The sequence below is a fragment of the Curtobacterium sp. MCPF17_031 genome (genome assembly GCF_003234035.1).
In the GTDB taxonomy this organism is placed as follows: domain Bacteria; phylum Actinomycetota; class Actinomycetes; order Actinomycetales; family Microbacteriaceae; genus Curtobacterium.
The window spans coordinates 167,482-224,146 of the sequence record NZ_QKSG01000003.1 but is presented as its reverse complement, the minus strand read 5'-3'; the positions used below and the strand labels follow the sequence as shown (position 1 = coordinate 224,146).

Sequence of the window (56,665 nt, the reverse complement as noted above, 5' to 3'; positions counted from 1 at the left end):
CCGCGTTCCTGTCCTCGCTCGACCCAGTCGCCCGCACCACCCGATGGCGGCGGACGATCGCCGGCGCGGGCGCGGCCGGTACCAGTGTCGCCGTCGCCGAGCATGACGGCGTCGTCGTCGGCTGGGCGACCGCCGGGCCGGGGCGTGACGAACACTCCGTCCGGGACGTCGAGCTCACCGGCATCTCCGTCCTCGCCTCCGCGTACGGGTCCGGGGCCGGCCAGATGCTCCTCGACGCGGTGCTCTCCGACGCGCCGGCGTTCCTCTGGGTCGCGGACGACAACCCTCGTGCGCAGGCGTTCTACGCCCGCAACGGGTTCCGCCGAGACGGCGCGACGAAGACCGAGCACCTCGGCGACAACGCCCTCGTCGCGGCACGCATGGTCCGCTGACGTCCGGCTAGAGCTTCTCGATCGGCGCGATCTTGATGAGGAGCTTCTTCCGCCCCGCGGTGTCGAACGCGATCTCGGCGATCCGCTTCGCACCCTGACCGGTCACCGCCGAGACGGTCCCCTGCCCGAAGTCGACGTGCGAGATCCGGTCACCGGCAGCGAGTTCCATGTCCCCGTTGTCCCGGACCTGCCCGGACACCCGGTTCGCCCACTCGGTCTTCGGACGGGTCTTCGCGGCGGCAGCAGCACGGTCGTAGGAACCGCTGCCCCAGCCGCCACCGCCGCGGTAGCCGCCCCCGGTGCCGCCGCCCGAACCGCCGAACCCACCGTCACGCTTGGCGTTGATCGCGCGGGGCTGCGTGCCACCACGACTGTTCGCCATGCCCGGTGACTGCTTCCACTCGATGAGCCCCTCGGGGATCTCCTGCAGGAAGCGCGAGGGCATCGCCACGTTGACGTCGCCGAACTGTGCCCGGGTCATCGCGAGCGACAGGAACAGGACCTTCTTCGCGCGGGTGATGCCGACGTAGAACAGACGGCGCTCCTCCGACGGGCCACCGGGCTCGTTCGCGGACATCCGGTGCGGCAGCAGGTCTTCTTCGACGCCGGTCAAGAACACCGCGTCGTACTCCAGGCCCTTCGCGGTGTGCAGCGTCATCAGGGACACCGTGCCGGAGGAGTCGTCGAGCTCGTCGGCCGCGGCCACCAGCGAGACCTCGGTCAGGAAGTCGGAGAGCGTGCCCTCGGGGTTGTTCTTCTGGAACTCCCGCGTCACGGCCACGAGCTCGTCGATGTTGTCCGCACGGGCGGCGTCCTGCGCATCCGGCGACTTCCGGAGCTGTTCGAGCAGCCCGGACCCGTCGAGCAGCTGCGTGAGCGTGTCCACGACGGGCTGGTCCGCGGCCTTCGCGGAGACGTCGTCGAGCAGCCTCGCGAACGAGGTGATGGCGGTCCGGACCTTGGGTCCGAAGCCGAGCTCGTCGGCGTGCCGCAGGGCCTCGCGCATCGAGACCTCGTGCTCGTCGGCGTACCGCTGCAGGGTCGTCTCGGTGACGGCGCCGATGCCGCGCTTCGGCACGTTGAGGATGCGGCGGAGCGACAGCGGATCGGCCGGGTTCGCGACCGTGATCAGGTAGGACATCGCGTCCTTGATCTCGGCCCGCTCGTAGAACTTCGTGCCGCCGAGCACCCGGTACGGGATCGCCGCCCGGATGAAGATCTCCTCCAGCGCACGGGTCTGCGAGTTCGTCCGGTAGAACACCGCCATGTCGCGGTAGTCCATGCCGTCCTCGTGCAGGCGCTGGATCTCGTCCGCGACGAACTGGGCTTCGTCGTGGCCGGTGTACCCGGTGAAGCCGACGATCTTCTCGCCGGCGCCGACGTCGGTGAACAGGCTCTTCGCCTGCCGGTCGAAGTTGTTGGAGATGACGGCGTTCGCGGCGTCGAGGATGTTCTGCGTCGATCGGTAGTTCTGCTCGAGCAGGATCACCTTCGAGTTCGGGAAGTCGCGCTCGAACTCGACGATGTTGCGGATGTCCGCCCCGCGGAACGCGTAGATGGACTGGTCGGAGTCACCGACGACGGTGAGCGACGCCGGCGCGATCGACCCGTCGGCCTCGCGCATCCGTTCGACGTGCTGCCCGGTGTCCTCGAGCTTGTCGACCTGGTCCACGGGCACCGGACGGGTGAGCTCGCGGATGAGCGCGTACTGCGCGTGGTTCGTGTCCTGGTACTCGTCGACCAGGACGTACCGGAAGCGGCGCTGGTACAGCGCGGCGATCTCCGGGAACGCCCGGAACAGGAACACCGTCTGGCCGATGAGGTCGTCGAAGTCGAACGCGTTCGCCCGCCGCAGCTCGCTCGTGTACCGACGGAACACCTCGGTGAACATGACCTCCTGCGGGTCGCTCGCGTTGATGTTGCGGGCGTAGGTGTCGATGTCCTGCAGCTCGTTCTTGAGCTTCGAGATCTTCGCCGCCGCGGCTCCGACCGTCAGCCCGAGGGTGTCCGCCTCGAGGTCCTTGATGATCCGCTTGAGCAACGCCCGGGAGTCGGCCGAGTCGTAGATCGTGAACGACTGCGGGAACCCGAACCGTTCGGCTTCACGCCGGAGGATCCGCACGCACGCGGAGTGGAACGTCGAGATCCACATGCCCTCGGCGGCCTGGCCGACCAGGGCCTGCACCCGCTCGCGCATCTCGGCCGCGGCCTTGTTGGTGAACGTGATCGCCAGGATCTGGGACGGCCAGGCTTCTCGGTTCGCCAGGAGCAGCGCGATGCGACGGGTGAGCACGCTCGTCTTGCCCGAGCCGGCACCGGCCACGATGAGCAGGGACTCGCCGCGGTACTCGACGGCTTCTTTCTGCTGGGGGTTCAGGCCCGCGGTGAACGGGTCCTCGTAGGCACGGTCACGCGCACCCGCGCCGTCGGTGCGGCCGGGCGTCGGGTCGGAGGGGTCGAGCACGATCGTCATGTCCGAGACAGTCTAGGCGCGACCCCCGACGTCCGATCAGGCCCGGTCGGACCGTTCCGCGACGAGCGATCGGGCCCGGACGGCCAGGTCGGCGTGGTCCGCGAAGACCCCGTCGACGCCCGTGCGGAGGACCGACGTGAACCACCGTTCCCAGTCCCCGAGCGCTGCCAGCTCGCCGCCACGACGGAGAGCAGCGGGCAGGAACCGGTTCTCCGGCCGCAGGGTCCACGTGTAGACGGCGAGGCCGGCCGCGTGTGCCCGCTCGACCACGTCGCTCCGCACCGGGCCGGGATCGTCGACCGCCCGGGTGTCGACGCCCGCCATCAGCGTCGGCAGGTCGACGCTGATGCCGTCGAACTCGGCCGCGAGCCCCGCGAGCGCGGCGTCGGTCCGCTCGTCGGCGTAGGTGGTGGCGGCGGGACCGGCGGCGGCGACCTCGTCAGCGGCCGCACCACGGGCCTCCTGGAGGTACACCAGCCGCCCACCGGTGCCCTGTTCGGCGACCTGCCGGAGGACGCCCTTCTCGAACGACTCGACCGTCAGCCGGTCGTCACCGCGCCACCCCGCGGTACCCAGGACGCCGTCGAGGAGCGAGGCCATCGGGAACCCGGCCGCGGCGAACGCGCTGGCGTGCTTCACCTCGGCGACGAGCCCGACCCGCCGCGGCGCGGCGTCCAGGATCGCCAGCAGGTCCTCCAGGCGCAGGACCGTGTCCTCGCCGTCGTGCTGCCGGGAGGCGCGGCGCAGCTCCGGCAGGCGCTCGCGGGTCCGCAGGGTTCGCAGCTCGTCCCAGGTGAAGTCCTCGGTGAACCAGCCGGTGAACCGGTGCCCGTCGATCGTCTTCGTGGTGCGGCGGGCGCGGAACTCCGGACGGTCGGCGACGTCGGTCGTCCCGGAGACCTCGTTCTCGTGCCGGAGGACCAGGACACCGTCCTTCGTCGGCACGAGGTCCGGCTCGATGGCGTCCGCGCCGAGCTCGATGGCGAGCTCGTAGGCGCTGCGGGAGTGCTCGGGGCGGTACCCGGAGGCTCCGCGGTGGGCGATGACGAGCGGCTGCATGCAGGCGACGATACGGAGCGCGGGTGAACGCAGTGTCCTCGAGACCGAGGCCCGCGCAGACGTTCAGCGAGCATGCGGAGTTCCCACGGTGGACCGACAGTGACCGTCAATAAACTGCCGCGCAGGAGCACGGACGCCGGTTCCGCTTCCCGCGGATCCTCAGCCATCGAACCCTCACGGCCCGTAGGCTGTGAGGACACGAAGGAACGGCACCGCCGCACTCCGTCACGAGCCCACGAACCGATGCCACCCGGGTACCGGATCCACGACTCCACACCAGAGGAAATCAGAGGACACCATGGCCTTCAAGCCCGGTTTCGACCAGTCCCCCGCCTTCAACGACGCGGGCCGGAACGCATGGGGCGCCGGCTCGAACGCACCGCGGGGCGCCTACCCGCAGCAGGGGTACCCGCAGCAGGGCGGCTACCCGCAGGCCCCGTACGGGCAGACCGGCTGGGGCCAGGCGCCGCAGCAGCCCGGCATGTCGCCCGACCAGCTCCGGGACATGTACGACCGCCCCTCGGCCGACAAGGTCGACACCGGTCGCATGTCGTACGAGGACACCATCGTCAAGACGCTCCTGGCCTTCGGCGTGCTCCTCGTCGGTGCGGTCGCCGGCTGGAACCTGCCGCCCGTGGTCTGGATCGTCGGCGCATTGGTCGGGTTCGTCCTCGCGCTGGTGAACACCTTCAAGAAGAAGCCGTCGCCGGCACTCGTGCTCGCGTACGCATTCTTCGAGGGCCTCTTCGTCGGTGGCATCTCGGGGATGTACAACACGATGTGGGACGGCATCGTCACGCAGGCGGTGTTCGGCACCCTCGGTGTCTTCGCCGTCACGCTGCTGCTGTTCTCGTCCGGCAAGGTCCGTGCCACCCCCAAGCTGACCCGGTTCTTCCTGGTCGCGATGGTCGGCTACATGGCGTTCTCGCTCGTCAACATCGTGCTCATGTTCACCGGTGTGACCCAGAGCGCGTTCGGGCTCCTCGGCGTCTCGCTGTTCGGCATCCCGCTCGGTGTCCTGATCGGCATCTTCGTGGTGCTGATGGCGGCGTACTCGCTGATCCTGGACTTCGACCAGATCAAGACCGGCGTCGAACGCGGCGCTCCGCGCGTCTACGCATGGACGGCCGCCTTCGGTCTCATCGTCACGCTGGTCTGGCTCTACCTCGAGATCCTGCGCATCCTGGCGATCGTGGCGAGCAGCTCCCGCAACTAGCGTTCCGCACCGCGAAGGGCCCCGGCTTCCGCCGGGGCCCTTCGTCGTTCCCGGGCGGGCGGCGGGCGCGGGCGGCGGCGGGCGCCCGACCGGTCACAACACCCCGCTCACCTCCGCCGAGCGGTCACGAATCGTCGCTCAGCACTGGCGAGAACGACGACGTGTGACCGGTCGGCGGAAGGCAGCCGGGCGCGGCAGGCGGGCCCGGCCCGCGCCTCCCGTCCGGCACGTCTGCCCGCCGACGTCGCGCAACACGCCGCAGCCGGTTGGCCGAGGTCGCTCAACCCGCCGCCGTCCAGCCGCCCGAGCGGCAGATCGTGCGACCCCGAGAGCGCCGGCAGCATCCCCCGCACGCCAGCCCCGTCCGCCGCCAGGTCGCACGACATGCCGCAGCCGGTTCGCCGGGGTCGCAGGAACTGTCGTCAGCGAGCCGGCCCGACGGCAGAACGTGCGACCTCGGCGGCCGGGCTGGGCGGGCGACGGCAGAACGTGCGACCTCGGCAGACGGGCTGCGGGCGGGCGACGGGCGGGAGGCACGGCTCGACCCCGCAGGACGAGCGAGGGCCCGGTACGCAGCGCGTACCGGGCCCTCGGGCGTCAGGGGAGGATCACTCCCACTCGATCGTCCCCGGCGGCTTCGACGTGACGTCGAGCACGACTCGGTTGACGTCGCGCACCTCGTTCGTGATGCGGTTCGAGATCTTCGCGAGCACGTCGTACGGCAGGCGCGTCCAGTCGGCGGTCATGGCGTCCTCGGACGAGACCGGACGGAGCACGATCGGGTGCCCGTACGTACGGCCGTCGCCCTGGACCCCGACCGACCGGACGTCGGCGAGCAGGACGACCGGGCACTGCCAGATCTCGTCGTCGAGGCCGGCCGCGGTCAGCTCGGCGCGCGCGATGGCGTCGGCGGCACGGAGGATCTCGAGCCGCTCGGCGGTCACTTCACCGACGATGCGGATGCCGAGGCCCGGGCCGGGGAACGGCTGGCGTCCGACGATGACCTCCGGGAGCCCGAGCTCGCGACCGACCGCGCGGACCTCGTCCTTGAACAGGGTGCGCAGCGGCTCGACGAGTTCGAACGTCATGTCGTCGGGCAGCCCGCCGACGTTGTGGTGCGACTTGATGTTCGCGGTGCCGGATCCGCCGCCGGACTCGACGACGTCCGGGTACAGGGTGCCCTGCACGAGGAACTTGACCTCGGCGTCGCCGTCGGATGCGCGCGCTTCGAGGACGAGCGCTTCCGCTGCGGCTTCGAACGTGCGGATGAACTCGCGCCCGATGATCTTGCGCTTCTGCTCGGGGTCGCTGACGCCGGCCAGGGCGTCGAGGAACTGCTCGCGGGCGTCGACCGTGACCAGGCGCACGCCGGTGGAGGCGACGTAGTCCTCTTCGACCTGCTTGCGCTCGTCGGTGCGGAGGAGCCCGTGGTCGACGAAGACGCATGTGAGCTGGTCGCCGACGGCCCTGTGCACGAGGGCTGCGGCGACGGCGGAGTCCACACCACCGGAGAGCCCGGCGATCACACGGGAGGACCCGATCTGGGCGCGGATGCGCTCGACCTGCTCCTCGATCACATTCGCCGAGTTCCAGTCGCCCGGGAGCCCGGCGGCACGGTGCAGGAAGTTCTCGAGCACGGCCTGGCCGAACGCGGAGTGCTTGACCTCCGGGTGCCACTGCACGCCGTAGAGCTTGCGCTCGTCGGAAGCGAACGCGGCGACCGGCGTGGACTCGCTCGACGCGAGGACCTCGAAGCCCTCGGGTGCCTTCGACACGGCGTCCCCGTGGGACATCCACGTGGTCTGCGCTGCGGGCTGGCCGCCGAGCAGGACGCTGTCGGTGCCACTGACGGTCACCGCGGTGGCGCCGTACTCGCGGAGGCCGGTGTTCGCGACCTCACCACCGAGTGACTTCGCCATGGCCTGGAAGCCGTAGCAGATGCCGAGCACCGGGATGCCGAGGTCCAGGATCTCGCCGTCCAGAGACGGTGCGCCGTCCTCGTAGACGGAGGACGGGCCTCCGGACAGGACGATCGCGGCCGGGTTCTTCGCCCGGATCTCGTCCGCCGTGACGGAGTGCGCGACGATCTCGCTGTAGACGTTGGCCTCGCGGACACGTCGTGCGATCAACTGCGCGTACTGCGCGCCGAAGTCGACGACGAGGACGGGACGCTGTTCGGTCTCGCTCACCGAGCGCTCTCCTTCTCCCGCGACTGCTGCGCGGTCAGCTCGTGGTGCGTGGTCATGGCGGCCTGCTGCATGCGGTGCTCGACCACGAACGACATGAACGGGATCACACCGCCGAGTGCGATGAGCAGGAAGCGCGTCGGCCGCCAGCGCATGATGCTCCACAGACGGAAGTCCGCGAACAGGTAGACGACGTACAGCCAGCCGTGCGCGATGAGGATCGCGATCGACAGGTTGAACGTGCCGGGTGCTTCACCGGCGGTGCCGTTGGGGACGAAGAACGCGCCGCCGCCGAGCTGCATCTCACGCTGGATCGGGGTGTACTTGATGACGACCTCGACGACCAGGGCGAGCAGGAGCACGCCGGTGACGTACGCGGAGATGCGGTAGAACCGCACGGCCCCCGGGATCTTGGGGATGTCGCGCGTCCGGACGGTCAGAGCCATGTGGTCGATCCTACCGGCGACCCGGCTCGGCCCGGGCGTCGTCCACCGGGACCGCGGGCTCGCCCACAGGCTCCACGTCGTCGTCCACAGGATCGGCGGCAGCGGCCTCGGCGGCCTCGGCGGCCTCGTCCTGCTCGCGCTCCCATGCGTCCTTCACGAAGCGGTACCAGAGGAAGACGGCGAACCCGGCGAACACGACCCACTCCACCGCGTAGAAGAGGTTGAGCCAGTCGAACTGGACCTCGCGCGTCGGTGCCCGGTCGGCGATGGTGCCGAGGTCGGCCGCGTCTGCGGTGGTCCGGTCGGCGACGACGTAGCCGCCGTACATCCGGTCGTCGAACGCCTTCCACGTGTTCACGAACCGGGCCGGTGCCACGGCCGAGTACTCGTGCTGCTCGAAGGTGTCCTGGTCGGGCGACTCCGCCGGGTAGTACCGGCCGCGGATGGTCATCGTCGCGTCACCGGCCAGGCGGTCGCCACCGGCCACGGCGGCGGAACGCTGATCGGACCAGCCGATCACGACCGGGAGGCTCGCCCCCGTCGCATCGTCGATCAGGTGGCCGACGGTCTGGAACTCCCCACCCCCGCTGCGGCCGGTCAGGACCGTCGTGTCACCGGCGACGAAGCGCCCGGAGACCGTGACCTTCTGCCCGGCGAGGGCGGACCCGACCGGCTTCTCCGGGGTGGTGACGTCGTCGAGGGTCTTCCGTGTCTCGGTCGACGCCGGCAGTGGCTTGCCGTTCTCGATGCTGCGCTCGAGCTGCCACTTGCCGAGTGCGGCGAACACGCCAGCGAGGATGATCGCCAGCAGCAGCAGCGCGATCCACCTCGGTCGTCGGGCAACGGCCCACATCTGAATCAGTACTCCGGATCACGTACGCGGGCCGGGCGTTCGGGACGCTCGGCGGGGACCTCGATCGACGACGTGCTCGCGCTCACGGGTTCCGGCGTGACCGGCTCCTCGCGCGACGGCGTCGTCTCTGGTGCACCATTGTCGCGCTCTTCCCTGCCCGCAGCCTCCACGAGGGCGATCTCCTCGGCGAACTTCGCGTCCCGCTCGGCCTTGCGTGCGGCGGCGGCCTGGGCGGCGGCGAGTTCGCGGCCACGGAGCTTCCGCACCCGACCCGGGCGGAGCACCAGTCGGCCGATGCGGTCGGAGTTCACGGCGAGCAGCGGTCCCAACACTGCCATCACCAGGACGTAGAGGCCCGCGAAGGCGGTGATCCGTTCCTCCAGTCCGGCGGCCGCCGACAGGGTCGCCAGGATGAGCGCGAACTCGCCCCGGTTCACCAGGATGACGGCGGTGTTGATGCCCTGCTGGACGCTGAAGCCGTTCATCCGAGCGACGAGCTGCCCGGCGACCGCGTTGAGCACGACGGTCATGCCGATGGCACCGGCGACCGGCCAGAGCACCTCGCCGAACGTCGACACGTCGAGGCCGAGCCCGAAGTTGACGAAGAAGAACGCCGCGAACACGTCGCGCATCGGCAGGGCCAGCTGCTCGATGCGGTCCCGGTAGCGGGTGGCACCGCACAGCAGTCCGATCACGAACGCGCCGATGGCGTCGGTCACCCCGAGCAGGTCGCCGATGCCGCCGAACATGACCGCGAGCCCGAAGAACAGGATCGTGAAGAGCTCGTCGTCGCGGGTCGCGAAGATCTTCGAGACCTGCTTGCCACCCCAGCGCGCGAGGCTGAACATGACGATCAGGAACCCGAACGCGAGCGCGAGCTTCCCGATCACCGCCCACAGGTTCGTGTCGCCGGACAGCACCACGGAGACGATCGCCAGGTAGACGGCGATGAAGACGTCCTCGATCACGGTGACGCCGAGGATCATCGGGGTCTCGTCGTTGGCCAGGCGCCGGAGCTCGATGAGCAGCTTCGTCACGATCGCGCTCGACGACGTCGCCGTCATGCCGGCGATGATCAGGGCTTCTCGGGTGCCCCAGCCGAGCGAGAACCCGAACGCGAAGCCGACGCCCATGTTGATCGCGACGTAGGTGCCGCCGGAGACCAGGAGCTTGCCGGCGTTGCCGTAGAACTCCTCTTGATCGAACTCCAACCCGAGGTTGAAGAGCAGCAGGATGAGGCCGAACGTCGCGATCAGCTCGATCGTGTGCGACTCGACGCTCAGGCCGATCCACGGGGTGTGCGGGCTCGCGATGAGCCCGACCACCATGTAGACCGGGATCGCCGGCAGACCGATGGTCTTGCCGAGCCGCCCGAGGACGTAGGCGATGAGGAACAGGCCGCCGATGGTCAGCAGCTCACCACCCAGGTGCATCCCCTAGCTCCGAGGCGGCGCCTCGGCAGCGGCCGCTGCCAACTGACCGCTGCGGTAGAAGGAGAAAGCCTTCGCGACCTTCTCCGGCGCACCCGCGACGACGATCGTGTCCCCGGGGAACACGACGAAGTCCGACGAGGGGGCCGGGTTGGCGCTGTCGCCACGCACGACCGCGACGACGGTCAGGCCGATGAAGCCCGAGTCGTGCAGGTCGCCGAGGGGCTTGCCCGCGATGGCGTCGTCGTAGTCGACGCTGAACCAGTCGATGGAGAGGCCCGGGATCTCGTCGAGCTTGTCGAGGCCCTCGGTGATCCGGGTGCCGCCGAGGAGTTCGGCGAGGGTGTGCGCTTCGTCCTCACTGAGGCGGAGCGAGACCTTCTCGGACTTGTCCGCGCCGTCGGCGACGTCCGCGAACGAGATGAGGTCGGAGTGACCCGACCGGTGCGTGATGACACCACACTTGCCACCGTCGTCGGTGTAGAAGCTGTGCAGCACGCCGACGCCGGGGAGTTTGACGCGATGGACGTCGACCATGATGGCTCCCTTTCCCAGGACTCCCATGCTAACCACCGGCAGGGCTTGTCCATTCCGTTGTCCACAGGTCGTCCGGACGGACGGGAGGCCCGTGGCGGGGTCGCCACGGGCCTCCCGTCGGAACCGGGGTCAGCTGAGGTCAGCTGGGCTCGGTCGTCTTCTCGCCGACGACCTGCTCGTCGTCCGCCGTGGCGCCCTCGGCGCCGCTCGAGCGGCCCCCACCGACGACGACGTCGTCCTCCTCGAAGCCGAACGCGATGTCGGGTGCCTCGAGCCGGACGCGGTCGGCGGACTCGTCGTCGGGCTGGAGCTGCGACTCCCGCTCGGCGGCGACGCGCTTGAGGTAGTTCGACACCTCGTTCTCCGTCGTCTCCTGGTCCCAGCCGAGCACCCCGGCCATGAGCCGCGCGGCGACGGGCGCTGCGGACTCGCCGCGGTCCCACGCCTCGATCGAGATGCGGGTGCGGCGGGCCAGGACGTCCTCGAGGTGCAGGGCGCCCTCGTGCGAGGCCGCGTACACGACCTCGGCGCCGATGTAATCGTCGGCCCCGGGCAGCGCGTCGGCCAACGAGGGGTCGTCCTCGACGAGCTGCAGGACCTCGGTCGCGAGCGTGCCGTACCGGTTCAGCAGGTGCTCGATGCGGACCTTGTGCACGCCGTACGTCTTCGCGGTGCGCGCACGCTTGTTCCAGGCGGCGGGGTAGCCCTCGGCCCCGAGGAGCGGGATGTCCTGCGTCGTCGACTCCGGGATCTTGCCGTCCATCGCCGCGGCGGCCTCATCGATGGCGTCCTTGCCCATCACGCGGTAGGTGGTCCACTTGCCGCCGGCGACGACCACGAGACCCGGGGCGGTGTGTGCGACGACGTGCTCCCGGCTGAGCTTCGACGTCGCCTCGGACTCCCCTGCCAGCAGCGGCCGGAGTCCGGCGTAGACGCCCTCGACGTCCTCGCGGGTGAGCGGCACGGCGAGCACCTTGTTGACGTGTTCGAGGATGTAGTCGATGTCCGCCGCGGTCGCCGCCGGGTGCGCCTTGTCGAGGTACCAGTCGGTGTCGGTCGTGCCGATCAGCCAGTGGCGACCCCACGGGATGACGAACAGGACGCTCTTCTCGGTGCGGAGGATCATGCCCGAGTTCGACTGGAACCGGTCGCGCGGCACGACGAGGTGCACGCCCTTCGACGCGCGGACCTTGAACTGCCCGCGGGTGCCGACCATCGCCTGGGTGTCGTCGGTCCAGACGCCGGTCGCGTTGACGACCTGCTTCGCCTTGATGTCGAAGTGCTCACCGGTCTGGATGTCGTGCGCATGGGCACCGACGACCCGCTCACCGACCTTGATGAAGCCCTCGATCCGGACCCGGGAGGCAGCGTGCGCGCCGTACGAGGCCGCCGTGCGGACGAGTGCGGCGACGTAGCGCGCGTCGTCGACCTGGGCGTCGTAGTAGGTCATGCCGCCGACGAAGGCGTCCTTCTTCAGGGACGGCATCGAGCGGAGCACCTGCGTCCGGGTGAGGTGCCGGTGGTGGGGCACCCCGGGCGGACGGCCGCCGGACCAGCTGAACACGTCGTACATCGCCATGCCGATGCCGATGTAGAAGCGCTCCCACACCCGGTGGTTGAGCGGGTAGAGGAAGCGCACCGGCTTCACCAGGTGCGGGGCGATGCGCTGCAGCAGCAGGCCGCGTTCGATGAGGGCCTCGCGGACCAGGGTGAAGTTGAGCTGCTCGAGGTAGCGGATGCCGCCGTGGACGAGCTTCGACGACCGGCTCGACGTGCCTGAGCCCCAGTCGCGGGCCTCCACGATCCCGACCGACAAGCCGCGCGTGACGGCGTCGAGCGCTGCACCGCCACCGACGATGCCGCCGCCGACGACCAGGACGTCGAGTTCGGTGGACTTCAGCGTCTCGATGGCGGCGTCGCGTTCATCGGGGCCGAGCTTCGTCGCGGGGTCGAACCCCGCCGTGCTGGATGCTCCGCGGGGTGCCTTCTCGCCCGTGACCGTGCTTGTCATGCTCGCCTCCGTCGCCGATCGGCACCGGAGCGGCACCCGCAGGACCTCCGCGGGCGCACCGCCGTCAGCGGTGGTACGGCGCCACGACCACTTCTACTCGCTGGAACTCCTTGACGTCGGAGTATCCGGTGGTCGCCATCGAGCGACGCAGGGCGCCGACCAGGTTGGCGCGGCCGTCCCACGACGGGGTCGGGCCGTTCAGGATGCTCTCGAGCGTGCCGATCGTGCCGACCTCGACCCGACGACCACGGGGCAGCTCCGGGTGGTGCGCCTCGGCACCCCAGTGGAAGCCGCCGCCCGGCGCTTCCTGCGCACGGGCCAGGGCCGTGCCGAGCATGACCGCGTCGGCACCCATCGCGATCGCCTTGACGACGTCACCGGCGGTGTCGAGGCCGCCGTCGGCGATGACGTGCACGTACCGGCCGCCGGACTCGTCCATGTAGTCACGACGGGCACCGGCGACGTCCGCGACCGCGGTCGCCATCGGCGCGTGGATCCCGAGGGCCGCACGGGTCGTCGAGGCCGCACCGCCGCCGAAGCCGACGAGGACGCCCGCGGCACCGGTGCGCATGAGGTGCAGCGCCGCCGTGTAGGTCGAGGCACCGCCGACGATCACGGGGACGTCGAGCTCGTAGATGAACTTCTTGAGGTTGAGGGGCGCCTGGTTCTGCGAGACGTGCTCGGCGCTGACCGTGGTGCCGCGGATGACGAACAGGTCGACACCGGCGTCGACGACGGTCTGCGAGAACTCGGCGGTGCGCTGCGGGCTGAGCGAACCGGCGACCGGGACGCCGGCGGCACGGATCTCGGCCAGCCGACGGGTGATCAGCTCGGCCTTGACCGGCTCGGCGTAGATCTCCTGCATGCGCTTCGTGACGTTGCCGTCGGTCAGCGAGCGGATCTCGGCCAGGTACGGCTCCGGGTCCTCGTAGCGGGTCCAGAGGCCTTCGAGATCCAGGACCCCGAGGACGCCGAGACGCCCCATCTCGATGACGGTCGCGGGCGAGGCGACGGAGTCCATCGGCGCCGACAGGATCGGCGACTCGAAGGTGAACGCGTCGATCGACCACTGGACGCTGACGTCACGCGGGTCACGCGTCCGCCTGGAGGGGACCACCGCGATGTCGTCGAACGCGTACGCCCGACGTCCGCGCTTGCCTGCACCGATCTCGACTTCGCTCACCCGGCAACCCTACCGGGCAGGCTGCGCGGGTGGCACGGCCGGACGGTCCGGGGGCTCAGCGGGAGCGGTTCACCGAGGGCCCACCGGGGCTCACCGGGGAGGTCGAGCCGCACGCCCCCGGCGGAGCACCCGGAGCGTCAACCCCAGGAGCAGCGCCAGCACGATGAGCACGACGAGCAGCGCGGCGGCCACCTTGACGAGCAGGGCCGCACCGATGAAGAGGACGACGAACACCACCCACACCAGGGCGTCCATCGCGCGGTCCGCGAAGCGTTGCACGCTGGAACGGTACCCGACGCGTCCGTCGCGGGGCGGGCCTCCCGTCCGGGCTGGAGGCGCGGTGCGCGTCCCACGCGGCACCACCGTCAGCGGGGCGGCACCGGTCACGCGGGACGCCGGCGTCGACGGGCGAGACGCCCCCGTCTGTGAGCAGCGCCGCGATGTGGGCGAGACGCCGCCGTATCCCGCGGCGTCGCAGTGACTGCGGGGCGTCCCGAAGAGACGGAGGCGTCTCGAGCAGACGGAGGCGTCTCGAGCAGACGGAGGCGCCTGGAGCAGACGGAGGCGTCTCGACGAGACGGGGGCGTCTGGCCCCGCCCGTCCCACCACCGGGAACGAGAGCGGGGCCGTGCGGCGCGCACGCGCAGCCAGCACGGCCCCACCGGTCGCGGGTGCTGCCCCCACAGCGGCACCCGCGATGTCGACGGGCTCAGCGAGCGTCGTCGACGTCCTTGGCGAGCGTCCCGAGGTAGAGCTCGATGACCTTGGGGTCGTCGGCGAGCTCCTTCCCGGTGCCCGAGTAGGCGTTCCGCCCCTGGTCGAGGACGTAGCCGCGGTCACAGATCTGCAGGCAGCGACGGGCGTTCTGCTCGACCATGATCACGGAGACGCCGGCCTTGTTGATACGGCGGGTGCGGATGAAGGTCTCGTCCTGACGCACCGGTGACAGGCCCGCGCTCGGCTCGTCGAGCAGCAGCACCTTCGGGTCCATCATCAGCGCCCGGGCCATCGCGACCGACTGCCGCTCACCGCCGGAGAGCGACCCGGCACGCTGGCCCTTGCGCTGCCCGAGGACGGGGAACAGGTCGTAGATGACCTCGAGCCGTTCGCTGAACTTCTTCGGCCGCAGGTACAGCCCCATCTGCAGGTTCTCCTCGATGGAGAGCGACGGGAACACGTTGTTCGTCTGCGGGACGAAGCCGACGCCGGCCTGCACGAGCTTGTTCGCCTTGAGGTTCGTGATGTCCTCGCCCTGCAGCGTCACGGACCCCTCGCGGACGTTGACCAGGCCGAACAGCGCCTTGAGGAGCGTCGACTTGCCGGCACCGTTCGGGCCGATGATGCCGATGAGCTCACCCGGGTAGCAGACCAGGTCGCAGCCGTTGAGGATGTTCACGCCCGGCAGGTAGCCGGCGACCAGGTCGCTGGCCCGCATGACCGGTTCCACGGTCGCCGTCGCACCCGCACTGGAGGCCCGGCTCACGCCCGCCTCGTTCGTCGCGTCCGTCATCGGGTCGCCTTCCCTTCGTCGGCGGCGTCCGCCGCGTCCTCGTCTGCGACCTCGTCGGCGAGTTCCTCGTAGGTCTCCTCGGTGAGGAGCGAGTCGTCACCCAGGTCGGTGTCGTGGTGGGCGCCGAGGTAGGCGTCGATCACGGCCTGGTCGTCCATCACGGTGGCGGCCGGGCCCTCGGCCACGACCTTGCCCTCGGCCATCACGACCACCCAGTCGGAGATGTGCCGGACCATGTGCATGTCGTGCTCGACGAACAGCACGGTCATGCCGTCGTCGCGCAGGGACTGGATGTGCCCGAGCAGCGACTGGGTCAGCGCCGGGTTCACGCCGGCCATCGGCTCATCGAGCATGATCATCGTCGGGTCGGACATCAACGCGCGGGCCATCTCGAGGAGCTTGCGCTGGCCACCGGAGAGCGACCCGGCGTAGTCGTCCTTCTTCTCGAGGAGCTTGAAGCGGTCGAGCAGGTCCTCCGCCTTCGCGGTGATCTCCTTCTCGCGCTTCGACCACACCGGCCGGACGAGTGCGGCGAAGAAGTTCTCCCCCGGCTGGTCCTTCGCGCCGAGCAGCATGTTCTGCATCACGGTCAGGCGGGACAGCGCCTTCGTGAGCTGGAACGTGCGGACCATGCCGGCACGAGCGACCTTCGCAGCACCCGTGTTGCCGAGCGTCCGCCCGTTGAACTGCCACCGAGCGTCCTTCCCGCTCGACGGCTTGTCGAAGCCGGTCAGCAGGTTGAAGAACGTGGTCTTGCCGGCACCGTTCGGGCCGATCAGGGCCGTGATCTGGCCGCGCTGCACCTCGAGGTGGTCGACGTCGACCGCGGTCATGCCGCCGAACTTCCGGGTGATGTTGTCGACGGTGAGGATGGCGTCGGGCTTCGCGGCACCCGGGACGCGCTGGATGGTGGTCGGGTCAGACACTGAACGTCAGCTCCTTCTTGTTCCCGAGGAGTCCCTGCGGGCGGAAGACGATGAGGAGCATGAGCGCGACGCCGACGAGCACGTAGGAGAACTGCTCGGCCTGCTGCGCGTTCATGATCGAGTTCGGGATGAAGTCACCCGCGAGCGTGCGGATGAAGAGCCGGAGGACGAAGAACAGCACCGACCCGAGCACCGGGCCGAACACCGTCGCCGCGCCGCCGAGGATGAGCGCCGTCCAGATGAAGAACGTCATCGACCGGCCCATCGCGTCCGGCTGCACCGAACTCGGCAGGACGTAGATGACGCCGCCGAGCGCGCCGAGTGCGCCACCGAAGACGAGCGCCTGCATCTTGTACGAGTAGACGTTCTTGCCGAGGGAGCGGACGGCGTCCTCGTCCTCGCGGATCGCCTTCACGACGCGGCCCCAGGGGCTGCGCATGAGCAGGAACAGCACGAGGGTGAACAGGGCGACGAGGCCCCAGCCGACGATGCGGATCCACCAGCCGTTCACCCCGTTGTTCGAGTACGTGAACCAGAGGATCGTCGTGGTGCCGTCCGGCAGGAAGCTCAGCGCGTTGAAGGGTTCGCGGTAGCTGGAGCCGGTGATGCCGTTCGAACCGCCGGTGGTGTCGGTGAGCAGGCTGGACCGACCGACCATGCGGATGATCTCGGCGCCCGAGATCGTCACGATCGCCAGGTAGTCCCCGCGCAACCGCAGGGTCGGGATGCCGAGGATGATCGCGAACACGATGGCGATCGCGAGCGCGACGAGCACCGCCAGGCCGAGGGGCAGGCCGTTCGTGATGGAGATCGCGAAGCCGTACGCGCCGAGCAGCAGGAACGCCGCCTGACCCATGTTGACCAGGCCGGTGAGGCCGAAGTGCACGTTGAGGCCGATCGCGGCGAGGGCGAACGCCGCGGTCGTGGGGGCGAGGGCTTCCTGCGTCAGGGAGCTGAGGAGTTGGAGGATGTAGTCCATGCGGGTGCTCCCTTAACCGATCCGCTCGGCACGGCCGAAGATGCCCTGCGGCCGGAACAGCAGGATGAGGATGAGGATGACGAGGGCGGTGGCGTACTTGAAGTCACCGGGCAGCACCAGGTTCGTGAGCTCCACGACGATGCCGATGATCATCGAACCGACGAGTGCGCCGTAGGCCGTCCCGAGACCACCGAGGGTCACGGACGCGAACATCAGGAGCAGGAGCTGCAGACCGGTCTGCCAGTTCACGCCGTTGAGCACCAGGCCGAGCATCACGCCGGAGAGCCCGGCGAGACCGGCGGCGAGCGTCCACACGAAGCGGATCACCCGGTCGACGTCGATGCCGGAGGCCGCGGCGAGCGCCGGGTTGTCCGACACGGCGCGGGTGGCGCGGCCGAAGCGGGTCTTCGCGAGGAACAGCCCCGTGCCGATGAGGACCACGAGGGCGATGCCCATCGCGACGTAGGACTGCACGGTGAGGGTGATGCCGGCGAAGGTCACCGTCTCGGGGTTGCCCTGCTGGATGCGGACGGTCGAGGCGCCGAAGAAGTACTGGAAGGCGTACTGCGCGGCGATCGAGAGGCCGATCGTCACGATCATGAGCTGGGTGAGGCTGATCCGGCGCTTGCGGAGCGGCTTCCAGATGCCGGCGTCCTGCAGGTACCCGGAGGCGGCGCAGAGCAGCACCGTGACGATCCCGGCGAGCCAGATGTTCCATCCGAGCTGATTCGCGAAGACGTAGGCCAGGAGTCCGCCGAGGGTGACCTGCTCGCCGTGCGAGAAGCTCGACAGTCCGGTCGTGCCGTAGATCAGCGAGAGGCCGATCGAGGCGAGGGCGATGAGCAGGCCCAGGCGGATGCCGGAGGCGAACTGCTGCCAGAACCGGGCGGCCGTGACGCTGGTGGTGGCGGTGTCGGTCGTGGCGCCCTCCTGGTCGGAGAGCTGGAAGATCGTGCCGGCGTTGGCGTTCAGGTTCCCCTGGACGGTGCGGGCGGCGTCCTTCGCATCGGTCAGGTACTGCCCCTTCGGCAGGGAGTCCTGGTCGACCTTGACGGTGTACGACCCAGCTGCCGGGATGCTGACGGACCAGCGTCCGTCGGCGTTCGTTGTCGAGGAGCCGGTGAACGAGCCGGGTCCGGTGACCGCCACGGCGACGCCCTCGGTGGGCTTCCGGTCGGAGTCGAGGATGGTGCCTTGGATGCAGCCGTTCGAGGTGCTGACGACACAGGGCCCGGTGCTCGCGGGCGCGCTGCTGGAGCTGGGGCTGCTGGTCGCTGCGTCGGCGACGGGCGTGAGTGCCCAGTCGACCGCGAAGGTGGCGAGGAAGGCGAGGAAGAGCACGGCGGCGAGGACCAGGCGACGGCGGCCTGGTGCCCCGCGGCGGAGTCGGTGCGCGAGCACTGACCCCGGCGGAGTGATGGAACCCACGGATGAGCCTCTCGTTCGGATAGTCGAGGACCCTAGGGATTTTTTGTGTCCCCCGTGTTTCCGGCACGTTCCCTGCACAAATCGTGCCGGAACCGTGATGTTGCTCAGGCGCGTCGATTTGCAATCCCGAGACGAGCCTCCCGTCCGGCCGGTACAGCGACTTGGGAGGCGACCGGAATGGCGCGCGCAGCCCGCGCGTTACCATGTCCTATCCGGAGCCCACCGCAGCGTTCCCGGTGTCTCGACCACTTGTCGCGCCCACGAAGGGGACCCATGGACCAGCCGGATCCGTTCGGATTCATCGGACTCACGTACGACGACGTCATGCTCCTGCCGGGGCACACCGACGTCATCCCGAGCGAGGCGTCCACGGCGTCCCGGCTCACCAAGCGGATCTCGGTCAACGTGCCGCTGCTCTCCGCCGCGATGGACACCGTCACCGAGTCGCGCATGGCCATCGCCATGGCGCGCCAGGGCGGCATCGGGATCCTGCACCGCAACCTGTCGATCGCGGACCAGGCGGCCTACGTCGACAAGGTCAAGCGCTCCGAGTCGGGCATGATCACCAACCCGGTGACCACCACGCCCGACGCCACCGTGGCCGAGGTCGACGCGCTCTGCGGGCAGTTCCGCGTCTCCGGTCTGCCGGTGGTCGAGGCCGACGGCACGCTCGTCGGCATCATCACGAACCGGGACATGCGCTTCGTCGCCTCGTTCGAGCAGGCCACCACCTCCGTGCGCGACGTGATGACCAAGGCACCGCTGATCACCGCGATGGAGGGCATCGACCCCGAAGAGGCGATCGCCATCTTCGCGCAGCACAAGATCGAGAAGCTGCCGCTGGTCGACGCCGAGGGCAAGCTCCGCGGCCTCATCACCGTCAAGGACTTCGACAAGAGCGAGCAGTACCCGGACGCCACGAAGGACGACGAGGGCCGACTCCGCGTCGGTGCCGCGATCGGCTTCTTCGGGGACGCCTGGCAGCGTGCCGAGGCTCTGCGTGACGCCGGCGTCGACGTGCTCGTCGTCGACACGGCCAACGGCGAGAGCGAAGGCGTGCTCGACATGGTCCGACGCCTGAAGGCCGACCCGACGTTCGACGCGATCGACGTCATCGGCGGCAACGTCGCCACCCGCGCGGGTGCCCAGGCGCTCATCGACGCCGGTGTGGACGCCGTCAAGGTCGGCGTCGGCCCAGGCTCGATCTGCACCACCCGCGTCGTCGCCGGTGTCGGTGTGCCGCAGGTGACCGCCGTGTACGAGGCCTCCCTCGCCGCACGCGAAGCCGGTGTGCCGGTCATCGCCGACGGTGGCCTGCAGTACTCCGGCGACATCGCGAAGGCCCTGGTGGCCGGCGCCGACACCGTCATGCTCGGCTCGCTGCTGGCCGGCACCGACGAGTCCCCCGGTGACCTGGTGTTCGTGGGCGGCAAGCAGTTCAAGGCCTACCGCGGCATGGGGTCCCTCGGGGCCCTGCAGACCCGTGGCAAGAAGACCTCGTACTCGAAGGACCGCTACTTCCAGGCCGACGTGCCGAACGACGACAAGCTCATCCCCGAGGGCATCGAGGGCCAGGTGCCCTACCGCGGTTCGGTCGGCAACGTCGTCTACCAGCTCACCGGTGGGCTGCGGCAGTCGATGTTCTACGTCGGCGGCCGCACGATCCCCGAGCTCAAGGCCCGTGGCAAGTTCGTCCGCATCACCGCCGCGGGGCTCAAGGAGTCCCACCCGCACGACGTCCAGATGGTCGTCGAGGCGCCGAACTACCGCGGCTAGCCCTTCCGCGAAACGCAACGTGGGCGGCGCTCCGCAGCGGTATTCCGCTGCGAAGTGCCGCCCACGTTGCGTTTCGCGAGAGGACTTTCCACAGATCGAAGCGACGAGGCTCACTGCGGCGGTAGCGCTCGCACAGTGGGGTGATGGACGAACCCCCACGACTGCTCCTGCTCCGCTCCAACGACAGCGAGTCGCAACACCGCATCCGGCGCGGGGAACTCGTCCGCGTCACGCACGGCGCCGCCGTCGACGCGACCGCGTGGGAGCGCGCGTCCGTCCGGGAACGCCAACGACTGGTCCTGGAGGCCGTGGTCACCACCGTGGGCGAGTGGCGCGCGCTGTCCCACCGCTCCGCCGGGCTGCTCTGGGGCCTGCCCGACGTCGACCGGCCCGACCCACGGGTGCACGTGACCGATCCCCTCATCGGCACGACCCACTCCGGGCGCCGAGTCGTCCGACATGCAGCGCCCCTGGAGTCCGCTGCCGTGTCGACCGTCGACGGACACCGCGTCACGTCACTCCTCCGTACCGTCGTCGACCTGGCACGCAGCACGTCGTACGAGAACGTCGTCGCGGTGCTCGACCACGTCCTGCACGAGCGCCTGCTCGACATCGACACCCTGCGCCGCGCCTTCGCCGACTGGCCCACGCCTCGGGGCATCACGCGGGCACGTCGAGCACTCCGGTTCGCCGATCCGCTGGCCGAGTCCCCGGGTGAGTCCGTGAGCCGCGTCCGCCTCGACGAGGACGGCTTCGCACCGCCGGTCCTGCAGCAGTCCTTCGGGCGGTTCCGGGTCGACTTCTGGTGGCCGCGGTACGGCGTCGTCGGGGAGTTCGACGGGATGACGAAGTACGACGAGCCCGGGGCTGTGCGGGACGAGAAGGCCCGGCAGTCGGCGCTGCTCCTCCGGCACGATGTCCGGACCGTCGTCCGGTGGGTGGGTGGAGGTCCGCACCCCGGGTCGCTTGCAGGCTTTGCTGCGGGGTGCGGGCCTCCCGACCGGTCCGTGAGCCTGGCCCGGCCCGCAAAACGCAACCCCGGCGGCGAGGCGCCGCGGTACAGCGCTGCGAGAAGCCGCCGAGGTTGCGTTTTGCGAGGGGCTACGCGCTGCGCCAATCGTTCGACGTGATGTGGCTGCCGCCGTGGGGGCCCATCTGCAGCATGCCGCCGTCGACGGGCAGCGAGACGCCGGTGATGTACGACGACGCGGGCGAGGCCAGGAACGCCACCGCGGCCGCGATCTCCCACGCGTTGCCCGGACGGCCGAGTGGAACCCCGGGACGGGAGATCGTGTGCGGGTCCTCGTCCTCGGCCCCGGTCATCCGCGTCGCGATCTCGCCCGGGGCGACGGCGTTCGCGGTGATGCCGTGCTCGGCGAGCTCGATCGCGATCGTCTTGAGCAGTCCGCCGAGCCCGTGCTTGGCGGCGTCGTACGCACTCGAGCCGTAGCGGGGCTGGTGCTCGTGGACGCTCGTGATGCCGATGATCCGGCCGCCGGTGCCCTGCGCGACCATGCGCCGAGCAGCAGCCTGGATCGTGACGAACGCGCCATCCAGGTCGGTGGACACGGTGTGCCGCCACTGGTCGAGCGTCATGTCGAGGAACGGCGCGTTGTCGCCCGTGCCGGCGTTGGCGACGATGACGTCCACACCGCCGAGCTGCTCCGCGAGCCGCTCGATCACCGCGCCGGCGCTCGCGAGGTCGGTGACGTCGATCTGCTCGACGAACGCCTGACGGCCCTCTGCGCGGATCTCCTCCGCGGTCTCCTGGGCACGATCGGGCTCGGACAGGTACGTGATGCCGACGTCCATCCCGGCAGCCGCGAGGGCGACGGCGGTGGCGCGTCCGATACCGGATTCTGCACCGGTGACGATGGCCCGGGAGGGCCGGAACTGGGTGGTCGAAGATGGCTCGCTCATGCCTCGGGAACGTACGCCGGGCCTCCCCGACGTCCGTCCGGAACCGCGGAGACCGTCCAGACGGACTTCTCATCAGGGGTTCCGGTGAGGCTGTTCGGAAGAGTCACGGCTCTGTAACGAAACATCCAGGTGTGTACTTCCGTCACACGGGCGAAACACATCGACCCTAGTTTTCTCCACATCCCACGCGGAGACGCCGCGCTCGACCCGATGCGGTAGGGCCTCCGCGCAGAGAAAGGGTTCCACGGATGATCAGAACCACCCGCGCCACCACGGCGCTGGCACTGGCGGGAGCTGCAGCGGTGCTCCTCGCCGCCTGTTCCACCTCGAGCAACGCCGGTGGCGGCTCCTCCGAGTCGGCTTCGGCCGGCGGTGGGAAGAAGGACCCGGCCGCGAGCTGCCAGGCCCCCTCGTCGCCCAGCACCGACGCTCTGAAGATCGGCACGATCCTGCCGCTGACCGGATCGCTCGCCTACCTGAACCCGCCCGCCGAGTCCGGCGTCGGCCTCGCGGTCGAGGACATCAACTCCGGCGGCGGCGTGCTCGACAAGGACGTCACGATCGACCCTGCCACCGACTCCGGTGACAGCAACGACATGACCGTCTCGAGCTCGGCCGCGACGAAGCTCGTCAACGCCAAGGTCCCCGTCGTCATCGGCGCCGAGTCCTCGTCCGTCACGCTCAACGTGATCGACCAGCTCACCAGCAACTGCATCGTCCAGGTCTCGCCGGCCAACACCGCGACCGACCTGTCCGGGTACTCCTCGCACTACTACCGCACCGCTCCGCCGGACTCGGTGCAGGGCTCCGCGCTCGGCCAGCTCGTCACGGGTGACGGCAACGCCAAGGTCGCGTTCCTCGTCTTCAACGACACGTACGGCACCGGCCTCCGCAACTCCGTCCAGGAGGCCGTCGAGGCCGCCGGCGGCCAGGTCGTCTACGGCGCCAAGGGCAAGGGCCAGGAGTTCCCGCCCGGACAGACCACGTTCTCGTCCGAGGTGACCGCGGCACTCGCCGCGAAGCCCGACGCGATCGTCGTGCTCGCCTTCGACGAGACGAAGTCGATCATCCCCGAGCTCGTCTCGCAGGGGAACAAGGCGAAGATCTACATGTCCGACGGCAACACCGCGGACTACTCGAAGGACTTCGACAAGGGCACCCTCGACGGCGCCCAGGGCACCATCCCCGGTGCCAGCCCGAAGGACGAGCTGAAGCAGCGTCTGGTGGAGTTCTACAAGAAGTCCTCCGGCAAGGACCTCGCCGACTTCTCGTACGCGGCTGAGTCCTACGACGCCACGACCATCGCCGCCCTCGCCGCGGTGAAGGGCAAGGGCACCGACTCCGGCACCATCCAGGCCAACATGGCTGCGGTGTCCGGCGCCGACGGTGGCACCGAGTGCGCGACGTTCAAGGACTGCAAGGCCCTGCTGGACGACGGCAAGGACATCCACTACACCGGTCCCTCCGGCATCGGCCCGTTCGACAAGAAGAACGACCCGTCGAGCGCCTACATCGGCATCTACAAGTTCGACTCGGACAACAAGCCGGTCTACCAGAGCGCCATCCAGGGCTCGGTCTCGAAGTAACCGCACCAGCACCACGACGGCCCCCGGGAGCAGCAGCTCCCGGGGGCCGTTCGCGTGCGCCGGGTGGTTCCCGCGTGCGCGCGAGACGGGGGCGTCACCGGAGGACGCCGCGATGCCGCGATGCCGCGATGCCGCGATGCCGCGAGACACTGTCGAACCCCGAGGCGTCTCGCAGCGGTCGCGGCGTCTCGCACAGACGGTGGCGTCTCGCACAGACGGGTGCGTCTCGCACAGACGGCGGACTGGAGGCCCGGGGAGACCCGGTGGACCGCCTACGCCCCGGCGTCCGCCACCTCAGGCACCGGGGTGCGTCGCACACGCCGCGCCGCCGTGAACGAGTCCACCGTGAGCACCACGAGCGCGACCCACACGATCGCGAAGCCGACCCACCGCGAGCCGGACATCGCCTCGTGCTGGATCGTCACCCCGACCACGAGCTGCATCACCGGCGTCAGGTACTGCGTCAGCCCGAGCGTGGAGAGCGTCAGCCGCCGAGCGGACGACGCGAAGAGCAGGAGCGGCACGGCCGTCGCCGGTCCCGCGCCGATCATGATGAGCGTGTGCAGCCAGCCCTCGCCGCCGAGGGTCACGCCGCCGGCCAGACCCGTGGTGCCCAGGACGACGAGCACCCCCACCGCGAGCGGCGTCAGCCACATCGTCTCGATCGTGAGTCCGCTGAGCGCGTCGACCGTGCCACCGACCCGCTTCTTCACGAGCCCGTACAGCCCGAACGAGAAGGCCAGGGTGAGCGAGATCCACGGGACCTGCCCGTAGCCGACCGCGATCACGACGACCGCCACCACGCTGATCCCGACCGCTGCCCACTGTGCCGGCCGGAGTCGCTCGTGGAGCAGGACGACACCGAGCGCGATCGTCACGAGCGGGTTGATGAAGTACCCGAGCGCGGCCTCGACCGTGTGCCCGGTCGTCGTCGCGGCGACGTACACGGTCCAGTTCACCAGGATCAGGACGGCGGCGAGTGCCAGGACGGCCATCACGCGGCGGTCGGCGAGCAACGCCCGGGTCCGGAGCCACGTCCGCGTCACGGCGATCGCGATCGCACAGAACCCGAGGCCGAAGACGATGCGCCAGGCGACGATCTCGAACGGCCCGGCCGGTGCCATCGCGGCGAACAGGAGCGGCATCAACCCCCAGAGACCGTAGGCGATGACGGCCTGCACGACGCCGACGGACGCCTCGCTGCGCGCGGGGCGCGTGGGACTCGGTTCACTCACGGAACCATCCTAGGAAGGCGAGCCGAGGTCGGGTGCTGGTGGCGGGCCTCCCGGCGGACGACGAAACGCCCCGCCGGCCAGGCCGACGGGGCGTTTCGTGGAGCGGGTGTCAGTGCTCGATGACCGCGAGGACGTCGCGGGCGGAGAGGACCAGCAGGTCCTCGCCCGAGTACTTGACCTCGGTGCCGCCGTACTTCGAGTAGATGACCTTGTCGCCGACGGCGACGTCGAGCGGCACGCGGTTGCCGTTGTCGTCGATGCGACCGGGGCCCACGGCGACGACCTCGCCCTCCTGGGGCTTCTCCTTCGCGGTGTCCGGGATGACCAGACCGGACGCGGTGGTCTGCTCCGCCTCCACCTGACGGATGACGATGCGATCTTCGAGCGGCTTGATGCTGACGGCCACGGTGACCTCTTCTTTCTCGGTACGTGTTCGGTACTGACGAAAACCGGGTTGGCACTTCCCTCGGGAGAGTGCCAACCCCAACTGTAGGACGTCACTGGCACTCGGTCAATCCGAGTGCCAGTGCACCACGGTCGCGTCCGGCGCCTGGGAGGATCAGGGCATGGACGCCGCCGAACTCACCCAGCTGCTGACCCCGGCCGGGATGGACCTGCTCGACCGTACGCCCTCGGTCTCCGACGGCGGCGAGATCGTCCGGGTGGTGTCGCGGCTGCGGGCCGAGGGGCACGACCCGGCCCTGGTGGCGGCCGTCCTGACCCAGGCGAAGCTCCGGCAGAAGGCCCGCGGCAAGTTCGGCGAGTTCGCCGCGCGCATGCTCTTCACCGAGGCGGGCCTCGAGCAGGCCACCCGGCTGCAGGTCGCCGCGCAGCACGCCGGACGCTTCGCCGCTGCCGGTCTACACCGGGTCGCGGACCTCGGCTGCGGGATCGGCGGTGACGCGTTGGCCATGGCCGCGCTCGACCTCGACGTCACCGCGGTCGACCGTGACGAGGTGACGGCGGCCGTCGCGACGCACAACCTCGCCCCGTGGCCGAACGCCCGTGTCGCGCTCGGTGACGCCGCCTCGTTCGACCTGTCCGCCGTCGACGGGGTCTGGATGGACCCGGCCCGGCGGACGAGCGGGCACTCGGACACCCGCCGCCTGGCCGACCCCGACGACTGGTCGCCCTCGCTCGACACGGTGTTCGCGGCCGCCACGACGACCCCGACCGGGGTGAAGCTCGGCCCGGGCATCGACCGTGACCTGATCCCCGACACCGCCGAGGCGCAGTGGACCTCCGTCGACCGGGAGGTCGTCGAACTCGCCCTGTGGTTCGGCCCCCTCGCCCGCCCCGGGATCCGTCGTGCCGCGACCGTCGTGGGGCCGCACGGCATAGCCGAACTGACCGGTGCCACCGACGCCGAGGACGTCGAGGTCGGACCGCTCGGTGGCTACCTCTACGAACCCGACGGCGCGGTGATCCGTGCGCGGCTGATCGGGGACCTCGCCCGTTCGATCGACGGCCGGATGCTCTCGGAGGGCATCGCGTACATCACGTCCGACCAGGCCGTCGTCACACCGTTCGCGCAGGGGTTCCGGGTGCTCGACACCATGCCGCTCGACGTCAAGCGCCTGGCGGCACGTCTGGCCGCGGACGACATCGGCACCGTGGAGATCAAGAAGCGCGGGGTCGACGTGGACCCGGCCGAGTTCCGCAAGCGGTTGCGTCTGCGAGGCCGCGGGAGCGTGACGCTGGTGCTCACCCGCCTGGAGGGACGACACACCGCCGTCCTGTGCGAACGGCTCACCGACGTGGCCGGCTGAGCAGAGGGCGCAGCACGCGGGGTCGGGCTCAGCCGACGGGGTCGGGCGCAGCCCACGGGTCGTCGCGCGAGCCCCGAGGTCAGGCGACGACGGCGCCGGTACCGCCGCCGGAGCCGTCCCAGCCGGTGCCGCCCGTCTGGGGGATCGACGAGGCGATGGCGATGATCGCGATGACGATCAGGACGAAGAGCGCGGTCAGGATCCAGCCGCCGATGATGCCGGCGAGTGCCAGGCCGCGGCCCTGCTCCCCCGTCTGCTTGATACGGCCGAGGGCGACGTGCCCCAGGATCGCGCCGACCGGGCTCGTGAGGATCACCAGCAGCGGGAAGACCAGGCCGCCGAACGCGAAGACGATCGACAGGATCGCGAGGGTGCTCGTCCTCTGCGGGGCGTACGGGTTGTGCGTGCTGGCCCGGTAGGGGTCGTGCACCCCGGGGTTGCCGTACTGCGGAGCGGCGTACGGGTCCTGCTGGGCGTACGGGTTCTGCTGGGCGGCACCGTACTGGCCGTACTGCTGCCACTGGCCGTACTGCCCCGGCTGCCCGTACTGCCCCGGCTGCTGCCACCCCTGGCTCTGCTGCCCGGACGGGTACTGCTGCCCCTGCCGGGGCGTCTCGTCCGGCTTCGATCGGTCGTTCAGATCCGACACGTTGCACCCTCCTGACGGCCGCTCGACCGCCGTCCCCGATCCTCCCACACGGCGCCCGGAGGGACCCGGGCGTCGGGCTCAGACCTGGACGGTCGTCACCGGCAGGGTGGAGTCCGCCGCGATGCCCAGGGCACTCGGCGCGTGCCCCTCGGCGACGAGCCGTGCCCCGACGGCCGCGATCATCGCGCCGTTGTCCGTGCACAGGTCGAACGGCGGGATGCGCAGCGCGACACCGGCGGCAGCGCACCGTTCCTCGGCGACCTCCCGCAGCCGGGCGTTCGCGACCACCCCGCCGCCCAGCAGCAGCCGGTCGACGCCGGTGTCCCGGCAGGCGTTCAGGGCCTTGGTCAGCAGGACGTCGACCACGGCCTCCCGGAAGCTCGCGGCGACGTCGGCCACGGGGACCTCGCGGCCCTCGTCACGGCAGCGCTCGACCCAGCGGGCGACGGCGGTCTTCAGCCCGGAGAACGAGAAGTCGTACCGGTGCGCCGCCATGTCCTTCGGCAGCGTCAGGCCGCGCGGGAACCGGATCGCGGTGGGGTCGCCGTCCGCCGCGGCCCGGTCGATCTGCGGTCCGCCGGGGTAGGGCAGCCCGAGGAGTCGGGCGACCTTGTCGAACGCCTCGCCCGCCGCGTCGTCGATGGTCTCGCCGAGGAGCTCGACGTCGCCGACCAGGTCCCGCACGAGGAGCAGCGACGTGTGCCCGCCGGAGACCAGCAGTGCCACGGTCGGCAGGTCGATCTCGGACCCGTCCGGCCGCAGGACGTCCGCGCCCACGTGACCGACCAGGTGGTTCACGCCGTACAGCGGCTTGCCGGTCGCCACGGCGAGCGCCTTCGCGGCGCCGACCCCGACCATCAGGGCACCGGCGAGCCCCGGACCCGCCGTCACGGCGACGGCGTCGAGCTCGTCGAGGGTGACACCGGCCTGTTCGAGTGCCTGCTGCAGGGTCGGGGTCATCGCCTCGAGGTGCGCCCGTGCGGCGACCTCGGGGACCACTCCGCCGTAGCGGGCGTGCTCGTCCATGCTCGACGCGATGACGTTCGCGAGCAGGGTGGTGCCGCGGACGATGCCGACGCCGGTCTCGTCGCAGCTCGTCTCGATTCCGAGCACCAGGGGTTCAGTCGCGCTCATCGAGCGCCTCCTGTCCGATCGGGCCCGGGGCGGACCGGGTCGCGGGCTCCAGCGCTGCACGCATCACCCACGCGTCGACCCCGTCGGGCTGGTAGTACCGGGGCCGGGTGGCGATGTGCTCGAACCCGAAGCCGGTGTACATGGTCTGCGCGACGGGGTTGTCGGCGCGGACCTCGAGGAAGACCTCGTGGACGCCGCGGCGTCGGGCTTCGTCGAGGAGCTCGGTGAAGAGCACCCGGCCGAGGCCCTTCCCCCGCTGCTCGGCGGCGACCGCGATGGTCTGCACGTCGGCGACCGGGTTGCCGGGCAGCGACGACAGTCCCGCGTACCCGACGACGGTCGGCGCCGTGCCCTCGTCGGTCGTCTCGACGACGACGTAGTACCCGTGCGGTGAGTACAGCTCTGCGGACATCTGCGACGTCGACCACGCGTCGGTCGGGAACGAGGCGCGTTCGAGCCACATGACGTCGTCGAGGTCCTGGGGGTGCGCCCGACGGATCCGCAGACCCTCCGGCAGCGCGGTCACCGAGCCACCCGCTTCGGCGCACCGGGCACCGTCACGTCGGGTTCGCGCAGGTACACCGGCGTGTCCGCGGCCAGGGGTGCGCCGGAGGTGAGCCGGTCCGCGGCGAGCACCCCGAGCCTCCCGGCCGGGATGGTGACGGCGGTGTGACGGGGCCAGTCGACGAGGTCGGGACGGGAGGCCCCCAGCACGTCGTCCAGGTCCGCCGGCCTGGCGAGACCCGGGCCGGCGACACGGACGCCGTCGGCGTCGTACGCGCTCCACGCGACCTCGCGGCGGCGGGCGTCCGTCAGGACGACGAGTGGACCCTGCTCACCTGCGGCCACGGCGTCGTGGCTGACCAACGGCAGGAACGGGACATCGCGGGCAGCGGCGAAGGTGCGGGCGGCGGCGATGCCGACACGGAGGCCGGTGAACGGTCCGGGGCCCATGCCGGCGACGACGCCCGTGACGTCCGTCGGCGTGATGCCGGCGGCACGCAGGACCTCGTCGAGGAACGGCCCGATCACCTCAGCGTGACGGCGGGTGTCCTCGGTCCCGCGCTCGGCGAGGACCTGGCGGGTCGCCGGGTCGACGACGGCGACCGAGGTCCCGGCGGAGGTGTCGATCGCGAGCAGCACCCGACCATCGTAGGCGCGGACGGACGCCCGCCCTACGCTGACGGGATGGACCGCGATGCCCTGATCGAGCACGTCCGGACACTCGGTGGATCGGCACGGTCGCCTCTCGTGATCGGGGTGTCCGGCCACTGTGGGTCCGGCAAGTCGACGCTCGCCCGTGCGCTCGTCGGCGCGCTGCCCGGGGCGGTCCGGATCCGCGGTGACGACTTCCTCGATCCGACCCGGTCGCACCGGCGGTCGACGGACTGGAACGGCGTGGAACGCCTGCGGCTCGCCGCCGAGGTCCTCGAGCCACACCGCGCCGGTCGTGCGAGCACGTTCCGCCGGTTCGACTGGTCGAGCCGTGCGCTCGGGACGCCGGAGCCGTTGCCGGCCACCGACCTGCTCGTGGTCGACCTGATCGGGCTCTTCCACCCGGAGGTCCGAGGGGCGCTGGACCTCACGGTCTGGTGCGACGTCGACCTCGACGAGGCGGCTCGGCGCGGGATCGCCCGGGACCACGAACTCGGACGGTCGCACGACGACCTGTGGCGGGATGTCTGGATCCCGAACGACCGCGACTTCACCGAGCGTTTCGCCCCGCGGGAGTCCGCAGACGTCCGGTACCGCTCGCGCGCCTGACACCCGCTCATCCGGACGCCCGAGAACGGGTGAAGCCGCCGTGACCCGAGGGACTACGACGGCTTCCAGAACCCGAGCAGCCTTTCGACTGCGGGACTATGCATCGACAGTAGCGTCACGCTCGAACGCTGACCGACACACTCGCGGCCTTCCGGGGACGAAGATGGAACTCCCCCACCCCGATCGGGCAACACCAATCGTGCCCAGCAACCATCCCCCGCCAGACGCCGCCGCCGAGCTCGGTCGCCAGTTCGACCTGCACGGCCGCCGCATCCTGCGCTACCTCGCCCGCCGCACCGACCTGCAGAGCGCCGAGGACATCCTCAGCGAGACGTTCGTCACGGCCCTGGTGCGGTGGGGTTCGTTCGACCCGGAGCGGCAGGAGCCGTTGCCGTGGCTGTTCGGCATCGCGACGAACCTGCTCAGCCGACACTGGCGCTCGCAGCGGCGGACGCTCCGGGCGATGTCCCGTTCCGCGACACCGGAGCACGTCGAGGACGAGACCGGCGACCGCGTCGACGTGCAGCGTGCCGTGCAGGCGGTGGTCCGGGAGCTCGACCGGATGCGCCCCGCGGTCCGGGACACCGTGCTGCTGTACGCGTGGGCCGAGCTCACCTACGAGCAGATCGCGGCGGCGACGGGCGTCCCCGTCGGGACCGTCCGCTCCCGACTGAACCGCGCCCGCACGGCCCTCCGTGCCGTCCCGGGCGCCGCCGACTCCCTGAACGGACCCCTCCATGTCTGATGACGACCTCTCCACCCTCCGTCTGCTGCGGCAGGACGACGTGCCGCCCGAGGTCCTCGACGCGGCGCTCGACCGTGCACGCATGCGGTTCGACGCCGCCGCGCAGGCCGCGACGGTGACCGCCCCGGGGACGGGAGGCGCGGGTCCGGCCCGCACCGTCCCTCCCGTCCGTCCCCGTCGTCGGTTCCGCCCCGTCCTGGTCGCCGGTGCCGCGGTGGTGCTCGCCGGCGGCCTGGTCGCCTCCGGGATCGGGATCACGCACTGGTCGTCGCCCGCGCCGGCTGCTGCGGCCACGTTGCGCGAGGCCGCCCGTGCCGCCGCCGACGACCGGGCACCCGTCGGCGCCTTCACGAAGGTGGTCGAGACCGAGCGGGCGCTCGGGTACGCGACCTCGGACGGGGAGCACTACGACGAGGGGTACCTGGCGCCGACGACGAGCACGACGTGGGTGCCGGCCGACGTGTCCGGCACCTGGGTCCGCGAGACGTGGTCGGGGCCAGCGACGACCTTCTACGGCGGCGCCGCTGCCCGGAAGGCCGCGGCGGACGACTACGCGGCCGAGGCGCACCGCGACGACCCCCGGTGGGAGCGTGCGGTCGGCGGGGACTTCACGGTCGGCGAGCTGGGCGGGGTCCGACCGGGCACGCTGACGGTGGCGGACATCGAGGGCCTGCCCCGCGATCCCGATGCCCTCGTCCGCCGGATCGAGGACGCGCCCCGAGCGGTGGACACGACGGACGCGGAGCACGTGTTCGACACCGTCCAGGAGCTCCTCCGGACCGGACTGGTGCCCGCCGACCTCCGCGCGGCGATGTACGAGGCACTGGCGACCCTGCCGGGCATCGTCGTCACCGAGGAGCAGGCGTCACTCGACGGTCGGGTCGGGACGGCCGTCGGGCTGCCGGCACGCACCGGTGGGGAACGCCAGGACGTGATCATCGACCGGACGTCCGGCACCTACCTCGGCGAACGGACCGTGCAGACGCAGCGGAACGGCAGCATCCCCGCGGGGACGCTGATCGACTCGGTGTCCGTCCGGGTCCTCCCGGTGGACGACCAGCCCTGACGGGTTCCGGGCGGGGGGCGGACGGGCGACCTGCTCCCGTCCGCCCACCGCTCACAACCGCGGGTCGACCGCCTCGGACTCCATCGCCAGCACCCCGAACACGGCCTGGTGCACGCGCCACAGCGGCTCCCCCTCGACGAAGCGTTCGAGCGACTCCAGCCCGAGGGCGTATTCGCGGAGCGCCATCGACCGCTTGTGCCCGAGGTCCCGGTCCTTCAGCCGCGCCAGGTTTCCGGGCTCGGTGTACTCCGGCCCGTAGATGATCCGCAGGTACTCCCGCCCGCGGACCTTCACGCCCGGCTGCACGAGCCCCTTCGGCCCCCGGGTCAGGTTCGACTCGGGCTTCACGACGGCGCCCTCACCGCCGGCGCCGGTGCGTTCCTGCCACCACTCGGTCCCGGCCGCGCAGCTGGCCTCGTCGCGCACGTCGACGAGCAGTGACCGGGTCGCGCGCACCACGTCCGGTGCAGCGGCAGCCAGCCGGTCGGCGATCGCCATGTGCCAGCCGTGCGGCCGGTCGGCGAACGTCCGTCCCTCGGCCGCGAGGACCTGGAACGGCGCGAACCGCACGTCGTCGAGGCCGGTCGCCGGGTCGGCGTACCGCCGGTAGGACTCGGTGTAGGCGGTCGCGTCGACCGCGCGCTGCTCGGTCCGGGCCAGCAGGTCGGTGACGTCGACCCCGCTGTCCCGGGCTGCGGCGAGCGCGGCCAGGGCGTCCGGGAACGCCCCGCCAGCAGCGGCGCCCACCTCGGCGTACCAGTCGCGGATCATGCCCTCGGCCTTGACCGCCCACGGCAGCACCTCGCCGTCGAGCAGCAGCCAGTCGGTGTCGAGCTCGTCCCAGAGGCCAGCTGCGTCGACGGCCGCGTCGAGCCGTCCGAGGAAGGTCCGGGTGCCCGCGGCACCGAAGAACGCCCGGCCGGTGCGAGTCGTGACGACGCCGTTCCAGTCGGCCGCAGCACCGAACCGAGCGGGGTCGCGTGCGAGCAGCACGGTCCCGCGGGAGCCCATGTGCTTCTCCTCCATCCGGACCTGGTCGACGCCCTGGCCCCGGTAGTAGGCGAACGCCTCGTCCGGGTGCTCCAGGTGGTCCGGGCGTGCAGAGGTCGCGACCGGGCTCATGGTCGGCGGCAGGTACGGCAGCCAGCGCGGGTCGACGGCGAAGCGGCTCATCACCTCGAGGGCGCCGGCGGCGTTCTCGGCGCGGATGCCGATCCGGCCGTGGTGCCGGGTCTCGACGATCTGTTTACCGGTGACGTCCTCGATCGGCAGCAGTCCGGGGACGCGACGCGGTGCGGCGGGGCCGGCCACGGGCCTCCCGGCCGGACTGGAGGCACGCCCCGCGTCCGCACCGTCGGCACCTGTCGTCGACGTGCCCGGCCCGCGCAGCGGCTCGAGCGGCTTGGCGGCTTCGTAGTGGACCCGCTCGGCGTCGACCTGGACGACCTCGCGCTCGGGGTAGCGCAGCGCGGAGAGCTTGCCGCCGAACACGCACCCGGTGTCGAGGCACATGGTGCCGTTGATCCACTCGGCGTCGACGGTCGGGGTGTGCCCGTACAGGACCATCGCCGATCCGCGGTAGTCGTCGGCCCACGGCAGGCGGACGGGCAGGCCGTACTCGTCGCTCTCCCCGGTGGTGTCACCGTAGAGCGCGAAGGACCGCACCCGGCCGGAGGCCCGGCCCTGGTACTGCTCCTTCAGCCCGGCGTGGGCGACGACGAGCCGGCCGTCGTCGAGCACCAGGTGGCCGACGAGGGCGCGGCAGAACTCGCGGACCTCGTCGCGGAAGGCGTCCGGCTCGGCGGCGAGCTGGGCGAGGGTCTCGGCGAGCCCGTGCGCGGTCTGCACCTTGCGGCCGTCGAGCGCGCGGACGAGCTTGTCCTCGTGGTTGCCGGGCACGGCGAGGGCGTGGCCGTTCCGCACCATGCCCATCACGAGGCGGAGGACGCCCGGGGAGTCCGGTCCGCGGTCGACCAGGTCGCCGAGGAACAGCGCCTGACGGCCCTCCGGGTGGACGGCGTCGACGGGGCGACCGAGGTCGTCGCGGACCAGGCTCCAGCCGAGCCGACCGAGGAGCGACTCGAGCTCGGAGCGGCAGCCGTGCACGTCCCCGATCACGTCGAACGGGCCGTGCTCGCCCGTCCGGTCGTTGAGCAGGGGCTCGCGGACGATCGTGGCGGCGGCGATCTCGTCCTCGCCGTGCAGCACGTGGACGCGGCGGAAACCCTCCTTGCCCAGGCCCTTGAGCCCGCGCCGGAGCTGTCCCTGCTGGCGGCGGATGACCTCGGGTCCGAAGTCCCGACCGGTGCGGGCGGCGTTCCGGGCGACGCAGACCGGCTCGGGGACGTCGAGGACGATCGCGACCGGCAGGACGTCGTGCGCGCGGGCGAGCTCCACGAAGTCGCGGCGGGCCTCGGCCTGGACGTTCGTCGCGTCGACGACGGTGAGCAGTCCGGCGCGCAGACGCTGCGCGGCGACGTGCTTCAGGGCCTCGAAGGCGGCCGGGGTCGCGGCCTGGTCGTCCTCGTCGTTCGAGACGAGGCCGCGGAAGAAGTCGCTCGACAGGGTCTCGAACCGGCCGAAGTGCTGCGCGGCGAACGTGGACTTGCCGGAGCCGCTCGTGCCGACGAGGAGCACCAGGGACATGGTGGGGACGGTCAGGGCGGTCATGCGGCGGTGCCTCCGGTCGTCGTGCTGATGGTCGTCAGGCTGCCGTTCGTCGGGCTGCTGGTCGTGTGGCGGCGGAACAGGGCGAGCTGCGTGGGTGGGCCGACCTCGGGGTCGTCGTCACCGACGGGTCGGTGCTCGACCGTGTAGCCGTGCCGGTCGGCGACGGCCTGCGCCCAGGTGCGGAACTCGTCGCGCGTCCACTCGAACCGGTGATCCGGGTGTCGGAACCGGCCGGCCGCCAGCGAGGCGAAGCGGACGTTGTGCTCGGCGTTCGGGGTGGTCACGACGACGGCTGCGGGTCGGGCGGCCAGGAACACCGACGCCTCGAGCGCCGGCAGTCGCTCGGGGTCGACGTGCTCGACGACCTCCATGAGCACCACCGCGTCGAGTCCGGCGATGCGGTCGTCGGAGTACGTGACCGACGACCGCAGCAGCCGCACCCGGGCACGCTGCTCGTCGCTGACGTCGTCGAGCCGCAGGCGCCGCTCGGCTCGTGCGAGTTCGCGGGGTGCCACGTCGGTGCCGATGATCGTCGTGAACGACCGGTCGGCGAACAGGTGTCGGAGCAGGGCACCCTCGCCGCAGCCGACGTCGGCGACGGTGTGGGCCTGCACGTCGGCGAGCGCCGTCAGGACGGCCTCGGCACGGCGCCGGTACAGGGGCGTCTCGCGAGCCGACGTCCCGTCGTCGTCCGCGGACGCCTCGTCGACGGGCGCGTCCACCGCCCCGCCGTCCCCGGCCGTGCCGTCGAGCCCCAGCAGCCGGGACGTCGCGTCGTCCACGAGCGACCGCTGGTGCGCGAGCGACCGGCTGGTGATGAGCTCCCGGAGCGGGTGCTCGGCGAGCCACCCCTCACCCCGGCGGAGCAGCATGCCGACCTCGTCGTCCCCGACCCAGTAGTGCTTGGCGTCGTCGAGCACCGGCAGCAGCACGGTGAGCTGCCGCAGCGCGTCCGAGAGCCGGACCCGCCCGCGGAGCCGCAGGCCGACCGTGGCGGCGTCGCCCCACTCCGGTCGCGTGTCGTCGAGCGGTCGCCGGGTCTCATCGACGTCCCAGCCGAGGGGCGCGAACAGCCGCGAGGCCAGGCCGACGCCGTGCTCGTCGACCTCGCTCGGCACGCTGGTCAGGGCGAGCTCCAGGTCGATCGGTGCGGCCGCGCGCTCCGGCCGGGAGGTGCTGCGCCCGCCCATCGCGCTGCGGAACACCTGCCCGATCGCGAGCGCGAGCATCGAGGTGGAGGCGTACGGCCGGTCGTTCACGTACCGGGACAGGGCCTGCGCGTCCACGCCGTACCGCTTGCTGCACGCGAGGGCGATCGCGTCGACCTCGAGCAACAGGGCGGCGGAGCACACGTCCGGGGTGTCCACGGGGTAGAAGACGTGCGCCGTACCGACGCTGAGGTCGAAGGACTGTGCCCGACCGGGGTGCTTGTGCAGCAGGTGGGAGAGGTCCGGGGCCGCGTCGCCGCGGGTGGTGATGGTCACGAGCATGGCGTGGCCTCCGATCGTCGTCGTCCGGCACCGCTGCCGGCCGGCTGGTCCGAGGCCGGAGAGCGAGCCTAGTACCAGCGAACGGCGCACAGGGAACGTCAGCAGACTGGGACGTCGACCGTCCCGCCGACCCCGGCACCGGTCCCGCCACAGGAGGCCCGCGCCGGGTCCCGGACAGGAGGCCCGTGATGGTCGTCTACGACAGCCGCCCGACCCGACGTGCCCGGCAGGTCGTCGCCGACGTGCTCGTCCTGGTCGGCATGGTCCTGGCGGTGGTCGTCGGCCGCGACGTCGCCGGTTCGATCACGCGGCTCGCCACGATCGGAACGCGCGTGCAGTCCGAGGGGTCGGCGTTCCAGCAACAGCTGTCCGCCACCGCCCGGGCACTGTCGCGGATCCCGCTGGCCGGCGACGCCGTCAGTGCGCCGCTCCGGAAGGCGAGCGAGCACGCGGGCGCCGTCGCTGCCGCGGGCGCCGAGCAGCACGACACCGCACTGCACCTCGCGCACCTGGTCGGCGGTGGCCTGACCGTCGTCGTCATCGCGCTCCTGCTGCTGGTGTGGATGCGGACCCGTGGGCGTTTCGTCCGGGTGGCGACCGCGACCAGTCGGGTCGACCGGTCGCCGGACGGGGCGGAGTTGCTCGCGCTCCGGGCACTCGTCCGCCGGGACGCGGTCGTCGCCCTCGGCCCCGGTGTGGTGGACCGGTGGCGTGGGCGGGACCCGCAGACGGTGGCGGCGCTGGCGGACCTCGAGCGTCGGAGCTGTGGCCTCCGGACCCGAGCGGCGGCTCGTCGCTGAGCGGTCCGCTCGTCCTTGTCGGTGCTCTGCTGCGGCGCTACCGTCGAGACACCGACGAAGGAGTCCGCCGTGCCCGCTCGGTTCGTGTACTGGATGAACGTCTCGCTCGACCTGCTCATCGAGCGCGACCGTGACGACCACAGCGGCCTGGACGGCCCGGACTGGCTGCACATCGACGAGCCGCTGCACCGGGAGTTCAACGACCGGGCACGGTCCATGTCGATGTTCGTCGAGGGCCGGGTCGTCCGCGACTTGATGGACCCTTTCTGGCCCGACGCCCGGCACGACGATTCACTGCCGCAGTGGTTGCGCGAGTTCGGCGAGGTCTGGACCGACATCCCGAAGGTCCTGGTGTCCCGGACCCGGACGAGCGAGGAGCACCACACGCGCGTCATCGGCGGGGACGACGCGATCGAACAGCTCGCGGCCCTCCGCCGGGAGTCCCAGGGGGACATCGCGGTCGGCGGTGCCACCCTCGCCACGCAGCTGCTCGCCGCCGGGCTCCTCGACGAGCTGCTGCTCTACACGCACCCCGCGGTCCTCGGCACCGGCCGGCCGCTCTTCGACGAGCCGGTCGCGGAACCCCTGCTGCTCGACCTGCTCGAACAGCGTTCCTTCCACAACGGCGTGACCCTCACCCGGTACGCGATCCGCTGAGGGAGGCGTCGGCGCACCCGTCTGCCGCGTCGTGATCCCACGACATCGACATCTCGACGTTCGAGATGCGCGGATCGCGGGACCTCGGAGCGATCGGCGTGAGGTCGAGGGCGCCTGACTCGGGTTCGGGTCACGTGGCAGGCGCCCTCGCGCTACGACGCCGTCGGGTTCGACGTACGATCACGACGAGGCCGGCCCGGTAATGGGGGACGGGCATGCCGCGGCTAGGGACCGCGGAGTAGCGCGGGCGACGCTACGCGCTCCGTTCTCGATACCCAAGCGTTCTGAGATCATCGTCCGATCTCCGCGGGAACCGGACCGCGCTTGTCCGTCGATGTGCCGACTTGGCAGCCGGCCGCCGGGAGCAGGAGGCTTGCGCTCGTTCGACTCACGAGAGAAGGCAACGATGCCTCACATGACCATCACCCTGCGACGGGCGGCGCTCGCGTCGTTCGCGGTGTTCGCCGCCGCGGTCCTGCCGATCGCGTCCGTCACGGCGCCACAGGCCGCCCACGCCGCGATCCCGTCAGCACCCACGGGCTTCACGCAGACCTGGAGCGACGACTTCACCGGCGCCGCCGGCACCGGACTCGACCAGGGGCAGTGGAAGTACGACACCGGACCGGGCAGCAGCTTCGGGACCGGTGAGATCGAGACCATGACGAGCAGCACGGCGAACGTCCGCCACGACGGTCAGGGCCACCTGGTGCTGCAGGCGCTGCACAGCGGCACGAACCCGTCGACCGGCTGGACCTCCGGCCGGGTGGAGACGCAGGCGGCCACCTTCGGGGCTGCTCCCGGCGGTGTGGTCCGGATCGAGTCCGTGCTGCAGCAGCCGAACGTCACCCCGGCGAACGGCATGGGCTACTGGCCCGCGTTCTGGATGCTCGGCGCGCCCCTCCGGTCCGGGGTCACCTGGCCCGGTTCCGGCGAGGTCGACATCATGGAGGACGTCAACGGCCGCAGTTCCGTCTTCAGCACCATCCACTGCGGCATCAACCCCGGCGGCCCCTGCAACGAGTCGACGGGCATCGGTTCGGGCGAACACGCCTGTGCCGGCTGCCAGACCGGGTTCCACGACTACGCGGTCGAGATCGACCGGTCGACGTCGCCGGAGCAGGTCCGCTTCTCTCTCGACGGAACGGTCTTCGCCACGGTGAAGGCGAACCAGGTCGATGCGACCACGTGGTCGAACGCCATCGACCACCCGTTCTTCATCATCTACGACCTGGCGATCGGCGGCGGCTTCCCGAACGCGTTCGGCGGTGGTCCGAACGCGTCGACCGCGTCCGGCGGTCAGCTCGTGATCGACTCCGTGGCGGTCTACAACAAGGGTCCGGTCGCCGGTGGTGGGACGGTCACCGGGCGGACCATCGCCGCGCCCGGGGGCACGTGCGTCGACGTCGCGGGTGACGACACCGGTGGTGACGGGTCCGCGGTGCAGCTCTGGGACTGCGCGGCGGCGGCGAAGGACCAGCACTGGACTGCCAGCGGGCAGACCCTGCAGACCCTCGGCAAGTGCCTCGACATCGCCGGAGGGGTGAGCGCCGCGGGCACGAAGCTCCAACTCGCGACTTGCAACGGCGGCGGCTACCAGAACTGGCTGGCGCAGTCGGACGGGTCGCTCCGGAACCCGACCAGCGGCCGGTGTGTCGACGCACCGGGCGGCGCCACGACGAACGGCACCCGGTTGCAGATCTGGGACTGCAACGGCACCCCAGCGCAGCGGTTCGTCCTCAGCTGAGCCGGGCCGGCCGGTCGGGGTCCGCGAATCAGGGTCCGGTCAGGGTCCCCGCTGGTCGGGCGTCAGAGCCTGATGCCCGACCAGCGGGGACCGGTGCCGGTCACCACCACTCGACGGGGTTCGTCGGGGACGTCGTCCGGATCGAGGTCGTCGCCGAGGTCGTCGCCACCGCCGGTCGGCCGGGTGATCTCGACGTCCAGGATGCTGTCGCTGACCCCGTCGACCATGCCGCGGCCCCACTCCACGACGACGATCGAGCCGTCCCAGTCGAGGTCCAGGTCGTCGAGCTCGACCGGGTCCGACAGCCGGTACGCGTCCACGTGCACCAGGTCCGGGCCGGCCGTGGTCGGGTGCGTCCGCGCGAGCACGAACGTCGGACTCGACACCTGCCCGCGCGCACCGAGCGCGGTGCCGAGGCCCCGCGTCATCGTGGTCTTGCCAGCGCCCAGCGGCCCGGTGAGGACGACCAGGTCGCCGGCCCGGAGCACCGCGGCGATCCGGGCACCGAGCGCCCCCATCTCGTCCGTCGTCGCGACCGTGGTGTCGAGGAGGACGGTCACGAGCGTTCGCCCCGCAGGTACTCCCCCACCCGACCCTCGCCGGAGTGCCCCTCGTGGACGCGCTGGACCCGGCTGCCGATCCGACAGACGATCTCCTCGCCGATGGTGTCGAGCGCACGCCCCCACTCGAGCACCGTGGACTCGCCGTCCTCGCCGGTGCCGAACAGCGTCACGGTGTCGCCCACCCGGACGTCGTCGTCTCCGACGTCGACCAGGAACTGGTCCATCGCGACCCGGCCGGCGATCGGGTAGCGGGTGTCGTTGATCGCGACCTCGATGCGTCCCTGTGCCACGCGGGGGACGCCGTCCGCGTAGCCGACGGGCACGAGCGCCAGGGTCGTCTCGGTGTCCGTGCGGTACGTGTAGTCGTAGGAGACGCCGGTACCGACCGGGACGCGCTTCGTCTTCGCCACGGACGCCGTCAGGGTCATCACGGGCGTCAGGCCGAGGTCGGCGGCGGACACTCCGTCGGCACCGGGGATGCCGAACAAGTTGGCGCCCATCCGGACCATGTCCTTCCGGAACTCCTTGCGTTCCAGGCCCGCGAGCGACGCGGCGACGTGCTCCCACCGGATGTCGAGCCCCAGGTCCTCGGCCTGCTCGACCATCGCGTCGAAGTGCGCCACTGCCGCGGCGTCGTCGGCGTCCGAGGACTCCGCCAGGTGTGTGTAGGCGGCGACGACCTCGATCCGGCCGTCGCGCTGGGCGTCGCGCGCCAGTTCCACCAGCGCGGTCCAGTCCGCCGCCGTCGCGCCGTCACGGTGCAGACCGCTGTCGACACCCAGGTGCACGCGGGCCGGTCGCTGGTCCACCGCGTCGACGATGCGGCGCAGCTCGGCGACGTTCGAGACACCGAGGTCGACGGCGGAGTCGATCGCGTCGCGGAAGTCCAGCCCCGGGTCGTGCTGCCAGGTGAACAGGTGGACGTCCTCGCCGACGCCGATCGCGCGCAGCCGCAGCGCTGCCGGCACCGTCAGCACCCCGATCCACCGGATCCCCGCGTCGACCGCGGTCAGCGCGATCGGTTCGAGGCCGTGGCCGTACGCGTCGGCCTTCATGATCGCCATCACCTCGACCGGGTCCATCCAGGACCGGACGAGATCGAGGTTGGCACGGTAGGCGTCCAGGTCGATGACCGCCCGGCGCAGTCCTGCGCTCACGTCGTCCTCCGTTCGACGCTGCGGCCGACGCGGGCGACCACCTCGTAGTTGATGGTGCCGATCGCATCGGCCCACTCCTCGACCGCGGGGTCGCCGTTCGCCGGGTCGCCCCAGAGCACGACCTCGTCCCCGATCGCGACGTCCGCGTCCCCGATGTCGATGTGCATCGCGTTCATGGCCACCCGGCCGACGACCGGGAATCGGCGGTCCCCGATCCGCACCGAGACGTGGTTGCCGTAGGCGCGGTCGAAGCCGTCGGCGTAGCCGAGCCCGATGACCGCGAGCCGGGTGTCCTGCTCGGCGCGCCAGGTGTACCCGTACGAGACGCCGTCCCCGGCGGGCACGGCGACCGTCCGCAGCACCGCGGCGGTCACCCGCATCGCCGGCCGCAGCCCGAGTTCAGCGGAGGTGCGGTCCGGGAACGGGCTGAGTCCGTAGAGCGCCAGGCCGACCCGGGTCAGGTCCCGTCGGGTCTCCGGCAGCGCCAGGCTGCCCGCGCTGGCCGCGAGGTGCACGACGTCGGGGCGGATGCCGACCGCCGCGAGGCCGTCGAGCGCCCGCTGCAGCGCCGCGTCCTGGTCCAGGTCGTCCGAGCGCGATGCGTTCGACAGGTGCGACATCACCCCCTCGATCCGGGTGCGGTCGCCGCCGCGGGACAGTGCGGCTGCGGTGGCGAACAACTCGGGCCACTCGGACTCCACCGCACCGTTGCGGCTGAGGCCGGTGTCCACGACCAGGTGCACCTCGGGGACGTCGGCGTCGGCCGCGGTGGAGAGCTGCTCGACGCTGGAGACCGCCGGGGTGATGCCGTACCGGGCCGCACGACGGAAGTCCTCGTCGGGGGCGTGCAACCACGCCAGGATCCGGACGCCCTCGTCGATGCCGGCCTCGCGGAGTGCCACCGCCTCGTCGAGGTCCGCGACCCCGAGCCAGTCCGCACCCGCGTCCACCAGGGCCCGGGCGACCTCGACGGCGCCGTGCCCGTACGCGTCCGCCTTCACCACCGCGACGACGCCGGCCGGAGCCACCTGTTCCGCGACCGTGGCGTAGTTGGCGATCAACGCCTCCCGGTCGACGGTCACCCCCGTGAACGCGCTCACGCGATCGGTCCTTCCGTTGCGGGCCGGTCCCGGCCCTCGATGACGACGAACGCCGTCGCGATCCCACCGTCGTGCGACAGCGAGAGGTGCACGTGCGCGACGCCGCGCTCGTCGGCGACCCGCTGGGCGCCCTGGTGCAGGGTGAGGGACGGGTTCCGCTGGTCGTCGGCGACGACCTCGAGTTCCCGCCAGCTCAGGCCGGCGCTCGACCCGAAGGCCTTGATCAACGCCTCCTTCGCCGCGAACCGGGCGGCGAGCGATGCCACCGGGCGCGGCTCACCGTCCCGCAGCTGCTCGGCGTCGGTGAACAGCCGCGACCGCATCGCGGGGGTCCGTGTCAGGACCCGCTCGAACCGTTCCAGGTCGACCACGTCGACCCCGATGCCGATGATCATCGCCGACTACTCGACGGTGACCGACTTCGCGAGGTTGCGTGGCTGGTCCACGTCGAGCCCCTTCGCGGCCGCGAGCTCCATGCCGAACATGTGCAGCGGGGCGACGGCGAGCAGGGGCTCGAACAGCGGCGTCGCGAGCGGGATCCGCAGGACCTCGTCGGCGAAGGGCAGCACCGCGGCGTCGCCCTCTTCCGCGATCGCGATCACCCGGGCACCGCGGGCGCGGATCTCCTGGATGTTCGACACGACCTTCGGGTGCAGCGAGCGGGCGTCACGCGGTGACGGCACGATCACGAAGACGATCTGGCCGGGCTCGATCAGTGCGATCGGGCCGTGCTTGAGCTCACCGGCGGCGAAGCCCTCGGCGTGGATGTAGGCGAGCTCCTTGAGCTTGAGCGCACCCTCGAGTGCGATCGGGTACCCGACGTGGCGCCCGAGGAACAGCACGCTGCGGGTGTCGGCCATCCACTTGGCGAGCTCGGCGACCCCGGCGGCGTCCTCGATGGTCTGCTGGAGCTTGGCGGGCAAGCCCTCGAGCTCGGCGACCTGCTCGGCGATCTGCTCGGCGGTCAGCGTGCCCCGGAGTGTGGCGAGGTGCAGCCCGAGCAGGTAGAGCGCGACGCCCTGGGCCAGGAACGCCTTCGTCGACGCCACGGCGACCTCGGGGCCGGCGTGCGTGTAGATCACCGCGTCGGACTCGCGCGGGATCGTCGCGCCCTGGGTGTTGCAGATCGAGAGGACCTGGGCGCCCTGCTCGCGCGCGTACTTGACGGCCATCAGCGTGTCCATGGTCTCGCCGGACTGGCTGATCGAGACGACGAGCGTGCGGTCGTTCAACACCGGGTCGCGGTAGCGGAACTCGTGGGCGAGCTCGACCTCCACCGGGATCCGGGACCACTGCTCGATCGCGTACTTGCCGAGCATGCCGGCGTAGGCCGCGGTGCCGCAGGCGATGACGATGACGCGGTCGACCTGCTGCAACCGCTCGGCGATCGGGTCGAGGTCGGTCAGGGTGACCGCACCCTCGTGCACGCGGCCGAGGACCGTGTTGCGCACGGCCTCGGGCTCCTCGCTGATCTCCTTCGCCATGAAGGAGGACCAGCCGCCCTTGTCCGCGGCCGAGGCGTCCCAGTTCACCTCGAACTCGTTGCGGTCGGCGGGGGTTCCGTCGAAGTGGATGACGTCCACGCCGTCGGGGCGGATCGTCGCGATCTCGTCCTGCCCGATCGCGAGCGCGCGCTGCGTGTGGGCGACGAACGCGGCGACGTCGGAGCCCATGAAGTTCTCGCCGTCGCCCAGGCCCACCACGAGGGGCGAGTTGCGACGGGCGCCGACGACGACGCCGGGCTGGTCGGCGTGCACGACGAGGAGCGTGAAGGCGCCGTCGAGGCGGGCGACCGTGCGACGCATCGCCTCGGTCAGGTCGTGGGTGTCGCGGAACTCGCGCGCGACGAGGTGTGCCGCGACCTCGGAGTCGGTCTCGCTGTGGAACACGACGCCCTCGGCCAGCAGTTCGTCCTTCAGCGGGGCGAAGTTCTCGATGATGCCGTTGTGGATCAGCGCGAGCTTGCCGCCGTCCGCCAGGTGCGGGTGCGCGTTCTCGTCCGTCGGGCCGCCGTGCGTCGCCCAGCGTGTGTGGCCGATGCCGGTGCCGCCGTCCGCGATCGGGTTCGTGTCGAGCTCGTCGACGAGCATCTGGAGCTTGCCGGCCTTCTTCGCCGAGGTCAGGTCCCCGGACGGGTCGACCACGGCGATGCCGGCCGAGTCGTAGCCGCGGTACTCGAGGCGCCGGAGGCCCCCGAGGAGGACGTCCGTGCTGCTGTTGCTGCCGACGTATCCGACGATTCCACACATGGGATCGATCCTACGGGCAGCGCGGGGAGCACCCTGCGAACCGCACGGCGGGTGGGGATAGCCTCCGGAGATGGGACGCTTCGACGACATCGAGATCACCACCATCAAGGGCGAGACCACCACGTTCGGCAGCTTCGGTGACAAGGCGGTGCTCGTGGTGAACGTCGCCTCGCGCTGCGGCCTCGCTCCGCAGTACGAACAGCTCGAGGAACTGCAGCGCACGTACGGTCCGCGGGGCTTCACCGTGCTGGGCTTCCCGAGCAACCAGTTCCTGCAGGAACTCGGCTCGTCCGAGGCCATCGAGGAGTACTGCTCGACCACCTGGGGCGTCAGCTTCCCGATGTCCGAGAAGGTCAAGGTGAACGGCCGCTCGGCGCACCCGCTCTACCGCGAACTCACCCAGGCTGCGGACGCCTCTGGCAAGGCCGGACGGGTCATCTGGAACTTCGAGAAGTTCCTCGTCGCCCCGGACGGCACGGTCACGCGCTTCCGCCCGACGGTCAAGCCGGACGCCCCCGAGGTGGTCGCCGCCATCGAGGCGGCGCTCCCCGCCTGATCGGCACCGGCACCGGCACCGGCACACGCATCCTGACGGGAGGCCCGTCCACCGCCGTCGACGTCGCTGACCGGTGACGCGCCTCCCGGCTGAGTACGCTCGATCCCATGCCGATCCCGGAGACGACCGTCGCGCACCCCACCCCCTTCGTGGAGATCCCCCGGGACGAGTGGTCGCAGCTCGCGCCGAAGGAGCACCTCTCACTCACGGAGACCGAGATCGTGCAGTTGCGCGGCTTGGGCGACCGGCTCGACATCACCGAGGTGCAGGACGTGTACCTGCCGCTCTCCCGGCTGTTGACGCTGTACGCCGCCGGCGCGCGGGACCTGCACGCGGAGACCAGCCGTTTCCTCGGTGAACGCGCCGGCCGGACGCCGTTCGTGATCGGCGTCGCCGGGTCGGTGGCCGTCGGCAAGAGCACCGTCGCGCGTCTGCTCCGTGAGCTCACGAAGCGCTGGCCGGACACCCCGCGGGTGGAGCTCGTGACCACCGACGGGTTCCTGTACCCGAACGCCGAGCTCGAACGCCGCGGGATCATGGACCGGAAGGGCTTCCCGGAGTCGTACGACCGCCGCTCCCTACTGCGCTTCGTCAGCCAGGTGAAGAGCGGCGCCACCGAGGTCCGGGCGCCGTACTACTCGCACCTGGTCTACGACATCGTGCCGGACGCCGAGATCGTCGTGCGGCAGCCGGACATCCTCATCGTCGAGGGGCTCAACGTGCTCGCGCCGCCGGTGCACGGGCGGCTCGCGCTGAGCGACCTGTTCGACTTCACCATCTACGTCGACGCCAAGACCAAGGACATCGAGTCCTGGTACGTCGACCGGTTCCTGGCGTTGCAGGAGCAGGCGTTCTCGAGCCCGGACTCGTTCTTCCACCGCTTCGCCGCGCTGTCCCGGGAGGACGCGGTGCAGACCGCCACCGGGGTCTGGCGAGCGATCAACGAGCCGAACCTCCTCGAGAACGTGCTGCCCACGCGTTCCCGGGCGACCCTCGTGCTGAAGAAGGCCGCCGACCACAAGGTGACGAGCGTCCTGCTCCGCAAGATCTGACGCGCGGCGGCGCAGGTGGCCGCGGCCGCGCGGTGTCCGCCGTCTCCGCCATCGGACGCCGGGCGCGGGCCGCAGGGCGCGGGCCGCGCGCTAGGCGGCCTCGAGCGTCAGGCGCTCCCGGACGACGTCCGCGAGCTCCTCGGCGACGCGCTGGGCGTCCTCCTGGGAGGCGGCCTCGACCATCACGCGGACGACCGGCTCGGTACCGGAGGGGCGCAGCAGCACCCGGCCGGTGTCGCCCAGCGCCAGCGTGGCGGCAGCGATCGCGTCCTGCACGCCCTGGTCCTGCAGTCCGTGCCGGTCCACGCCCTTGACGTTGAGCAGCACCTGCGGGAACACAGTCATGCACGCCGCCAGCTCGCCGAGCGTCTTGCCGGTGCGGGCCATCTCGGCGACGAGGTGGAGGCCCGTCAGGACCCCGTCGCCCGTCGTCGCGTAGTCGTTGAAGATGATGTGGCCGGACTGCTCGCCGCCGAGCGAGTAGCCGCCCTCGGTCATCTTCTCGAGCACGTAGCGGTCGCCGACACCGGCCTCGATCACGGTGATGCCCGCGTCCGCCATCGCCCGCTTGAGCCCGAGGTTCGACATCACCGTCGCGACGAGGGTGTCGTCGATCAGTCGGCCGCGTTCCTTGAGGGACAGCGCGAGGATCGCCATGATCTGGTCGCCGTCCACCGCGTTGCCCTCGGCGTCCACCGCCAGGCACCGGTCCGCGTCGCCGTCGTGCGCGATGCCGACGTCGGCTCCGGCCTCGAGGACCGCACGAGCCAGGTTGTCGATGTGGGTCGAGCCGACACCGTCGTTGATGTTGATGCCGTTCGGGTCGGCACCGATCAGCGTCACCTTCGCGCCGGCGTTGACGAACACCTCGGGCGAGACCCCGGAGGCTGCCCCGTTCGCGCAGTCGAGCACGACGTGGATGCCGTCGAGTCGGTGCGGCAGCGTGCCGAGCAGGTGCACGACGTAGCGGTCCTCGGCGTCGGCGAACCGCGTGATGCGCCCGACTTCGGCACCCGTCGGGGTGGGTGCGGACTGGTCGTGCATGGCCGCTTCGATGCGGTCCTCGACCTCGTCCGGCAGCTTGCGGCCGCCAGCGGCGAAGAACTTGATCCCGTTGTCCGGCGCCGGGTTGTGCGACGCCGAGATCATCACGCCGAAGTCGGCGTCGATGTCCGCGACGAGGTACGCCGCTGCGGGCGTGGGGATGACCCCGGCGTCGAGGACGTCGACGCCGGCGGAGGCGAGCCCGGCTGCAACGGCAGCACCCAGGAACTCGCCGGAGACGCGCGGGTCGCGCGCGAGCACGGCCTTGGGGCGCGTGCGACCGGACGCTCGACGAGCGTCCGCATGGTGTCCGTGCGTGAGCACGGCCGCGCTCGCCTGGGCAAGGCCCAGTGCGAGCGCGGCCGTCAACTCGCCGTTGGCGAGGCCACGAACGCCGTCGGTACCGAACAGACGCGGCATGCGATCTCCCGCCGTCAGGCGATCAGCGCTTCGAGAACTGCGACGCCTTGCGGGCCTTCTTGAGACCGGCCTTCTTGCGCTCGATGACGCGGGCGTCACGGGTGAGGAAGCCGGCCTTCTTGAGGGCCGCGCGGTTGTTCTCGCGGTCGATCTCGTTCAGGGTGCGGGCGATGGCGAGACGCAGTGCGCCGGCCTGACCCGAGGGGCCGCCACCCGTGATGCGGGCGGTGACGTCGTACGAGCCGAGGAGCTCGAGGACCTTGAACGGGTCGTTGATCAGCTGCTGGTGCAGCTTGTTCGGGAAGTAGTCCTCGAGGGAGCGGCCGTTCACGACGAACGTGCCGGAGCCCGGGACGAGACGGACGCGGGCGATGGCCTCCTTGCGGCGACCGACGGCACCGCCCGAGACGTTGAGGATCTGACGGGGAGCCGCCTCCGACGCGACGGGCGCGCTCTCGGTGGTGAAGGTCTCCGGGGTCTGGTCGATGGAGTCAGCGATCTGAGCCATGAGTGTTTTCTCGTTCCTGGAAGTCGTCGTGGCCGCTGTTACTGCGAGACCTGGTCGAAGGTGTACGGCTTGGGCTGCTGCGCCGCGTGGGGGTGCTCAGCGCCTGCGTAGACCTTGAGCTTCTTGAGCTGCTCGCGACCGAGGGTGTTCTTCGGCAGCATGCCTCGGATCGCCTTCTCGACGGCGCGGGTCGGGTGCTTCTCCAGCATCTCCGGGTAGGTGGTGGCCGTGAGGCCGCCCGGGTAACCGGAGTGGCGGTAGTAGACCTTCTTGGCGAGCTTCGACCCGGTCAGGGCGACCTTGTCGGCGTTCACGATGATGACGTAGTCACCCATGTCCATGTGCTGGGCGAAGGTGGCCTTGTGCTTGCCGCGGAGGAGGGCGGCGACGTGCGAAGCGAGGCGGCCGAGCACGACGTCGGTCGCGTCGATGACGATCCAGTCGTGCTGGACGTCTGCCGGCTTCGGGGAGAACGTACGAGTCACAGGAGTACTGCTTTCGTGTCGAGGTGAGGAGTCCGTGAATCCCACTCCGGTGGGCGTTCCCGCGGGCAGATGCCCGGTGAACGACCCGGTGGAGGGCCCATCTGACTGTCTGGCGCAACAGAGCGCGCAGACCAAGAGATGAGCCTAGTCGACGCCGGAGCGTCGGGTCAACCGCGGCCACTCCACGGTGACGACGGACAGGAGGCTCCCCACCGGTCACGGCCGGCCCGCCGCTGGCGCGTCGCTCCGGAACCGGCCGGTGTGGGCCCAGGTGCGGGTCCGACCCGCACCGCACCTCCCGTCAGGTGGTCGCGTCAGCGCCACCTCCAGGTGGTCGCGTCAGCGCACCGTCACTCGGTGTCGCCGGCCGCCGACCGGCGGCGTCGGACCGCCAGGAGCCCGCCACCGGCGGCGAGGAGCGCGAGCGCCGCCGCGACGCCGCCCCCGATCTCCGCACCCGTGAAGGCGAGGCCACCCGTGCCCGGACCCGACGTCCCGCCGCTGCCGACATGGGCGCCGGGGAACAGCCCCGTGCCACCGGCACCGGAGCCGTCGACCGGCGTCGGAGCAGGCGTCGGCGCGGGGGTCGGGTCGGGCGTCGGCTCCGGGTCGACCGGGGCGTCGGCGACGTCGAACCCGACGAGGATCGGGTCGTGGTCGCTCGCGCGGTACACGTCGTTCGTGTACAGGTCCGAGACGTTGACGTTGTAGCGGCTGTACTCCAGGCCCACCGACTCGGTCGAGTTGATGTTCCAGATGTCCACGCCAGTCACGCTCGCGAGCGCTGCCGGGGAGGCCAGCACGTGGTCGAGCGACCCGCTCAACCCGCTGAACACGTACGAGTACTCGGTGCGGTCGCGGGCCGGGGCGAGGTCCGTGTACCCGGCGTCGCGGAGGACGACCATCGGGTCCTCCTCGCTGTAGGCGTTGAAGTCGCCGAGCATGAACACCTTGTCGGTGTCGTAGCGGTCCTGCATCGCGGTGGAGAACGTCGTCAGGGCCGTCGCCTGGCGGACGCGGTCCGCGTTCGACGCTCCCTGGCCGTCGCCCTGGTCGGCGTTCTCGCCGGTGCCGGAGCCCTTCGACTTGAAGTGGTTCGCGATGACCAGGAAGTCGTCGTCCGCGGTGCCGCCGACCGGGCGGAAAGCGTCCGCGACCGGCTGGCGGGCGTTCGTGAACGCGGGGTCGAGCAGGATCGTCGACTCGCCGGTGGGCGCGACGCGGGCCTTCTTGTAGATGAGGGCGAGGCGGATGACGTCCTCACTGCTCGGCAGGACGGACGGGGACGGGACGAAGGCCCAGGTGTCGGAGCCGGTCGCGGCGTTGAGCGCCGTGACGAGGGTGCCCACGGCGGCGTCGCGGTCCTGGCCGAAGCGGGCGGAGTTCTCGATCTCCTCGAGCGAGACGACGTCGGCGTCCAGCCCGTTGATCGCCTTGACGATCTTCACCTGCTGGCGGTCGAGGTCCTCCTGCTCGGCGGCACCGCGGGCGTCGCAGCCGGAGTTCACCGTGATCGGGTCACCGACGCGGTCCGTGTAGTACGTGCACCCGGTGAGCTCGTCGCCCGTGGTCGGGAAGTAGTTGAGCACGTTGAAACCGGCGAGCTTGAGGTCCCCGCCGACCGCGGCGGGCGCGGTGGAGCGGACGTCCGAGAACGACACCGGCAGGTCCGCCGCCGCCGTGGCACCGGTGACCGGCGTCGTCGGCTGGAACTTCCACGCGTCGTTCCGGAAGTCCAGGACGACCGGTGCCGAGAAGGTCGCGGTCGCGCCGACGGTCACCGGGCCGGCGTTCGTCAGCCACGGCACCGGGATCGACCGTGCGGACTGGTCGGCGCCGTCGCGGGGCAGGAAGTTCGTGCTCGCACCGTCGTCGAGCGTGACCGACCGGGCGGCGTTGTCGGCCGCGACCGCCGCGGCCTCGGCGCTGCCGGGGCGGGCGACCTCGGTCGGCTGCAGGAGTCGACCGGAGCCCGTCGCGAGCACGATCTCGCCGTACTGGTTCGTCGTGTAGTTGTCGGCGACCGTGTACCCGCCCTGCGGGGCCACGAGCATGCTCTCGAGCGTCTCGCGCTGCGCGTCGGTGCGCGGGAAGGCGACGGCGGCGGGCAGCGGTGCGACGGCCGGCGTCGTCAGCTCGGTCAGGTCCGCGGTGCTCGCCACGGTGAGCTCGGTGAGGCCGGAGAACTCGGACACGGCGCCGGTGACCTGCACGTGGTCGCCGATCGCGACGAGCCCGGCGGTCGCGGCGGAGTAGACGGAGAGCCCGTCGGAGGCGGTCCGGTTGGCGGGGTCGACCGCGCCGCCCGTCCCCGGCGTCTGGATCGTGTACCCGTTCAGCCCTCCCGTCGCGTAGACGGCGGTGACGACACCGCTCGTGGTGACGGTCTTCCCGACGAGGGGCGACGTGTCCGTCGTGCCCTGGACCTCGGGGATCGTCGCGGCGACGGCCGGGGTCGGCGGCGGCGTGGTGCCGCCGCCCGGCGCCGGGGTGGTCCCGCCGCCGGCGGTCTGCCCGGCGGCGTTCCGCGGCGTCACGGTCGCGGTGACCGTGAAGTCGGTCGCGTTCACGTCGGTGTCCGCGGTGCCCTGTCGGACCAGGGCGTTCGGGACGGGGTTGCCGCCGTCGACGGTGCGGACCGCGCCCTCGTACGTGTTCGAGGCGCCGTAGCCGAGCAGGTCGACGACCCCCGCGGTGCCCGTGCCGACCGGGCCGGCGGGCAGCGTCAGCGCGGCCGTGCGGTCGGCGAGGACGAGCGTGCCGGTGGTGCCGGACGGGTTGAGCGACGCGGTGTCGTCCGCCGTGGGCAGGGCCGCGCCGACCGCGGTGGCCCCGCCGTTCCCGGCCATGGACACCAGGAACGTGCCGTTCGCCGGGACGGTGCCCTCGAGGGTGCTCGTGCTGAACGCCCCGGTGCCGGTGGCCGAGCGGTACTGCAGCGACCAGCCGTCGAGGCTGACCGGGACGGCGGTCGGGTTCGCGATCTCGACGAACTTCTCGTTGAAGAACGCGTTCGCGCTGCCGCCCTTGAGGTAAGCCTCGGCGATGACGAGCCCCGTGCCCGCGGGGTCTGCGGTCGCAGCGGTGACGGTGACGAGCGGTGCTGCGACGAGTGTCGCGGCAGCCGTGGCGCACAGCAGGGTGCGGCCGACGGTTCGTGGCATGGAGACCTCTGGTTCGGAGTCGGGAGGGACCTCGCCACGCTACGGACTTGTGGGGACGCTCAGGTTACGGGGACGTGAAGTTCTGCCCCCGGACGGGGGACAGAAGGAGCGGTCTCCAGATGCACGCGGACACCGCACGGAGCCACCCGTCACAGGTCGGAGAGCATGCGCAGCACGGTCGTCCCGACCGCAATGACGTACCACCCGACGAGGTTCCCGCGCTTCCGCGCGAGCACCAGCGAACACCCCATGACGACCAAGGTCGCTCCGGCCGCGATCCCGCGGATCACCAGGCTCTGGCCCGTCACGCCGATCACGCAGCAGCCCAGGGTCGCCAGCACCACCAGGAGCCCCAGTGCCGCTCTGCGGCCCCGGTCCCGACGGATCGGTCGAGGAGCCTCACTCACGTCGCCACCCGCTCCGCACGTACCCAGCCGGCCAGGACGGGGAGGACGATCCAGATCAGACCCGAGGTGACGGCGGGGAGGACATCGGCTTCACCCGTCAACCCGCTCTGCACCGTGCCGAACCGGATGTACGCAGTCCACGCCCCGAGCGCCGCGAGGACCACGTCGAGCACGAGCGTCACCGCGAGCACACTCACCAGCCCGAGCGGGAGCGAACGCGACGTCGCGCCGATGCCGAAGCCGGACACCGCGGACGAGAACGTCAGAGCAGCCAACTGCACGACGGGATGGACGGCTTCCAGCGACGCGGCTCGACCGCCGAGCAGGACGGCCACCCCGGCCCCGACGACCCCGACGAGTACGGCGAAGAGGACCACAGCGGCGATGAGCACGCCACACGCTGCGAGTCGCGCGAGGTACATGGCCGACCGGGATCGTCCCGCCAACAGACCGTCGCGCTCACCGCCGCACGAGGCGTCGCCCACACCGACCACGACCCCGACCACCGATGCAGCCAGCGCGACGGGGAGCCCGGTGGTCACCAGGACCTCCCCGACCGTGAAGCTGGCCGCACGCGTGACGAGCGACACACTCAGAGCGCAGCACACGACGACGAGCAACGCCAGCACACCGAAACCGACCAGGGCGCCCACCGTGTCGACACGCTTGCGGACCTCGAGCGTCGCGACACCGACGAAGCCGATCACGCAACGACCTCCGACTCGAACTCCGCCGTGGAGACCTCGTCGTAGAGCGCCTGCAGAGACCTCCGGGCCGGTACCACCGAGAGGACGTCGACGCCGACCTCCACTGCCATTCGCACGGCTTCCGCCGCACTGATCGGGAGGTGGACCACGCGGCCGTCGACGACCGGCTCGATCCCTCGCTCGGCCACGGCCTCCAGGAAGTCCGTCGCGTTCCCGACCCGTACCTCGCAGGCCTCGGTCTCGACGGACACCACCGGCTCGACGCGGACGACCCTCCCCTGGCTCACGATGACGGCGACGTCGATCATCGTCTCGAGTTCACCGAGGAGGTGGCTCGACACGACGACCGTCACTCCGGCGTTCCGGAGGTCGGACACGACAGCCCGGAGCCACCCGATGCCGTTCGGGTCGAGTCCGTTCATCGGCTCGTCGAAGAGGACGAGGGACGGTGATCCGAGGAGCGCCACACCGATCGCGAGTCGCACCTTCATACCGAGCGACAGCGCCTTGACCCGACGCCCCAGGACGGCGTGGAGACCCACGCGACGCGCCGTCTCGTCGACCGCTGAGCGATCGCTGCCCACGAAACGGGCTCGGAGCAGCAGCGTCTCCCGGACGGTCCTGCCGCGGTGCAGGTCTCCGTCCCCGAAGACGGCCCCGACCGCCTCGCCGCGCTGCCACGGCGATCCGGTGAGAGCACCGTGGTCGATGCGCACGAGGCCCGCGAGGACGGCGAGGAGCGTGGACTTCCCGGCGCCGTTCGGGCCGACCAGACCGTACACACGGCCTGGCTGCAGTTCGACGGACACGTCCTGGAGACGAGGTCGGTCGTGGCCACGAAGGCCGACGTCCCGGAGTTGGATCATTGCTCGTTCCTTCCGACTCGGGGCGGCGGCCCGGGCTGGCCCGGACCGCCGCTCCCGAGCGCAGATCAACCGAAGAAGTAGTTCCAGAGAGCGCTGAACAGCTCCTGGACGGTCAGGTGCGCGAGCGCGTTGATGCCGGCGCGGACCCAGCCCGCCAGCCCGTTCCACCAGTTCTTGAAGGCGTTCAGTCCGTTCCGGAGCGCGGTCTTGAGCGCGGGGATGACGGACGAGGCGTTGCGCTTGAGCCAGTCGACGATCGGCCTGATCGGGACTCCGTCAGTGGAGGACCCACTGGTCGTTCCGGCCGGTCCGGTCGGTCCGGTCGTGGACGGAGACGACGCCGCGGGAGGCGCGACGGCGATCGCCGATGAACTGACGGCGCTGGACGAACTCGAGCTGACCGGTTGCGCTGAAGCAGCGGTCGCCCCGATCGTGCCCAGCATCGCTCCGCCCAGGATCGCTGCGACGACCGCACTCGTACGGATCTTCTTCATGGTGGTTCCCCTCGTGGAGGGCGGCTCCTTCACCACCGCTGAATCCACCATTTCAGATACCGAACTGGAATACCAATGAGAGGAGCTGTCAGCTCCCGATCGGCACCCACTCCGCCCCCACCCGGTACACCGCCGGCCCGTGCCCCGGCAGCACGATCGCCGGGTACGGCAGCACCCGCGCCGACTCCACGGCGAGCGCCTGGTCCGCCGTGAAGAACGGCGTGATCATCCGCGGCCGCGGCGCCCAGGACGCGGGCTGCGTGTCGTGGTGCGTGACGACCGCGTCCCCGGTGACGAGGGCGTCCGCGGCCGGGAGCAGGTACGTGGTGGACCCGGCGGTGTGCCCGGGTGCCGGCAGGGGGGTCATCGCACGGCCGTCGAAGTCGCGGGCCGTGAAGGCGCGGGCGCTCGGAACGGTGGTGGGTCGGAGGGCGTCGGACGCGACCGCGCGGGCGAGCCAGCGGAGCACGCGCGGTGCGGCGAGCCGTCCGCCGATCTCCGCCGGGGTGACCTGCTGCCGGTCGGGGCCGCGGACGTTGTCGACCTCGTCGGCGTGCGCGAGCACCTCGACGTGCGGGAAGCGCTCGAGGATCCCGGGCAGGCCGCCGACGTGGTCGACGTGCCCGTGCGTGACGTAGACGCGGCGGAGGTCCTCGAGGTCGTGTCCGGCGAGCAGCACGCTGTCGAGCACGAGGTCGGTGTCGGCCGGGTAGCCCGCGTCGATGAGAGCGACGCCGTCCTCCTCCGCCAGGACGACCCAGTTCGACACCGGCCCCTCGACGAAGACCACACCGGGTGCGACGGAGACGACGGAGCGCGGAGCACGAGGAGCCATCCCCCGACGCTACCGCCCGGCGTTACCGCCCGCCCTCGTCCGACAGGTCGCCGGGCCGGTGTCCCTCCGCGTCGCGACGGGCGCGTGTCTGGACGGCCCGGGCCTCCAGTGCGTCGTCGTCCGGGTACCCGACCTCGGTGAGGGTGAGTCCGCGGGCCGGGGCGGTGGTGAAGGCGCTGGTGCGTTCCGCCGCGACGCGGAGCCCGTCGAGTTCGTCCGGCGTCAGCCGGCCCTCGCCGACGGCGAGGGTGCCGCCGACCATCGCGCGCACCATGGAGTGACAGAAGGCGTCGGCCTGGAGGCTCGCCACCAGCACGCCGTCCGGCTCACGGTCCCAGCGGAACTCCTGCAGGGTCCGGATCGTGGTCGCGCCGACCCGCGGCTTGCAGAACGCCGCGAAGTCGTGCAGCCCGAGCAGCCGCAGCGCACCGCGCTCCATCGACGCCGGGTCGAGGCGCCCCGGGTACCAGGTCGTGTGCCCGCGGCGGAGGGGGTCGCGGAGGGCGTCGACGTCGGCGACCCGGTACCGGTAGCGCCGCCAGAGCGGGGAGAACCGGGCGTCGAAGCCGGCCGGGGCGACACGCACGCTGCGGACGACGACGTCCCCGTCGGCGCCGGCGAGCCCGTTGAGCCGTCGGACGAGCCCGCTGAAGGCGTCGCGGACGGTGCCGTCGGCGCTCGGACGCTTCGGCCGGGTCAGGGCGGCCCACTGGTCCGGGCTGAGGTCGAGGTGCGCGACCTGTCCGGTGGCGTGGACGCCGGCATCGGTGCGCCCGGCGACCGTCAGCCGGGGTGGTTCGCCCCACCGGGTGAAGACGGTGGCGAGGGCGTCCTCGAGCACACCCTGCACGGTCCGGAGTGCGGGCTGCCGCGCCCATCCGGAGAAGCCGGAACCGTCGTACGCCAGGTCGATCCGCAGTCGCACGCCGGTGTCGTCTGCGCCGGTGTCGTCTGGTGTCCGGGCCGTCTCGCTCACGCCCTCCACGGTACCGATGTCAGCGCCGCGTCAGTGCCGCGTGAGCGGTGCTCGGCAGTGTCCTCCCCGTACACGACGTCGACGGAAGGACACGACGATGACCACGACACCGCTCGCGGTGGAGGCCTCGGGCCTCGTGAAGACGTTCGGCAGCAACCGGGCCGTGGACGGCGTCGACCTGCGGGTCGAGGCCGGCACGGTGTACGGCGTGCTCGGTCCGAACGGCGCCGGCAAGACCACCACGATCAGCATGCTCGCGACCCTGCTCCGCCTGGACGGCGGCGAGGCGCGGGTGTTCGGCCACGACGTCCGCCGGGAGCCGCACGTGGTGCGGCAGCTCATCGGTGTGACCGGCCAGTACGCCAGCGTCGACGAGACCCTGAGCGCGACCGAGAACCTCGTCGTCTTCGGCCGGCTGCTCGGGCTGTCCCGGACGGAGGCGAAGCGG

At 71.1% G+C, this 56,665-nt stretch carries 53 protein-coding genes (2 of these 53 running past the window's edge); 15 read left to right on the top strand and 38 right to left on the bottom strand.

The window, feature by feature from the left end; genetic code table 11:
- On the top strand, nt 1–392 hold the 3' portion of the coding sequence (locus tag DEJ31_RS06355) for a GNAT family N-acetyltransferase (RefSeq protein ID WP_111121454.1). The gene continues 112 nt to the left of window position 1, outside the view; only the last 392 of its 504 coding nucleotides appear in the window; its start codon lies off the left edge, out of view; the stop codon is at nt 390–392.
- A gap of 7 nt (nt 393–399) precedes the next feature.
- On the opposite strand, the gene DEJ31_RS06350 is transcribed toward DEJ31_RS06355, so the two are convergent.
- Together DEJ31_RS06350 and DEJ31_RS06345 are read right to left on the bottom strand one after the other, a co-directional pair.
- Complete coding sequence (locus DEJ31_RS06350; RefSeq protein WP_111121453.1) at nt 400–2,865, bottom strand: ATP-dependent helicase; 2,466 nt, start codon at nt 2,863–2,865, stop codon at nt 400–402.
- A gap of 36 nt (nt 2,866–2,901) precedes the next feature.
- Nucleotides 2,902–3,924 (bottom strand): glycerophosphodiester phosphodiesterase family protein, encoded by a 1,023-nt coding sequence (locus DEJ31_RS06345; protein WP_111121452.1) that lies wholly within the window; start codon nt 3,922–3,924, stop codon nt 2,902–2,904.
- Nucleotides 3,925–4,222: 298 nt separating this feature from the next.
- On the opposite strand from DEJ31_RS06345, the gene DEJ31_RS06340 reads away from it, so the two are divergent.
- A complete protein-coding gene (locus tag DEJ31_RS06340) occupies nt 4,223–5,140 on the top strand; it encodes a Bax inhibitor-1/YccA family protein (RefSeq protein WP_111043456.1) in 918 nt (305 codons plus the stop codon).
- Between the two features lie 608 nt (nt 5,141–5,748).
- Here the strand turns inward: DEJ31_RS06340 and guaA are convergent.
- From guaA to DEJ31_RS06280, 12 genes are all read right to left on the bottom strand, one after another.
- A complete protein-coding gene (gene guaA, locus DEJ31_RS06335; protein WP_111121451.1) occupies nt 5,749–7,329 on the bottom strand; it encodes a glutamine-hydrolyzing GMP synthase in 1,581 nt (526 codons plus the stop codon).
- Entirely contained in the window at nt 7,326–7,772 is a 447-nt protein-coding gene (locus DEJ31_RS06330) for a DUF3817 domain-containing protein (protein ID WP_111043458.1), read from the bottom strand. Before DEJ31_RS06330 ends, guaA begins: the two co-directional genes overlap by 4 nt.
- A gap of 10 nt (nt 7,773–7,782) precedes the next feature.
- Nucleotides 7,783–8,559, bottom strand: coding sequence for an SURF1 family cytochrome oxidase biogenesis protein (locus DEJ31_RS06325; protein ID WP_181433467.1), 777 nt, complete (start codon nt 8,557–8,559; stop codon nt 7,783–7,785).
- A gap of 71 nt (nt 8,560–8,630) precedes the next feature.
- Nucleotides 8,631–10,058 carry a cation:proton antiporter gene (locus DEJ31_RS06320; protein ID WP_111121449.1) on the bottom strand — a complete coding sequence of 476 codons (1,428 nt, stop codon included), beginning with the start codon at nt 10,056–10,058 and terminating at the stop codon, nt 8,631–8,633.
- A gap of 3 nt (nt 10,059–10,061) precedes the next feature.
- A complete protein-coding gene (locus tag DEJ31_RS06315; protein ID WP_110903510.1) occupies nt 10,062–10,592 on the bottom strand; it encodes a cation:proton antiporter regulatory subunit in 531 nt (176 codons plus the stop codon).
- A gap of 139 nt (nt 10,593–10,731) precedes the next feature.
- Complete coding sequence (locus DEJ31_RS06310; RefSeq protein WP_258366190.1) at nt 10,732–12,603, bottom strand: glycerol-3-phosphate dehydrogenase/oxidase; 1,872 nt, start codon at nt 12,601–12,603, stop codon at nt 10,732–10,734.
- A 64-nt stretch (nt 12,604–12,667) separates the two neighbouring features.
- A complete protein-coding gene (locus tag DEJ31_RS06305) occupies nt 12,668–13,786 on the bottom strand; it encodes a GuaB3 family IMP dehydrogenase-related protein (protein WP_111078735.1) in 1,119 nt (372 codons plus the stop codon).
- Nucleotides 13,787–13,876: 90 nt separating this feature from the next.
- Nucleotides 13,877–14,065, bottom strand: a complete 189-nt coding sequence (locus tag DEJ31_RS16845; protein WP_110903512.1) for a hypothetical protein — start codon at nt 14,063–14,065, stop codon at nt 13,877–13,879.
- Between the two features lie 430 nt (nt 14,066–14,495).
- Nucleotides 14,496–15,296 carry an ABC transporter ATP-binding protein gene (locus DEJ31_RS06295; RefSeq protein WP_375334525.1) on the bottom strand — a complete coding sequence of 267 codons (801 nt, stop codon included), beginning with the start codon at nt 15,294–15,296 and terminating at the stop codon, nt 14,496–14,498.
- The gene (locus tag DEJ31_RS06290; RefSeq protein ID WP_110903513.1) at nt 15,293–16,222 is read right to left on the bottom strand and encodes an ABC transporter ATP-binding protein; all 930 of its coding nucleotides are present in this window, start codon (nt 16,220–16,222) and stop codon (nt 15,293–15,295) included. The genes DEJ31_RS06295 and DEJ31_RS06290 overlap by 4 nt, the downstream gene beginning before the upstream one ends.
- Complete coding sequence (locus tag DEJ31_RS06285; RefSeq protein ID WP_111043461.1) at nt 16,215–17,201, bottom strand: branched-chain amino acid ABC transporter permease; 987 nt, start codon at nt 17,199–17,201, stop codon at nt 16,215–16,217. The genes DEJ31_RS06290 and DEJ31_RS06285 overlap by 8 nt, the downstream gene beginning before the upstream one ends.
- Nucleotides 17,202–17,213: 12 nt before the next feature.
- Nucleotides 17,214–18,629 carry a branched-chain amino acid ABC transporter permease gene (locus DEJ31_RS06280; protein ID WP_258366187.1) on the bottom strand — a complete coding sequence of 472 codons (1,416 nt, stop codon included), beginning with the start codon at nt 18,627–18,629 and terminating at the stop codon, nt 17,214–17,216.
- A 273-nt stretch (nt 18,630–18,902) separates the two neighbouring features.
- On the opposite strand from DEJ31_RS06280, the gene guaB reads away from it, so the two are divergent.
- Together guaB and DEJ31_RS06270 are read left to right on the top strand one after the other, a co-directional pair.
- On the top strand, nt 18,903–20,405 hold the full coding sequence (gene guaB, locus DEJ31_RS06275) for an IMP dehydrogenase (RefSeq protein WP_111043462.1): 1,503 nt from the start codon (nt 18,903–18,905) through the stop codon (nt 20,403–20,405).
- A gap of 143 nt (nt 20,406–20,548) precedes the next feature.
- The gene (locus DEJ31_RS06270) at nt 20,549–21,535 is read left to right on the top strand and encodes a hypothetical protein (protein ID WP_146243104.1); all 987 of its coding nucleotides are present in this window, start codon (nt 20,549–20,551) and stop codon (nt 21,533–21,535) included.
- Here DEJ31_RS06270 and DEJ31_RS06265 read toward each other — a convergent pair.
- Nucleotides 21,507–22,325 (bottom strand): SDR family oxidoreductase, encoded by an 819-nt coding sequence (locus tag DEJ31_RS06265; protein ID WP_111121446.1) that lies wholly within the window; start codon nt 22,323–22,325, stop codon nt 21,507–21,509. The genes DEJ31_RS06270 and DEJ31_RS06265 overlap by 29 nt on opposite strands.
- A 248-nt stretch (nt 22,326–22,573) precedes the next feature.
- Between DEJ31_RS06265 and DEJ31_RS06260 the strand changes: the two genes are divergently transcribed.
- Entirely contained in the window at nt 22,574–23,911 is a 1,338-nt protein-coding gene (locus tag DEJ31_RS06260; RefSeq protein WP_111121445.1) for an ABC transporter substrate-binding protein, read from the top strand.
- Nucleotides 23,912–24,183: 272 nt separating this feature from the next.
- Here the strand turns inward: DEJ31_RS06260 and rarD are convergent, their stop codons facing one another.
- The gene (gene rarD / locus DEJ31_RS06255) at nt 24,184–25,146 is read right to left on the bottom strand and encodes an EamA family transporter RarD (RefSeq protein ID WP_111121444.1); all 963 of its coding nucleotides are present in this window, start codon (nt 25,144–25,146) and stop codon (nt 24,184–24,186) included.
- Between the two features lie 109 nt (nt 25,147–25,255).
- Nucleotides 25,256–25,552, bottom strand: a complete 297-nt coding sequence (gene groES, locus DEJ31_RS06250; protein WP_071292506.1) for a co-chaperone GroES — start codon at nt 25,550–25,552, stop codon at nt 25,256–25,258.
- A gap of 160 nt (nt 25,553–25,712) precedes the next feature.
- Between groES and DEJ31_RS06245 the strand changes: the two genes are divergently transcribed.
- Complete coding sequence (locus tag DEJ31_RS06245; RefSeq protein ID WP_111121443.1) at nt 25,713–26,915, top strand: SAM-dependent methyltransferase; 1,203 nt, start codon at nt 25,713–25,715, stop codon at nt 26,913–26,915.
- 79 nt (nt 26,916–26,994) lie between these two features.
- Here DEJ31_RS06245 and DEJ31_RS06240 read toward each other — a convergent pair whose 3' ends face one another.
- The 4 genes from DEJ31_RS06240 to tsaB all read right to left on the bottom strand — a co-directional run bounded on the left by DEJ31_RS06240 (nt 26,995) and on the right by tsaB (nt 29,841).
- Nucleotides 26,995–27,564 (bottom strand): DUF4190 domain-containing protein, encoded by a 570-nt coding sequence (locus tag DEJ31_RS06240; protein WP_111121442.1) that lies wholly within the window; start codon nt 27,562–27,564, stop codon nt 26,995–26,997.
- Nucleotides 27,565–27,642: 78 nt separating this feature from the next.
- A complete protein-coding gene (tsaD, locus tag DEJ31_RS06235; RefSeq protein WP_111121441.1) occupies nt 27,643–28,698 on the bottom strand; it encodes a tRNA (adenosine(37)-N6)-threonylcarbamoyltransferase complex transferase subunit TsaD in 1,056 nt (351 codons plus the stop codon).
- Nucleotides 28,685–29,224 carry a ribosomal protein S18-alanine N-acetyltransferase gene (gene rimI / locus DEJ31_RS06230; RefSeq protein WP_258366185.1) on the bottom strand — a complete coding sequence of 180 codons (540 nt, stop codon included), beginning with the start codon at nt 29,222–29,224 and terminating at the stop codon, nt 28,685–28,687. The genes tsaD and rimI overlap by 14 nt, the downstream gene beginning before the upstream one ends.
- The gene (gene tsaB, locus DEJ31_RS06225) at nt 29,221–29,841 is read right to left on the bottom strand and encodes a tRNA (adenosine(37)-N6)-threonylcarbamoyltransferase complex dimerization subunit type 1 TsaB (protein ID WP_110903523.1); all 621 of its coding nucleotides are present in this window, start codon (nt 29,839–29,841) and stop codon (nt 29,221–29,223) included. The genes rimI and tsaB overlap by 4 nt, the downstream gene beginning before the upstream one ends.
- Nucleotides 29,842–29,886: 45 nt before the next feature.
- On the opposite strand from tsaB, the gene DEJ31_RS06220 reads away from it, so the two are divergent.
- The 3 genes from DEJ31_RS06220 to DEJ31_RS06210 all read left to right on the top strand — a co-directional run bounded on the left by DEJ31_RS06220 (nt 29,887) and on the right by DEJ31_RS06210 (nt 32,273).
- On the top strand, nt 29,887–30,462 hold the full coding sequence (locus tag DEJ31_RS06220; protein ID WP_111121440.1) for a uridine kinase: 576 nt from the start codon (nt 29,887–29,889) through the stop codon (nt 30,460–30,462).
- 199 nt (nt 30,463–30,661) lie between these two features.
- Nucleotides 30,662–31,207: an RNA polymerase sigma factor gene (locus DEJ31_RS06215; protein WP_181421555.1), complete on the top strand. Its 546-nt coding sequence runs from the start codon at nt 30,662–30,664 to the stop codon at nt 31,205–31,207.
- A complete protein-coding gene (locus DEJ31_RS06210) occupies nt 31,200–32,273 on the top strand; it encodes a CU044_5270 family protein (protein WP_111121439.1) in 1,074 nt (357 codons plus the stop codon). Before DEJ31_RS06215 ends, DEJ31_RS06210 begins: the two co-directional genes overlap by 8 nt.
- Nucleotides 32,274–32,324: 51 nt before the next feature.
- Here DEJ31_RS06210 and DEJ31_RS06205 read toward each other — a convergent pair whose 3' ends face one another.
- Together DEJ31_RS06205 and DEJ31_RS06200 are read right to left on the bottom strand one after the other, a co-directional pair.
- On the bottom strand, nt 32,325–34,943 hold the full coding sequence (locus DEJ31_RS06205) for a polynucleotide kinase-phosphatase (protein ID WP_111043472.1): 2,619 nt from the start codon (nt 34,941–34,943) through the stop codon (nt 32,325–32,327).
- Complete coding sequence (locus DEJ31_RS06200; RefSeq protein WP_111121438.1) at nt 34,940–36,433, bottom strand: 3' terminal RNA ribose 2'-O-methyltransferase Hen1; 1,494 nt, start codon at nt 36,431–36,433, stop codon at nt 34,940–34,942. Before DEJ31_RS06200 ends, DEJ31_RS06205 begins: the two co-directional genes overlap by 4 nt.
- 188 nt (nt 36,434–36,621) lie before the next feature.
- Between DEJ31_RS06200 and DEJ31_RS06195 the strand changes: the two genes are divergently transcribed.
- The 3 genes from DEJ31_RS06195 (at nt 36,622) to DEJ31_RS06185 (ending at nt 39,634) form a co-directional block, all read left to right on the top strand.
- Nucleotides 36,622–37,233: a hypothetical protein gene (locus DEJ31_RS06195; protein WP_111121437.1), complete on the top strand. Its 612-nt coding sequence runs from the start codon at nt 36,622–36,624 to the stop codon at nt 37,231–37,233.
- Between the two features lie 69 nt (nt 37,234–37,302).
- Complete coding sequence (locus tag DEJ31_RS06190; RefSeq protein ID WP_111121537.1) at nt 37,303–37,890, top strand: dihydrofolate reductase family protein; 588 nt, start codon at nt 37,303–37,305, stop codon at nt 37,888–37,890.
- A 415-nt stretch (nt 37,891–38,305) separates the two neighbouring features.
- A complete protein-coding gene (locus DEJ31_RS06185) occupies nt 38,306–39,634 on the top strand; it encodes a glycoside hydrolase family 16 protein (protein ID WP_220033145.1) in 1,329 nt (442 codons plus the stop codon).
- Between the two features lie 62 nt (nt 39,635–39,696).
- Here the strand turns inward: DEJ31_RS06185 and tsaE are convergent, their stop codons facing one another.
- Genes tsaE through glmS form a run of 5 tightly spaced genes read right to left on the bottom strand, consistent with a single transcriptional unit; the run spans nt 39,697 to nt 44,703 of the window.
- A complete protein-coding gene (gene tsaE, locus DEJ31_RS06180) occupies nt 39,697–40,152 on the bottom strand; it encodes a tRNA (adenosine(37)-N6)-threonylcarbamoyltransferase complex ATPase subunit type 1 TsaE (protein WP_110903594.1) in 456 nt (151 codons plus the stop codon).
- A 38-nt stretch (nt 40,153–40,190) separates the two neighbouring features.
- Nucleotides 40,191–41,354 (bottom strand): alanine racemase, encoded by a 1,164-nt coding sequence (gene alr, locus DEJ31_RS06175; RefSeq protein WP_181427311.1) that lies wholly within the window; start codon nt 41,352–41,354, stop codon nt 40,191–40,193.
- A complete protein-coding gene (alr, locus tag DEJ31_RS06170; RefSeq protein ID WP_111043477.1) occupies nt 41,351–42,454 on the bottom strand; it encodes an alanine racemase in 1,104 nt (367 codons plus the stop codon). Before alr (DEJ31_RS06170) ends, alr (DEJ31_RS06175) begins: the two co-directional genes overlap by 4 nt.
- A complete protein-coding gene (locus DEJ31_RS06165; protein WP_111043478.1) occupies nt 42,451–42,849 on the bottom strand; it encodes a holo-ACP synthase in 399 nt (132 codons plus the stop codon). Before DEJ31_RS06165 ends, alr (DEJ31_RS06170) begins: the two co-directional genes overlap by 4 nt.
- Before the next feature lie 6 nt (nt 42,850–42,855).
- A complete protein-coding gene (gene glmS, locus DEJ31_RS06160) occupies nt 42,856–44,703 on the bottom strand; it encodes a glutamine--fructose-6-phosphate transaminase (isomerizing) (protein ID WP_110903534.1) in 1,848 nt (615 codons plus the stop codon).
- A gap of 70 nt (nt 44,704–44,773) precedes the next feature.
- Here glmS and DEJ31_RS06155 point away from each other — a divergent pair, with 70 nt between their 5' ends.
- Nucleotides 44,774–45,259 carry a glutathione peroxidase gene (locus DEJ31_RS06155; protein WP_110903535.1) on the top strand — a complete coding sequence of 162 codons (486 nt, stop codon included), beginning with the start codon at nt 44,774–44,776 and terminating at the stop codon, nt 45,257–45,259.
- 107 nt (nt 45,260–45,366) lie between these two features.
- Nucleotides 45,367–46,311, top strand: a complete 945-nt coding sequence (coaA, locus tag DEJ31_RS06150) for a type I pantothenate kinase (RefSeq protein WP_110903536.1) — start codon at nt 45,367–45,369, stop codon at nt 46,309–46,311.
- Between the two features lie 90 nt (nt 46,312–46,401).
- Here the strand turns inward: coaA and glmM are convergent, their stop codons facing one another.
- The 10 genes from glmM to DEJ31_RS06100 form a co-directional block, all read right to left on the bottom strand.
- Nucleotides 46,402–47,775, bottom strand: a complete 1,374-nt coding sequence (glmM, locus tag DEJ31_RS06145) for a phosphoglucosamine mutase (RefSeq protein WP_110903537.1) — start codon at nt 47,773–47,775, stop codon at nt 46,402–46,404.
- Nucleotides 47,776–47,797: 22 nt separating this feature from the next.
- Entirely contained in the window at nt 47,798–48,283 is a 486-nt protein-coding gene (gene rpsI / locus DEJ31_RS06140) for a 30S ribosomal protein S9 (RefSeq protein WP_110903538.1), read from the bottom strand.
- Between the two features lie 38 nt (nt 48,284–48,321).
- Entirely contained in the window at nt 48,322–48,768 is a 447-nt protein-coding gene (gene rplM / locus DEJ31_RS06135; protein WP_110824221.1) for a 50S ribosomal protein L13, read from the bottom strand.
- Nucleotides 48,769–49,118: 350 nt separating this feature from the next.
- A complete protein-coding gene (locus DEJ31_RS06130) occupies nt 49,119–51,932 on the bottom strand; it encodes an ExeM/NucH family extracellular endonuclease (RefSeq protein ID WP_111121436.1) in 2,814 nt (937 codons plus the stop codon).
- A gap of 149 nt (nt 51,933–52,081) precedes the next feature.
- Entirely contained in the window at nt 52,082–52,339 is a 258-nt protein-coding gene (locus tag DEJ31_RS06125) for a hypothetical protein (RefSeq protein ID WP_146236716.1), read from the bottom strand.
- Nucleotides 52,336–53,046, bottom strand: coding sequence for a hypothetical protein (locus DEJ31_RS06120; protein ID WP_110903541.1), 711 nt, complete (start codon nt 53,044–53,046; stop codon nt 52,336–52,338). Before DEJ31_RS06120 ends, DEJ31_RS06125 begins: the two co-directional genes overlap by 4 nt.
- Nucleotides 53,043–53,912, bottom strand: a complete 870-nt coding sequence (locus DEJ31_RS06115) for an ATP-binding cassette domain-containing protein (protein ID WP_111121435.1) — start codon at nt 53,910–53,912, stop codon at nt 53,043–53,045. Before DEJ31_RS06115 ends, DEJ31_RS06120 begins: the two co-directional genes overlap by 4 nt.
- Before the next feature lie 65 nt (nt 53,913–53,977).
- Complete coding sequence (locus DEJ31_RS06110; RefSeq protein WP_110903543.1) at nt 53,978–54,406, bottom strand: hypothetical protein; 429 nt, start codon at nt 54,404–54,406, stop codon at nt 53,978–53,980.
- 88 nt (nt 54,407–54,494) lie between these two features.
- Nucleotides 54,495–55,241: an MBL fold metallo-hydrolase gene (locus DEJ31_RS06105; RefSeq protein ID WP_110903544.1), complete on the bottom strand. Its 747-nt coding sequence runs from the start codon at nt 55,239–55,241 to the stop codon at nt 54,495–54,497.
- 22 nt (nt 55,242–55,263) lie between these two features.
- On the bottom strand, nt 55,264–56,217 hold the full coding sequence (locus DEJ31_RS06100) for a tRNA pseudouridine synthase A (protein WP_375334526.1): 954 nt from the start codon (nt 56,215–56,217) through the stop codon (nt 55,264–55,266).
- A 97-nt stretch (nt 56,218–56,314) separates the two neighbouring features.
- On the opposite strand from DEJ31_RS06100, the gene DEJ31_RS06095 reads away from it, so the two are divergent.
- Nucleotides 56,315–56,665, top strand: the beginning of a protein-coding gene (locus DEJ31_RS06095; protein WP_111043481.1) for an ATP-binding cassette domain-containing protein. 651 nt of this gene lie beyond the right edge of the window; only the first 351 of its 1,002 coding nucleotides appear in the window; its start codon is at nt 56,315–56,317; its stop codon lies beyond the right edge, outside the window.

What these genes read in the sequence shown, in the direction of transcription:
- DEJ31_RS06165 (WP_111043478.1), bottom strand. Translation starts at nt 42,849, where the DNA reads ATGATCATCGGCATCGGGGTCGACGTGGTCGACCTGGAACGGTTCGAG.
- DEJ31_RS06210 (WP_111121439.1), top strand. Translation starts at nt 31,200, where the DNA reads ATGTCTGATGACGACCTCTCCACCCTCCGTCTGCTGCGGCAGGACGAC.
- DEJ31_RS06265 (WP_111121446.1), bottom strand. Translation starts at nt 22,325, where the DNA reads ATGAGCGAGCCATCTTCGACCACCCAGTTCCGGCCCTCCCGGGCCATC.
- DEJ31_RS06115 (WP_111121435.1), bottom strand. Translation starts at nt 53,912, where the DNA reads ATGATCCAACTCCGGGACGTCGGCCTTCGTGGCCACGACCGACCTCGT.
- guaB (WP_111043462.1), top strand. Translation starts at nt 18,903, where the DNA reads ATGGACCAGCCGGATCCGTTCGGATTCATCGGACTCACGTACGACGAC.
- glmM (WP_110903537.1), bottom strand. Translation starts at nt 47,775, where the DNA reads ATGCCGCGTCTGTTCGGTACCGACGGCGTTCGTGGCCTCGCCAACGGC.
- DEJ31_RS06340 (WP_111043456.1), top strand. Translation starts at nt 4,223, where the DNA reads ATGGCCTTCAAGCCCGGTTTCGACCAGTCCCCCGCCTTCAACGACGCG.
- DEJ31_RS06245 (WP_111121443.1), top strand. Translation starts at nt 25,713, where the DNA reads ATGGACGCCGCCGAACTCACCCAGCTGCTGACCCCGGCCGGGATGGAC.
- glmS (WP_110903534.1), bottom strand. Translation starts at nt 44,703, where the DNA reads ATGTGTGGAATCGTCGGATACGTCGGCAGCAACAGCAGCACGGACGTC.
- DEJ31_RS06200 (WP_111121438.1), bottom strand. Translation starts at nt 36,433, where the DNA reads ATGCTCGTGACCATCACCACCCGCGGCGACGCGGCCCCGGACCTCTCC.
- DEJ31_RS06345 (WP_111121452.1), bottom strand. Translation starts at nt 3,924, where the DNA reads ATGCAGCCGCTCGTCATCGCCCACCGCGGAGCCTCCGGGTACCGCCCC.
- DEJ31_RS06285 (WP_111043461.1), bottom strand. Translation starts at nt 17,201, where the DNA reads ATGGACTACATCCTCCAACTCCTCAGCTCCCTGACGCAGGAAGCCCTC.
- DEJ31_RS06295 (WP_375334525.1), bottom strand. Translation starts at nt 15,296, where the DNA reads ATGACGGACGCGACGAACGAGGCGGGCGTGAGCCGGGCCTCCAGTGCG.
- tsaE (WP_110903594.1), bottom strand. Translation starts at nt 40,152, where the DNA reads ATGGGGGCGCTCGGTGCCCGGATCGCCGCGGTGCTCCGGGCCGGCGAC.
- coaA (WP_110903536.1), top strand. Translation starts at nt 45,367, where the DNA reads ATGCCGATCCCGGAGACGACCGTCGCGCACCCCACCCCCTTCGTGGAG.
- DEJ31_RS06105 (WP_110903544.1), bottom strand. Translation starts at nt 55,241, where the DNA reads ATGGCTCCTCGTGCTCCGCGCTCCGTCGTCTCCGTCGCACCCGGTGTG.
- DEJ31_RS06110 (WP_110903543.1), bottom strand. Translation starts at nt 54,406, where the DNA reads ATGAAGAAGATCCGTACGAGTGCGGTCGTCGCAGCGATCCTGGGCGGA.
- DEJ31_RS06205 (WP_111043472.1), bottom strand. Translation starts at nt 34,943, where the DNA reads ATGACCGCCCTGACCGTCCCCACCATGTCCCTGGTGCTCCTCGTCGGC.
- DEJ31_RS06320 (WP_111121449.1), bottom strand. Translation starts at nt 10,058, where the DNA reads ATGCACCTGGGTGGTGAGCTGCTGACCATCGGCGGCCTGTTCCTCATC.
- DEJ31_RS06220 (WP_111121440.1), top strand. Translation starts at nt 29,887, where the DNA reads ATGGACCGCGATGCCCTGATCGAGCACGTCCGGACACTCGGTGGATCG.
- tsaD (WP_111121441.1), bottom strand. Translation starts at nt 28,698, where the DNA reads ATGAGCGCGACTGAACCCCTGGTGCTCGGAATCGAGACGAGCTGCGAC.
- DEJ31_RS06350 (WP_111121453.1), bottom strand. Translation starts at nt 2,865, where the DNA reads ATGACGATCGTGCTCGACCCCTCCGACCCGACGCCCGGCCGCACCGAC.
- DEJ31_RS06270 (WP_146243104.1), top strand. Translation starts at nt 20,549, where the DNA reads ATGGACGAACCCCCACGACTGCTCCTGCTCCGCTCCAACGACAGCGAG.
- DEJ31_RS06155 (WP_110903535.1), top strand. Translation starts at nt 44,774, where the DNA reads ATGGGACGCTTCGACGACATCGAGATCACCACCATCAAGGGCGAGACC.
- DEJ31_RS06185 (WP_220033145.1), top strand. Translation starts at nt 38,306, where the DNA reads ATGACCATCACCCTGCGACGGGCGGCGCTCGCGTCGTTCGCGGTGTTC.
- DEJ31_RS06130 (WP_111121436.1), bottom strand. Translation starts at nt 51,932, where the DNA reads ATGCCACGAACCGTCGGCCGCACCCTGCTGTGCGCCACGGCTGCCGCG.
- DEJ31_RS06195 (WP_111121437.1), top strand. Translation starts at nt 36,622, where the DNA reads ATGGTCGTCTACGACAGCCGCCCGACCCGACGTGCCCGGCAGGTCGTC.
- DEJ31_RS06330 (WP_111043458.1), bottom strand. Translation starts at nt 7,772, where the DNA reads ATGGCTCTGACCGTCCGGACGCGCGACATCCCCAAGATCCCGGGGGCC.
- DEJ31_RS06260 (WP_111121445.1), top strand. Translation starts at nt 22,574, where the DNA reads ATGATCAGAACCACCCGCGCCACCACGGCGCTGGCACTGGCGGGAGCT.
- rpsI (WP_110903538.1), bottom strand. Translation starts at nt 48,283, where the DNA reads ATGGCTCAGATCGCTGACTCCATCGACCAGACCCCGGAGACCTTCACC.
- DEJ31_RS06315 (WP_110903510.1), bottom strand. Translation starts at nt 10,592, where the DNA reads ATGGTCGACGTCCATCGCGTCAAACTCCCCGGCGTCGGCGTGCTGCAC.
- DEJ31_RS06310 (WP_258366190.1), bottom strand. Translation starts at nt 12,603, where the DNA reads ATGACAAGCACGGTCACGGGCGAGAAGGCACCCCGCGGAGCATCCAGC.